At 45.2% G+C, this 57,671-nt stretch carries 53 protein-coding genes, 2 tRNA genes, 1 other RNA gene and 1 pseudogene (1 of these 57 running past the window's edge); 16 read left to right on the forward strand and 41 right to left on the reverse strand.

Going from position 1 to position 57,671, the window contains the following annotated elements; translation table 11 throughout:
• Nucleotides 1–267: 267 nt before the first annotated feature.
• The 4 genes from PHE24_00005 to ychF all read right to left on the reverse strand — a co-directional run bounded on the left by PHE24_00005 (nt 268) and on the right by ychF (nt 3,931).
• The gene (locus tag PHE24_00005) at nt 268–1,797 is read right to left on the reverse strand and encodes a hypothetical protein (GenBank protein MDD4901513.1); all 1,530 of its coding nucleotides are present in this window, start codon (nt 1,795–1,797) and stop codon (nt 268–270) included.
• 265 nt (nt 1,798–2,062) lie between these two features.
• Entirely contained in the window at nt 2,063–2,443 is a 381-nt protein-coding gene (locus PHE24_00010; GenBank protein MDD4901514.1) for a hypothetical protein, read from the reverse strand.
• A 23-nt stretch (nt 2,444–2,466) separates the two neighbouring features.
• Nucleotides 2,467–2,901, reverse strand: a complete 435-nt coding sequence (locus tag PHE24_00015) for a hypothetical protein (GenBank protein ID MDD4901515.1) — start codon at nt 2,899–2,901, stop codon at nt 2,467–2,469.
• Nucleotides 2,870–3,931: a redox-regulated ATPase YchF gene (ychF, locus tag PHE24_00020; protein MDD4901516.1), complete on the reverse strand. Its 1,062-nt coding sequence runs from the start codon at nt 3,929–3,931 to the stop codon at nt 2,870–2,872. Before ychF ends, PHE24_00015 begins: the two co-directional genes overlap by 32 nt.
• A 189-nt stretch (nt 3,932–4,120) precedes the next feature.
• On the opposite strand from ychF, the gene PHE24_00025 reads away from it, so the two are divergent.
• The 5 genes from PHE24_00025 to PHE24_00045 all read left to right on the forward strand — a co-directional run bounded on the left by PHE24_00025 (nt 4,121) and on the right by PHE24_00045 (nt 10,110).
• Nucleotides 4,121–5,575, forward strand: a complete 1,455-nt coding sequence (locus PHE24_00025; protein MDD4901517.1) for an extracellular solute-binding protein — start codon at nt 4,121–4,123, stop codon at nt 5,573–5,575.
• A gap of 43 nt (nt 5,576–5,618) precedes the next feature.
• Nucleotides 5,619–7,010, forward strand: a complete 1,392-nt coding sequence (locus PHE24_00030) for an extracellular solute-binding protein (GenBank protein ID MDD4901518.1) — start codon at nt 5,619–5,621, stop codon at nt 7,008–7,010.
• A gap of 147 nt (nt 7,011–7,157) precedes the next feature.
• Entirely contained in the window at nt 7,158–9,197 is a 2,040-nt protein-coding gene (locus tag PHE24_00035; GenBank protein MDD4901519.1) for a sensor histidine kinase, read from the forward strand.
• Nucleotides 9,198–9,223: 26 nt separating this feature from the next.
• The gene (locus PHE24_00040; protein MDD4901520.1) at nt 9,224–9,610 is read left to right on the forward strand and encodes a response regulator; all 387 of its coding nucleotides are present in this window, start codon (nt 9,224–9,226) and stop codon (nt 9,608–9,610) included.
• Nucleotides 9,611–9,822: 212 nt separating this feature from the next.
• Nucleotides 9,823–10,110 (forward strand): hypothetical protein, encoded by a 288-nt coding sequence (locus PHE24_00045; GenBank protein ID MDD4901521.1) that lies wholly within the window; start codon nt 9,823–9,825, stop codon nt 10,108–10,110.
• Between the two features lie 178 nt (nt 10,111–10,288).
• Here the strand turns inward: PHE24_00045 and PHE24_00050 are convergent, their stop codons facing one another.
• The 9 genes from PHE24_00050 to PHE24_00090 all read right to left on the reverse strand — a co-directional run bounded on the left by PHE24_00050 (nt 10,289) and on the right by PHE24_00090 (nt 19,707).
• Nucleotides 10,289–12,115: a ribonuclease J gene (locus PHE24_00050; GenBank protein ID MDD4901522.1), complete on the reverse strand. Its 1,827-nt coding sequence runs from the start codon at nt 12,113–12,115 to the stop codon at nt 10,289–10,291.
• A 157-nt stretch (nt 12,116–12,272) separates the two neighbouring features.
• Complete coding sequence (locus tag PHE24_00055; protein ID MDD4901523.1) at nt 12,273–13,004, reverse strand: glycosyltransferase; 732 nt, start codon at nt 13,002–13,004, stop codon at nt 12,273–12,275.
• Between the two features lie 82 nt (nt 13,005–13,086).
• The gene (locus PHE24_00060) at nt 13,087–13,701 is read right to left on the reverse strand and encodes a methyltransferase domain-containing protein (GenBank protein ID MDD4901524.1); all 615 of its coding nucleotides are present in this window, start codon (nt 13,699–13,701) and stop codon (nt 13,087–13,089) included.
• A gap of 148 nt (nt 13,702–13,849) precedes the next feature.
• On the reverse strand, nt 13,850–15,853 hold the full coding sequence (locus PHE24_00065) for an ABC transporter substrate-binding protein (protein ID MDD4901525.1): 2,004 nt from the start codon (nt 15,851–15,853) through the stop codon (nt 13,850–13,852).
• Nucleotides 15,854–16,129: 276 nt separating this feature from the next.
• Nucleotides 16,130–16,342 (reverse strand): preprotein translocase subunit SecG, encoded by a 213-nt coding sequence (secG, locus tag PHE24_00070; protein ID MDD4901526.1) that lies wholly within the window; start codon nt 16,340–16,342, stop codon nt 16,130–16,132.
• A 72-nt stretch (nt 16,343–16,414) separates the two neighbouring features.
• Nucleotides 16,415–16,762 (reverse strand): 50S ribosomal protein L20, encoded by a 348-nt coding sequence (gene rplT / locus PHE24_00075; GenBank protein MDD4901527.1) that lies wholly within the window; start codon nt 16,760–16,762, stop codon nt 16,415–16,417.
• A 134-nt stretch (nt 16,763–16,896) separates the two neighbouring features.
• Nucleotides 16,897–17,094 (reverse strand): 50S ribosomal protein L35, encoded by a 198-nt coding sequence (gene rpmI / locus PHE24_00080; protein ID MDD4901528.1) that lies wholly within the window; start codon nt 17,092–17,094, stop codon nt 16,897–16,899.
• Between the two features lie 163 nt (nt 17,095–17,257).
• Nucleotides 17,258–17,815 carry a translation initiation factor IF-3 gene (gene infC, locus PHE24_00085; GenBank protein MDD4901529.1) on the reverse strand — a complete coding sequence of 186 codons (558 nt, stop codon included), beginning with the start codon at nt 17,813–17,815 and terminating at the stop codon, nt 17,258–17,260.
• A gap of 233 nt (nt 17,816–18,048) precedes the next feature.
• Entirely contained in the window at nt 18,049–19,707 is a 1,659-nt protein-coding gene (locus tag PHE24_00090) for a phosphomannomutase (protein MDD4901530.1), read from the reverse strand.
• 702 nt (nt 19,708–20,409) lie between these two features.
• Here PHE24_00090 and PHE24_00095 point away from each other — a divergent pair.
• Nucleotides 20,410–21,159 (forward strand): helix-turn-helix domain-containing protein, encoded by a 750-nt coding sequence (locus tag PHE24_00095; GenBank protein ID MDD4901531.1) that lies wholly within the window; start codon nt 20,410–20,412, stop codon nt 21,157–21,159.
• Between the two features lie 358 nt (nt 21,160–21,517).
• Here PHE24_00095 and PHE24_00100 read toward each other — a convergent pair.
• The 5 genes from PHE24_00100 to smpB all read right to left on the reverse strand — a co-directional run bounded on the left by PHE24_00100 (nt 21,518) and on the right by smpB (nt 23,579).
• A tRNA-Gly gene (locus PHE24_00100) sits at nt 21,518–21,588 on the reverse strand.
• A gap of 95 nt (nt 21,589–21,683) precedes the next feature.
• Nucleotides 21,684–21,767: transfer RNA gene (locus tag PHE24_00105), tRNA-Leu, on the reverse strand.
• 3 nt (nt 21,768–21,770) lie between these two features.
• The gene (locus PHE24_00110; GenBank protein MDD4901532.1) at nt 21,771–22,241 is read right to left on the reverse strand and encodes an HNH endonuclease signature motif containing protein; all 471 of its coding nucleotides are present in this window, start codon (nt 22,239–22,241) and stop codon (nt 21,771–21,773) included.
• A gap of 373 nt (nt 22,242–22,614) precedes the next feature.
• Nucleotides 22,615–22,998, reverse strand: a transfer-messenger RNA (tmRNA) gene (ssrA, locus tag PHE24_00115).
• 119 nt (nt 22,999–23,117) lie between these two features.
• Complete coding sequence (gene smpB, locus PHE24_00120) at nt 23,118–23,579, reverse strand: SsrA-binding protein SmpB (protein ID MDD4901533.1); 462 nt, start codon at nt 23,577–23,579, stop codon at nt 23,118–23,120.
• 142 nt (nt 23,580–23,721) lie between these two features.
• Between smpB and PHE24_00125 the strand changes: the two genes are divergently transcribed.
• A complete protein-coding gene (locus PHE24_00125; protein ID MDD4901534.1) occupies nt 23,722–23,973 on the forward strand; it encodes a hypothetical protein in 252 nt (83 codons plus the stop codon).
• 104 nt (nt 23,974–24,077) lie between these two features.
• On the opposite strand, the gene tig is transcribed toward PHE24_00125, so the two are convergent.
• The 14 genes from tig to PHE24_00195 all read right to left on the reverse strand — a co-directional run bounded on the left by tig (nt 24,078) and on the right by PHE24_00195 (nt 38,118).
• The gene (gene tig, locus PHE24_00130) at nt 24,078–25,415 is read right to left on the reverse strand and encodes a trigger factor (GenBank protein ID MDD4901535.1); all 1,338 of its coding nucleotides are present in this window, start codon (nt 25,413–25,415) and stop codon (nt 24,078–24,080) included.
• A gap of 126 nt (nt 25,416–25,541) precedes the next feature.
• Nucleotides 25,542–26,465 (reverse strand): manganese-dependent inorganic pyrophosphatase, encoded by a 924-nt coding sequence (locus PHE24_00135; protein ID MDD4901536.1) that lies wholly within the window; start codon nt 26,463–26,465, stop codon nt 25,542–25,544.
• 106 nt (nt 26,466–26,571) lie between these two features.
• The gene (gene nusA / locus PHE24_00140) at nt 26,572–28,017 is read right to left on the reverse strand and encodes a transcription termination factor NusA (GenBank protein ID MDD4901537.1); all 1,446 of its coding nucleotides are present in this window, start codon (nt 28,015–28,017) and stop codon (nt 26,572–26,574) included.
• A 245-nt stretch (nt 28,018–28,262) separates the two neighbouring features.
• A complete protein-coding gene (locus PHE24_00145) occupies nt 28,263–28,499 on the reverse strand; it encodes a hypothetical protein (protein MDD4901538.1) in 237 nt (78 codons plus the stop codon).
• A 131-nt stretch (nt 28,500–28,630) separates the two neighbouring features.
• Complete coding sequence (locus PHE24_00150; GenBank protein MDD4901539.1) at nt 28,631–29,491, reverse strand: hypothetical protein; 861 nt, start codon at nt 29,489–29,491, stop codon at nt 28,631–28,633.
• Nucleotides 29,492–29,633: 142 nt separating this feature from the next.
• A complete protein-coding gene (locus PHE24_00155) occupies nt 29,634–29,987 on the reverse strand; it encodes a hypothetical protein (protein ID MDD4901540.1) in 354 nt (117 codons plus the stop codon).
• 138 nt (nt 29,988–30,125) lie between these two features.
• The gene (locus PHE24_00160; protein ID MDD4901541.1) at nt 30,126–31,127 is read right to left on the reverse strand and encodes an NAD-dependent epimerase/dehydratase family protein; all 1,002 of its coding nucleotides are present in this window, start codon (nt 31,125–31,127) and stop codon (nt 30,126–30,128) included.
• Nucleotides 31,124–32,086, reverse strand: coding sequence for an NAD-dependent epimerase/dehydratase family protein (locus PHE24_00165; protein MDD4901542.1), 963 nt, complete (start codon nt 32,084–32,086; stop codon nt 31,124–31,126). Before PHE24_00165 ends, PHE24_00160 begins: the two co-directional genes overlap by 4 nt.
• A 40-nt stretch (nt 32,087–32,126) precedes the next feature.
• Complete coding sequence (locus PHE24_00170) at nt 32,127–32,819, reverse strand: class I SAM-dependent methyltransferase (protein MDD4901543.1); 693 nt, start codon at nt 32,817–32,819, stop codon at nt 32,127–32,129.
• Between the two features lie 220 nt (nt 32,820–33,039).
• Nucleotides 33,040–33,702: a hypothetical protein gene (locus tag PHE24_00175; GenBank protein ID MDD4901544.1), complete on the reverse strand. Its 663-nt coding sequence runs from the start codon at nt 33,700–33,702 to the stop codon at nt 33,040–33,042.
• Between the two features lie 356 nt (nt 33,703–34,058).
• The gene (locus tag PHE24_00180) at nt 34,059–36,305 is read right to left on the reverse strand and encodes a RecQ family ATP-dependent DNA helicase (GenBank protein MDD4901545.1); all 2,247 of its coding nucleotides are present in this window, start codon (nt 36,303–36,305) and stop codon (nt 34,059–34,061) included.
• A gap of 193 nt (nt 36,306–36,498) precedes the next feature.
• The gene (locus tag PHE24_00185) at nt 36,499–36,771 is read right to left on the reverse strand and encodes a GIY-YIG nuclease family protein (protein ID MDD4901546.1); all 273 of its coding nucleotides are present in this window, start codon (nt 36,769–36,771) and stop codon (nt 36,499–36,501) included.
• Between the two features lie 78 nt (nt 36,772–36,849).
• Nucleotides 36,850–37,188 (reverse strand): hypothetical protein, encoded by a 339-nt coding sequence (locus PHE24_00190; GenBank protein ID MDD4901547.1) that lies wholly within the window; start codon nt 37,186–37,188, stop codon nt 36,850–36,852.
• 72 nt (nt 37,189–37,260) lie between these two features.
• The gene (locus PHE24_00195; GenBank protein ID MDD4901548.1) at nt 37,261–38,118 is read right to left on the reverse strand and encodes a bifunctional 5,10-methylenetetrahydrofolate dehydrogenase/5,10-methenyltetrahydrofolate cyclohydrolase; all 858 of its coding nucleotides are present in this window, start codon (nt 38,116–38,118) and stop codon (nt 37,261–37,263) included.
• A 198-nt stretch (nt 38,119–38,316) separates the two neighbouring features.
• On the opposite strand from PHE24_00195, the gene PHE24_00200 reads away from it, so the two are divergent.
• A complete protein-coding gene (locus PHE24_00200; GenBank protein MDD4901549.1) occupies nt 38,317–38,628 on the forward strand; it encodes a hypothetical protein in 312 nt (103 codons plus the stop codon).
• Nucleotides 38,629–38,812: 184 nt separating this feature from the next.
• Nucleotides 38,813–39,136 carry a hypothetical protein gene (locus PHE24_00205; protein ID MDD4901550.1) on the forward strand — a complete coding sequence of 108 codons (324 nt, stop codon included), beginning with the start codon at nt 38,813–38,815 and terminating at the stop codon, nt 39,134–39,136.
• Between the two features lie 65 nt (nt 39,137–39,201).
• Here PHE24_00205 and aroB read toward each other — a convergent pair whose 3' ends face one another.
• Together aroB and PHE24_00215 are read right to left on the reverse strand one after the other, a co-directional pair.
• Nucleotides 39,202–40,266: a 3-dehydroquinate synthase gene (gene aroB / locus PHE24_00210; protein ID MDD4901551.1), complete on the reverse strand. Its 1,065-nt coding sequence runs from the start codon at nt 40,264–40,266 to the stop codon at nt 39,202–39,204.
• Nucleotides 40,267–40,400: 134 nt separating this feature from the next.
• The gene (locus PHE24_00215; GenBank protein MDD4901552.1) at nt 40,401–41,654 is read right to left on the reverse strand and encodes a serine hydroxymethyltransferase; all 1,254 of its coding nucleotides are present in this window, start codon (nt 41,652–41,654) and stop codon (nt 40,401–40,403) included.
• Between the two features lie 219 nt (nt 41,655–41,873).
• Between PHE24_00215 and PHE24_00220 the strand changes: the two genes are divergently transcribed.
• Nucleotides 41,874–42,308: a hypothetical protein gene (locus PHE24_00220; protein MDD4901553.1), complete on the forward strand. Its 435-nt coding sequence runs from the start codon at nt 41,874–41,876 to the stop codon at nt 42,306–42,308.
• An 81-nt stretch (nt 42,309–42,389) separates the two neighbouring features.
• Here the strand turns inward: PHE24_00220 and PHE24_00225 are convergent, their stop codons facing one another.
• The 6 genes from PHE24_00225 to PHE24_00250 all read right to left on the reverse strand — a co-directional run bounded on the left by PHE24_00225 (nt 42,390) and on the right by PHE24_00250 (nt 48,109).
• On the reverse strand, nt 42,390–42,986 hold the full coding sequence (locus PHE24_00225) for a hypothetical protein (GenBank protein ID MDD4901554.1): 597 nt from the start codon (nt 42,984–42,986) through the stop codon (nt 42,390–42,392).
• Entirely contained in the window at nt 42,976–43,911 is a 936-nt protein-coding gene (locus tag PHE24_00230; protein ID MDD4901555.1) for a DUF475 domain-containing protein, read from the reverse strand. Before PHE24_00230 ends, PHE24_00225 begins: the two co-directional genes overlap by 11 nt.
• A 135-nt stretch (nt 43,912–44,046) precedes the next feature.
• On the reverse strand, nt 44,047–44,406 hold the full coding sequence (locus tag PHE24_00235; protein MDD4901556.1) for a cytochrome b5-like heme/steroid binding domain-containing protein: 360 nt from the start codon (nt 44,404–44,406) through the stop codon (nt 44,047–44,049).
• An 18-nt stretch (nt 44,407–44,424) separates the two neighbouring features.
• Nucleotides 44,425–45,462, reverse strand: coding sequence for a lipocalin family protein (locus tag PHE24_00240; GenBank protein MDD4901557.1), 1,038 nt, complete (start codon nt 45,460–45,462; stop codon nt 44,425–44,427).
• A gap of 171 nt (nt 45,463–45,633) precedes the next feature.
• The gene (locus tag PHE24_00245; protein ID MDD4901558.1) at nt 45,634–46,215 is read right to left on the reverse strand and encodes a hypothetical protein; all 582 of its coding nucleotides are present in this window, start codon (nt 46,213–46,215) and stop codon (nt 45,634–45,636) included.
• A gap of 85 nt (nt 46,216–46,300) precedes the next feature.
• Entirely contained in the window at nt 46,301–48,109 is a 1,809-nt protein-coding gene (locus tag PHE24_00250) for a tRNA uridine(34) 5-carboxymethylaminomethyl modification radical SAM/GNAT enzyme Elp3 (GenBank protein MDD4901559.1), read from the reverse strand.
• Nucleotides 48,110–48,250: 141 nt separating this feature from the next.
• Between PHE24_00250 and PHE24_00255 the strand changes: the two genes are divergently transcribed.
• The 5 genes and pseudogenes from PHE24_00255 to PHE24_00275 all read left to right on the forward strand — a co-directional run bounded on the left by PHE24_00255 (nt 48,251) and on the right by PHE24_00275 (nt 53,919).
• Nucleotides 48,251–49,249, forward strand: coding sequence for a hypothetical protein (locus PHE24_00255; protein ID MDD4901560.1), 999 nt, complete (start codon nt 48,251–48,253; stop codon nt 49,247–49,249).
• A 269-nt stretch (nt 49,250–49,518) separates the two neighbouring features.
• Nucleotides 49,519–49,779: pseudogene (gene rpsO, locus PHE24_00260) on the forward strand (30S ribosomal protein S15).
• 307 nt (nt 49,780–50,086) lie between these two features.
• Nucleotides 50,087–50,584 (forward strand): NYN domain-containing protein, encoded by a 498-nt coding sequence (locus PHE24_00265; protein ID MDD4901561.1) that lies wholly within the window; start codon nt 50,087–50,089, stop codon nt 50,582–50,584.
• Nucleotides 50,585–50,681: 97 nt separating this feature from the next.
• The gene (locus PHE24_00270; protein ID MDD4901562.1) at nt 50,682–51,194 is read left to right on the forward strand and encodes a membrane lipoprotein lipid attachment site-containing protein; all 513 of its coding nucleotides are present in this window, start codon (nt 50,682–50,684) and stop codon (nt 51,192–51,194) included.
• Nucleotides 51,195–51,654: 460 nt separating this feature from the next.
• Nucleotides 51,655–53,919 carry a polyribonucleotide nucleotidyltransferase gene (locus tag PHE24_00275; GenBank protein ID MDD4901563.1) on the forward strand — a complete coding sequence of 755 codons (2,265 nt, stop codon included), beginning with the start codon at nt 51,655–51,657 and terminating at the stop codon, nt 53,917–53,919.
• Nucleotides 53,920–54,419: 500 nt separating this feature from the next.
• On the opposite strand, the gene PHE24_00280 is transcribed toward PHE24_00275, so the two are convergent.
• Nucleotides 54,420–54,581: a hypothetical protein gene (locus PHE24_00280; protein MDD4901564.1), complete on the reverse strand. Its 162-nt coding sequence runs from the start codon at nt 54,579–54,581 to the stop codon at nt 54,420–54,422.
• Between the two features lie 229 nt (nt 54,582–54,810).
• Here PHE24_00280 and PHE24_00285 point away from each other — a divergent pair, with 229 nt between their 5' ends.
• Nucleotides 54,811–57,671, forward strand: the 5' portion of a protein-coding gene (locus tag PHE24_00285) for a PBP1A family penicillin-binding protein (protein MDD4901565.1). Its footprint extends 79 nt past the window's final position; the window shows 2,861 of its 2,940 coding nt (coding positions 1–2,861); it begins with the start codon at nt 54,811–54,813; its stop codon lies off the right edge, out of view.

The raw sequence follows: 57,671 nt of genomic DNA on the forward strand, positions 1-57,671 counted from the left end.
GGAGTGATCTTAAATCACTCCTTTTTTTCGGCAAAAAACCAACTCCCAATTAACCCTGTTTTTTTTCAATCTTAGACTGTTTCTTGATCATAAATTTATTCGCCGCGACCCGCGTCCGAAACGCTCCGATAATCATCACTATCGACATTTTTGGCCGGCCCGGGCAAAAAGTCCGGCGGGAAGCGATCGTCCTTGAAAAAACAAGACTGACAAGATTTTTAAAAGCCACGGATTATAAACCCGTGGCTTGATCACTGAAGATTGTTTTCATTTTTTGAAAACGATCTTTTTTGTTTGCGCGCCGACTCGGCAGAAATATACGCCGCCGGAAAGGCAAGAAACGTCTTTTCCCCAAGAATATTCTCCCGCCGGGAAAGGCTGGTCGAACAATTCAAGCGCCTTCTTGCCCCGCAAATCATAGATTGCCGAAGCGATGCTGGCCGGCTCGGCAACGTTAAATTTGACGGTCAGCCTGTTGCCGGCGATAAACGGAAAAAATTCTCCGGAAATCGCCGCGGTTTTATGATCTTGCCTCAAGCCGACTGACGGATTGTACTCCCTGGCCCCGATATCGGGCGCGGCGCCAAAAAATCGGAGTCCGACATCCAGACCGGCATCAATGCAAGCGCTTTTACCCTGTAAACTCAAAGTAGAATCGACAAACAGGGGATCGGTAAAAAGCACTTTCTCTTCGCCGTTAAAAATTGCGCCGAAAGAATTATCCAGTACGCCGATATCCGAGTATCTGGCTCTAATCGTCAGGGGAAACTCCGCTCTGATGGCCGTCTGCCGCCCTTCCCAGATGATCGAATTGGTCATGGCAATGTTAAGAATTGCCGGACCGAGCGTGAAACAATATAAACCTGGTTGGGCATTTCCACCGGCTGAATTGTTGGCAATGGTCGAATTTATTACCTGCCAATTCGCCTCGGCGCTGCTAGCGGTTTGATTATAGATACCGATGGCGGAATTGCCGCCGATAATGCTATTGACGATGGCCACCTGCGTCTTCGTGGTATCCCAATGCAAGAGCTCCAACACTCCGCCGGAACTTTCGCTGTTGGAAGAATTCCTGATCGCGCAATTCATCAGCCCGAAAAAATTGACCGAATAAGAGTGGCAGAATACGCCCACCGCGCCGCAAAACCTCCGGCCGTTAACAATCGTCAGCCCGTCCAAGATCACGGCATTCGTATCATCCGTAAAAATGGAAACGTAAAAGACAGCATCCTTATTCTGGCCGTCCAAGATCGTCGGATTATTTACCGGGTCATAGCGGGAAAAATCTTTATCCCACGAACCTTGGATCATCACTTTTTTTGACGAAAAAAGGAAAAGAGTGGCGTTTACCAAATACCTGCCGCCTTCCACCCGAATGACCGATCCCTGGGGCGCGGAATTGATGGCGCCGGCCAGATCTCCGCCCTGCCGCACGACAACGCTTGCCGGGGTCATAAAACTATTGGGCAAACTGCCCAACCGATACTCAAAAAGATTCACGACTTTGTCACTGTCACTGTCCCCGAAGGCATCCTTAGGATCGCCGGGGTCAAGGCCGCGGATTTTTTCCCACCAATCGGGCATCAAATCGCCGTCGCGGTCAGAACTGTCAACCGTTGCTTCTTTCGCCAAAGCAACATTGTTCAGTCTTTTTGCCGCTGACAAAGAATTTATTTCCGCCCGATGCTTCAGGATCAATACGCTATCCGCGGCCTTAATTTGGGCCAAATCAACCTTTGCGGCGCCGATGGAAACAAAAAGAAGAAGTGACAAGAAACAGGAAATCGCGAGCTTCATACCCGCCTCCTTTTTTTAAGTTATGGGTTTTGTTTTCGGACTTTTTTGCTCGATTTTAAAGAGCAAAAGAACCTTTTTTGTTATCAAACCTTACCGCTTTCGGCAAGCTTTGTCAATTAAAAATCCGGAGGATTATCTCTTAAAAATCCGCCTACTGCTTGCGGCACGATCGTCTCTGGCCGGCCCGGGCAAAAAGTCCGGCGGGAAAACAGTTATCTCAATACAAAAATAAAAAAGCGAGGCTGCAATGTCCTCGCTTTTGAAATTATCCCTTTCGCCCGGCGACATTGATTATGACGGCGGCAATTGCCCAATCTTTTAAGATTTCCGGCTCGCCGCCGGTATCGTCAGTTCTTTTTATTGCTTCACGGCACTCTCCCCATCTTGTCTCCCAGCGGTATTCGGTTGCTCCGATCAGTCCGGCCAGTTCCGTACGATCCGCCTCGGCCTTGGCCGCGGCAAATTTCTTTTTGTACGTTTGCAGCAGCGTATAGGTCGTTCTGAGCCTTTGGGGAAGATAGCCGACAACCCGGCGACTGCCGTTTTTAAAATCTTTGGCCGATTTTTTGCTCGGCGGAATAAGAGCTTTTTTCCCTTTGGCCAGCAGACGATTTTCGTCGCCAATAATTTTATTTAGGACACCCACATTCCCTCCTTTTTTAAACCTTGTTAAACATGCGGATTTCCCCGCCTGGATTTTTTTCTCCAGATCATCCAAGAATCATCGACACAAAGAGCCATAATGTCATCGCGCGAACATTTTCCCAGCTGCGGTTCTAACTGCAGCTGCAGAGTTTCTATAATGGTCCGTTTTTTCTCTGACTCAACCATCTTCCGGATTTCATTTGCGGCTTTCAAATCCCTGTACTCAATCCAAAGCAGCCAAATTTTTCTCAACTCTTCCGGCAGAAGGCCGGCCCTTTTCCGGCCGTTCTTGAAATTCAGCGGCGGAGTCGGCGCCTTAATGTTCGCTTTGCTTATTCGCTGCGAATCATCGGCTAATTCCCTGAACGCCTGGCTCAACGGGTTAGTCCCTTCTTGCTTCACGTTTTCCTCCTCTTTTTTTTCCGGGTTAGTTAAATAAAAAATTACAAATATCTCCATCGCTGATAACGTATTCTTTGCCCTCCGTTCTGATCAAGCCTTTTTCCCGGGCTTTAGTTTCGCCGCCGACCGCGACAAAATCTTTCCAATTGATTATTTCAGCGCGGATGAATCCTTTTTCAAAATCGGTATGGATTTTTCCGGCAGCCTCGGGCGCGGTCGCGCCTTTATGAACTGTCCAGGCTCGGGTCTCGTCCGGCCCGGTGGTAAAAAAAGTGATCAGACCGAGCAAGCGATAAGCTTCGCGGATCAATTTGTCCAAGCCGCTCTCGTTCAAACCCAGCTCTTTAATATACTCCGCTTGCTCATTTTCGGGCAAGGCCGCTATTTCCTGTTCTAATTTCGCATTCAACTTAATGGTATTCTGCGGCCACTGAACAAGATCGACCGGGGCTTCCGTGTCGGAAATATTCAAAACATACATGATCGGCTTGGCAGTCAGAAAACAATTTTGCTTGACGATTTTTTTATCATCTTCATCTGATTCCATTTTCCGAATCGGCTGTTCCGATTCCAGGGCGGCTTTAATTTTGCCGAATAATTCTTTCAATTTTATTTCTTCTTTTTTCCCGCTTTTGGCCGAGCTCTCGGCATTGCGATAAAGTTTTTCCGCCACGGCAAGATCGGCCAGGATCAATTCCGTATCGATCGTGGCGCGATCCTCGTCCGGATTTATTTTTCCAGGCACATGGATAATGTCGGAATTTTCAAAATCCCTCACCACCTCGCAGATCGCGTCGCACTCCCTGATGTGCGACAAAAATTTATTGCCCAAGCCCTCGCCTTCGTTGGCGCCTTTGACCAGGCCGGCGATATCGATGAATTCGATCGTCGTATTAATGATTTTTCCCGGCTTAGAAATTTCCGCCAACGCCAAAAGCCGTTCGTCAGGAACTTTGACGACGCCGACATTGGGGTCAATCGTGCAAAACGGATAATTTTCCGCCGCGACCTGCTTTTTAGTAATAGCGTTAAATAAAGTGGATTTGCCCACATTGGGCAAGCCGACAATACCGATCGAAAGAGACATTAAAATTTATTTTACGATTAATAATTATGAGTTATCTTATAATACCTAAAGAAATAAAGCAATAATTCGTTGATTATCGGCGAATTTGCCTTTTCCCCGAAACTTTGAACCAAAGATTGCGGCGTGGTATAATTAATAATGTATTCGAATTTCTTTTAAACGGTAATTTTATAAATTTAACATAAAATTATGACTTTAAAAAAATCTGCAAAAATTGGCGGCAACAAAGCAAGACCTGGAAAAAATTCCACTTTAAACTGCCAACCGGATAATCTTAGCCGCGGATCGGTTAAAATGGGTTTGATGCTTGCTCTCGTGATCATCGCCGTCGTTTTGGCGTTCGCGGCCGCGGCTTATTATCTGTATCCGCAGTTAGCCGGCATTAAAAAACCGGCGGCGGAAAAAAATGCCGCCACCTCGACTCCGGTCACCATCACCTATATCTCCAATCAGCCTCTGGTCGATCCTACCGACGCGGCAATCATTAACCTGGATAATATTATCGCCGATTTCACCAAACAAACCGGCATCAAAGTCAACCGGATCAAGCCGCCGCAAGCGGTGGAAAATTATTCCGACATCAGCATCTATTTGCGGGATATTCTCCGCTCGGATCAGTCCAAGTTCGACGTCACGATGGTTGATGGCCCGTGGACCGGCATGTTCGCGCCTTATATGCTTGAGCTTACTCCGTATTTTAAAAATCGGCTGACGGAATTTTTTCCTGAATTGATCGCCAACGGCATGGTTGACGGGAAATTGATCGCCATACCGTATTTCCAGGACATGACCGTTTTGTTTTACCGTACCGATCTCTTGAAAAAATACGGCTATGCCAATCCGCCGCAGACCTGGGATGAATTGGAACAAATGGCCAAAGTGATCCAGACCGGCGAAAGAAAAATCCACGATAATTTTTGGGGCTATGTCTGGGCGGCCGATGAAAGCGAATCTTTGACTTGCACCGCCCTCGGGCTGCAGGCTTCCTATGGCGGCGGAACCATCATCGATAACGGAGTGATCACGGTTGACAATCCCCGCACCGCCCAAGCTCTGGAAAAAGCCATTGGCTGGATCGGAACAATTTCTCCGCCCAATATTTTAAAGTCCACCGAAGACGACATCATCATGGCCTGGGATATCGGCAACGCGGCCTTTATGCAAAACTGGCCCGATTCTTACCAGATCAGCGAAGAGTCCATAATCAACGGCGAATACCAAATAACCGCTCTGCCTTCGGGCGGCTTCAAGCATTCCGGAGTCTATGGCGGAGAATATCTGGGCATTGACAAGCGCACGGCGCATCCTCGCGAGGCGGCGATGTTTTTGCAATATATGACCAGCCCGGAGGTGCAAAAAAAGCGGGCCATGGAAGATGTTTGGTCGCCGGTTCTTCTGGCCTTATATTCCGATCCTGATCTGGCCAAAGCGCAGCCGGTCTATAATTACATAAGTTCGGCAATTTTTGCCCAAGGAGTGGAGCGCCCCGGATCGCAGATCAAAAATATCTACGATAGCGTGGCATCCGCATACTTTACCAATATCCACGCGATCCTGGCCAAAAAGGTCAGCATCAAAAACGGGCTGAAAGAATTGGAAACGGAATTGATCAATCTTACCGGCTTGCCGGCGAGCAATGATTAATTTGCTCCCGAAAAATAAATTAAAATATTCAATCAAGAAAATCATGAACAACAAAATAAAAAATTTCAATCAGCCGCCAAGTAAAAAAAATTCGCTTGGGCCGATCATTATCGCGCTGATCATTGTTGTTTTGGCGGCAACCGCTTATTTTCTTTATCCCCAATTATTCGGCCATAAAAAATCAGCTCAAGAAAATCATATCACTCCCGCCGCCCCGGTCACCATTACTTATATCTCCAATCAGCCGTTGGTCGATGCCGGCGATGGCGCGGTTAATCGCTTAAATAATATTATCAACACCTTCACCAAGCAGACGGGAATTAACGTGGAAAGGGTCATCCCGCCGCAATCGGTCGTAACCTATTCGGACATCGGCCTGTATTTGAAAGATACTTTGAAATCCGGCCAGTCAGTTTTTGACATAACCATGGTTGATGGCCCCTGGACCGGCATGTTCGCCCCCTATCTGCTTGATCTGACGCCATATTTCAAAGATCGGTTAAAAGATTTTTTTCCTGACTTGATCGCCAATGCCACGGTAGACGAAAGATTAGTGGCCATGCCGTATTTTCAAGACATGACGGTTTTATTTTACCGCACTGATCTTTTGGAAAAATACGGTTACGAAAATCCGCCGCAAACCTGGGATGAATTGGAGCAAATGGCCAAAGTGATCCAATCGGGCGAAAGAAAAACTAATTCCAAATTTTGGGGGTATGTCTGGGCGGCCAACGAAAGCGAATCTTTGACCTGCACCGCGCTCGGGCTGCAAGCTTCTTATGGCGGCGGCACTATCATTGATAACGGCAAAATAACGGTTAACAATCCCGAGGCAATAAAAGCTTTCACCAAGGCAACCGGCTGGATCGGAACCATTTCTCCGGTAAGCGTTTTACAATCATCCGAAAGCGATATTTTGACGACTTGGCAAAATGGCAACGCGGCTTTTATGCAAAGCTGGCCGGGCTCTTTCGCCATGGGCGCTAATTCCGTGATTAGCGGCGACTACCAAATAACCGCCCTGCCTTCGGGCGGCTTCAAGCATTCCGGAGTCTATGGCGGAGAATATCTGGGCATTGATAAGCGCACCGCGCACCCCAAGGAAGCCGCGATGTTTTTACAATATCTTTCCAGCCCGGCCGTGCAAAAAGAGCGAGCCAGGGAAGATCTCTGGTCGCCGGTTCTTCCGGCCCTGTATTCCGATCCTGATCTGGCCAAAGCGCAGCCGGTCTATGAATTTATCAGTTCGGATATTTTTTCCCAAGGCGTAGCTCGTCCCGGCTCTCAAGCGGGAAATGTTTACGATCAATTGGCAAACGCTTATTTCTCCGATATCCACGCGATCTTAGCCAAGCAAATCAGCGCCCCGGCCGGACTCGCGAAATTGGAATCGCAACTGCATGAAATTACCGGATTGCCGATCGCCACAAAATAAATGGCATCAACCGCAGGGCAAGCCCTGCACCCATCTTTTCTAAAAGGTATCCTCGCCGCAAGCGGATGAGGTATTTATCATCGCTCGCTCGGAAATAATCTCCGCGCGGCGCGGGATTATTTCGCTCGCTTCGCTTGATAATAAATAATGGCCACCAATCCTTCCGCCAAGAATCAGCGGTTAGATTTTTTCACCAAAAATCAACCGATCAGAAAAATCCTGATAGTCGGATCTATCGGCGTGCTTATTTTCGCCTTTGCGCTGACCTTGGTGATCGTGATCATCAGCGCCAACCAATTTTTAACCACCAAAACCGGCAAATCATTCTTAGCTTTAGCCCAATCCAATAGCCAGCAATTCAGCGACGAGATCGCGAGCGAGATGAGCCTCTTGGGCACTTTGACGCAAAACGACATGGTCTACATGTATCTGCGCGATGAATTTGATCCGGAAATCGCCAATTTATCAAAAGTTGAGCGCCAGGCCCTGATCCTCCAGCGCGAGCAAAAATGGCTGAATAATGACCGAGAGGTTCGCGATTCGGTCACGAACAATATCTTAAGCCAAGGCTTTACCGCGTTTATCAGGAAGAATTTCGGCGTTAGCGAGATCGTTTTAGTTGACAAAGAAGGAAGAGCAATCGCCTCCGGCGGGACAATGCCGGATCATTATTATTTCGGCGAGCAAAAATGGTTCAAGGATGTCAGTAACGGAATGAGCGATATCTATCTTGAAGAACCGGCCGTCAGCTCCGGCCAAAATAAATCCGAAGTGGAAATTATTTTATCGGTCAATCTCCCGTCGTTCAGCGTCTCGCGGGGATATTTATACGCCAAATACGACATCAGCCAGTTAAAATTATTTTCCACCATTTTATTGGGCGATCCCAACGTTCACATGTCATTAGTTAATCAAAACGGGCTGGTTCTTTTTGATACCGTGGCCGGTCAGATCGGCGGCAATTTATCGGCGGTGATGACCAGACAGACCAGCCAAGAAGCCGCGCCAAATTGGCATCTCGGCCAAGATGCTTCCCGCACTCCGCTTATTTATAGTTACGCGCCGATCTACTTCAACGACTTATCGATCAATCATCTTTCTTGGTCGATCTTTGTCAGAGAAACAAGCGCCCAAGCTTTTTCTTTCTTGACCGTGCTGTCCTTGACCATCTTTTTTATCGCCATTTTTATCTTTATCCTGTCTTCGCTGGTGATCTTCTGGCTGGCTTCGGGAATTACCCGCCCGATCACCAATCTCTTGGGCGTAGTGGAAGAATTTACCGCGGGCAATTATTCCCAGCGCGCCGAAGAATCCGGACCGTACGAATTCAAACTTTTAGGCGCTTCTTTCAATAAAATGGTTGATAGCATCTTGGCGGCAGAGAAAAAACGCTTGGAAGCGGAAAGGATAAAGAGAGAAGCGGCGGAAAAATACGCAAAAAAATTGGAAGATCTGGACAAGACGAAGGACAATTTCATCAATATTGTCACTCATGAGCTTAAAACTCCGTTGATACCGATCCTCGGCTTGACCGACGTGATGGTGCAAAAGAAAAAAACTTTGTCGGCCGATTTTCAAAACTATGTCGATATCATCCACGACGAAGCGATCAAGCTTTCCGACCTGATCAAACAAATGCTCACCACCACCAGAATCCAGAATAACATGAAAATTCAAGAAGAAACTTTCAAGATCGACGAATTTATTTCAGGGAATCAAACCGCCTTGAATGAGTTAACGAAAAGAACTGGTTCAAAAATTGAATACAAAATCAACGCGGCCAACGTGATGATCTCCAGCGATAAAGAAAGGATTTCCCAGGTTATTTACAATTTGGTGGACAATGCGGTAAAATACGGGCCAGTGGGGCAAACCATCACCATTACCTTGAGCCAGCCCGACAGCCAATCAGTTAAAGTGGAGGTAGCGGATCAGGGCAAGGGGATCCCCGTCGAACTTCGAGACAAATTATTCTTGAAATTTTCCCAGCTTGATCCGGCCGCTTCCCGCGCCGGGGAAGGCGTCGGATTGGGATTATACATCTGCAAGCAAAATATCGACCACTTGGGCGGACGGATCGGTCTGGAGAGCGAAGTCGGCCATGGTTCAAAATTTTATTTCGTCTTGCCTTTGCGACATGAGCTAAAAGATAATATTTCAAACGCGGCGAATAAAAGCAGCGGTTAAATATTTATTATTCTAATATTGCGCTTATGAAAATCATAATTATCGACGATGAAATGAATGTCGTCACTACCATCAAAGCATTCCTCGCCGAGTTGAGCTCGGAGGTCGATTTCGCTTACAGCGGACAGGCGGGGATAAAAAAAATCGAGGCCGCTCCCGACTATAGCCTGTTAATTCTTGATTTTATGATGTCGGGAATGAGCGGGCTGGATGTTTGCAAAGTAATGAGTGAGGATGAAAAAATGAAAAAAATTCCGGTTTTGTTGATTTCGGCCCTGCCGGTCACTTCTCCCGAGTTGCATGAACTCCTCGAAGAATTCAACGAAACTCACATGGTAAAAGGCGTGCTGGAAAAACCGTTCGGCAAAGACGTTCTTTTGGAAGAAGTAAAAAAAATAGTGAAGGCAGACTAAGCGATCTTGAACGGGAAACCCTTTAACCGGCGAGCGATCATAAAATAAATGGTATTCAACCGCAGGACAGAGCCCGGCACCCATCTTTTCTAAAAGGTATCCTCGCCGCAAGCGGACGATATCTTTATCATCGCTCGCTCGGAAAGAATCCCCGCGAGGCGCGGGATTATTTCACTCGCTTCGCTTGATAATAAAAAATAATTTTTAAACCCATGGACGAAATATCGCAACTTATTTTGGAACTGGCCAAAACCAAAATGCGCGAAGCCGGCAACTTCAGCCGCGAAGCTTTCCGCGATTTTATCGAGGAAAGCATCGAATATTATTATGAGATCGGCCGCCTCTCGGAAGAAGATGATCTGGACGCGCTCAAAGAAGAATTAATGGAAACGTACAACGAAATCGAAAACGAAGAAGTCGAGGAACGGGAATTAAACGACGAGGATGAAGCGGAACGTAAAGAAAAAAACGAAGAGCTCGAAGAAGAAAAAGAAGAATAACCGACAATTTCATAAAACATAAAACTCCCGAGTTGAAAACCTCGGGAGTTTTTTATTCGACGAAAGCGCATTGCCTGGCATTGAAACTAAAGACAAAAAATCAAAGCGGCAGCCCTTCATCAGGAGGCTGCCGCTCAGCAAAAAACGTTGCGCGTTACGGGCTATGAGTCATGCGAAATCAAACTTTAATCACTACCGGCAACACCATGGGGCGGCGCTTGGTTTTGGAGAAAAGGAATTGGCCGACCTCGTCGCGGATCTTATTCTTGATATGATCGACGTCGGCGGAAGTGCGCGAGTCATGCGATTCCACCATTTTTTTCACTTTCATTCTGGTCGCTTCGATCAGTTCGCGGCTGTCTTTCATATAGACGAAGCCGCGGGAAATAATATCCGGATTGCCGATTGTCTTACCATGTTCGGAATCGATGGTGGCGATGATCACAATCATCCCGTCCTCGGCCATGACGCGGCGGTCTCTTAAAACAATATTGGAAACGTCGCCCACGCCCAGACCATCAACCATGACATAATCGGTCACGACTTTTTCTTTGGTCAAGCGGCCAACCGTAACGCCGGTTTCATTTTTAGAAAATTCCACCACTTGCCCGTTATCGGCGATAAAAGTTTTTTCTTTGGGAATGCCCACGGCGCGAGCCAGATCGCCTTCGGCTTTCAGCATAAAGTGATTGCCCTCGATCGGCATAATATATTCCGGCTTTAATAAGCGCATCATCAATTTCAAGTCTTCCTGCTTGGCATGGCCGCCGGCGTGCACGTCCATCATTTCATAATGAATAACATCAGCGCCCTGGCGGGTGATCATATCTTTCAAGCTTTGGATCGTGCGCTCATTGCCCGGGATGACCGAGGAAGAAAAGATCACTGTATCACCCTCCTTGAGATGAATGGTTTTATGCTCGTGCGAAACCACCCGCACCAAAAAAGCATTGGACTCGCCTTGCGCGCCCGTGCCCAAAATCAAAACTTTATTATCGGGCAAGCGGTTCAATTCATTGTCCGTCACCAAAATGCGCGGATTGAATTTCATATAGCCGATCTGGTGGGCGATCTCGACGTTATCGTTCATGCTCCGGCCCTGGAGATAAACACGGCGGCCGTACTTTTCCGCCAGATCGAATAATTTTTGCACGCGAGCCAATTGCGAAGCGAAAGTGCCGATGATGATCCGCCCGTCGATCTTCTCAAAAATTTTATCCATTTCATTGCCGATGGCCGATTCGGAAAGCTGATAGCCCGGATGAGTGGAGTCGGTGGAATCGGACATCAAGAGCATTACTCCTTCCGAACCGATCTGGGCGATGCGCTGCAAGTCGGCCGGCTTATCGTTGACCGGCGAATAATCGATCTTAAAATCCCCGGTATGAATGATACGGCCGACCGGCGTATCGACGATCACGGCGAAACAATCAGGAATGGAATGATTGACTCTTAAAAATCCAATTCGAAAGGCCCGGCCCAGCCGCAAAACCGAATTTTCATCGATGATCTGGTCATTTAATTTGGGGCAGTCGCGGTATTCGGCGCATTTCTTTTTTACCAGCCCGGCTGTCAGCTTGCCCATGAAGATCGGCGGATTGCCGATCTCGCCCATAATATGAGGAATGCCGCCGATATGGTCATAATGGCCATGAGTAATGATCACGCCCTTAACCCATTCCGCCTTGTCTTTCAGATAGCTGACATTGGGAATGATGTAATCGATGCCCGGCATATCTTCTTCGGGAAATTGCAGGCCCATATCGATAATAATGATCTCCCGCTCGTATTCGATGAGAGTCATATTCCGGCCGACTTCTTCCAATCCGCCCAAGACGATAATTTTTAATTTACCGTCCGGGCTGGTGATGATTTGTTCGGCCGGCGTCTTCGGCGCCGTTTGAGTCGGACGCGGTCCGTGATAGGAAGAAAAAAACTTCCTCTTTTCCCCTCCCGCGCCTCGCGGCGGCTGATGAGAGGTTCTTGGTTTGTACTTGGTGTTCATAAATTAGAAGCAAATTTAATAAAAATTATTTTGGAGTTCAAATTTTTAATTTGTTTGCTTAGATTAATATTGTTAGATTGTTAAATTGTTATGTTGTTGAGCATTTTTGGCTCTGGCAGAGTCTCGCATCAGCGGACTCTGCCACTGACTTCAAAATTTATTTTAAGCCTTTTTTAAACGGATTATAATAAACATCGTGGGTAGTCATAATATATGTGGCTCTCTTTTTGTAAATATTCTTTTCCTGTTTTTTGATTTTTGAATATTTTTGGCTATTGGAAACGGATTTATTTTTTAGCATCCGCGTTTTTATGTTTGGAGTATAATACCAGCGAATATTTTGCGTCGCCGCCCTTCGGCAATAATCCGCATCCTCATGTCTTCTTATTCGGTCATAAAAATACCCAAGTTTTTTAAAAACAAATTTTGGAATGGAAAAAAATCCTCCGGCCAGTGTCCAAAACGGAAAGACATCTCCAAAAATCATTCTTCCCTTTTTGAATTCAAAACCTTTTTGATTGATTTTTCCTCCCAGAATAGCTTTATTATCCCAAATTTTATGAGCCTTCAACAAAACGTCGTTCCAATTTTTGGTTAAAACTTTTACATCGCGATCAATTATGGTAATGAAGTCCGCATCTTGATTTAAATTAATTATTTTATTTATACTTTTCGGTTTTCCAATATTTTTATTATTTCTAAGCAAGTTGATTCCAGAATTTATTTCCAAAAATTTTTTTAAATACTCGCTTGTTTGTTTATCACTCCCATCATCAATAACGTAAGTAATGCAACCTTTAAGATTGGTATTTTTTATATAGGCGGTGAGTGTTCTTTTTACAATTTGTAATTTATTGTAAACCGGAATAATAATCAGATGTTTTGTCATACTAATCTAAATAATGATTTTTTGGCTCCGGCAGAGTCTCGCGCCAGCGGACTCTGCCGCCGAAAACGACTGCTATCCCGGATTAACATTGTAAATCGAAAGAATAATCTGCCTCATTGTTTTCCGAAATATCATCGAAAAAATAAGCTATCTTGAATCTTACCCTGCCGCCCCATAAAATATTTTCCAGTCTACAGCTGCCAAAATCCGATAAAGTTTCAAAAGTGAAATTTTTCGGAACTCTGCTGACGATATTAGGCGTGATATATCGCTTGGTCAAATCAAACATTTCTCTCAAACTTGGCCGCGTATCATCAAGCGTTGTCGCGTGGGCAGATTTTTCCGTTCCCGAAATGATTCTCCAATCAGGATCCAAAATAGCCACTTCGGCCGATAGATTTTTTAGTAAATTTTCATCGAGCACATCGCCAACAATAAAATTAATTTTATTATCAACGCCATATAGTTTGGCATTTTTTTTAGCATCATCGATCCTGCTTCGGTCAATGTCAACCGCAGTAACTTTATTCATCTTCTTGGCGAGCTGTATGGCGAGCATGCCAACGGCGCAACAAAGCTCAACTGCCGAACTAAAACGTGATAATTGGTTGGCGATGTGCTGGCCAACCACCTCGGGACAACTCATATAATAAGCGTCTTGATCAGCAAAGATGTCTTTTGAAAATTTCTGTTTCATGATTTTATTTCGGTTATCGTAAAAAGATCACCTGTTCAGTAAACAAATTTGTATAAAATAGATCCTTCTCCGCCCGGGGCGGATCAGGATGACAAAAAACTGGAAAGCGCAACAACTAAGTACCTAATCAACTAATTGACTAATAGACTTACCATTCGAGCCTTTCTCCCGTCTTCACGTACCAATTGAAAACGTCGGAGAAGCGGTCGGCGGGAGAGGCGATGCTTTTGACCGCGAAGCCTTTGATTTTTTTATTTTGCACGTAATTATAGTAAGGCGAGAAAAGGAAAACCGCCGGCGCGTCATTGGTCAACAAGGTTTGAAATTGCTGGTAATCGGCGATCCGCTGGTTGCGATCCAGGCTCAAGCGCCCCTCTTCCAAACTTTTATCAACCTCTTCGTTCTTGTAGTTGGCCAAATTCAAACCGCCGGCTCCGGCTTGCGTCGAATGCCAAAAAACATAAACATCGGGATCGTTGCCGACTTGTTCGCTAAACAACAACACTTCATAATTTTTCGGTTTGACCACGCTGGCTTGGATTTCCTTGGCCGGAACCGGCGTAATAGCGACTTTGGCGCCGATCTTTTCCCAGCTATCTTTGACGATCTGGGCGATTTTGGCATTTTCCTCGTCAGCGCTGATCGACAAATTAATGATCAAATAATTTCTTACCGCTGGCGTTGTCGTCTTGGTTTTTGTCGTGGCGGTTTTGCTCGCCGGCTCTTGATAAAGCCAGGTCCCTGCTCCCAGCGCAAGCTCGGATTTTTCAATATCGGTTAAAGAGGGCTTGGTCGTTGAAGCTTTTTTGGTCTCCAGCGCTTTAATCATTTCGTCGGTGACGATATCTTTTTTCCATCCCGCGGCATCTAATACGGATGCGGCTCGGGCCAGATCAAAATCATATTTCTGTATATTGGGATTATAGGCATAATTATCATCCAAGATCGGGCCGTTAACGATTCGGGCATTGCCTCCCTCAACTTGATCGATTATTTGTTGTTTGGGCGTGGCATAAGACAAAGCTTGCCGTACTTTCGCGTCTTTTAAAAGGGAATTTTTATCCTGATTGAAAAAAATCGCTTTTAATTGCGGCTGATCGAGCTGATAAAAATTCAAAGTATTTTTAGCGATCAAATTTTCCCGGTCAGTATTGGACAAATAACTCAAGCCATCAACGCTGTTATCGTTCAAAGCGTTGAGAGCTTCGGCGGCATCGGCGTAAAATTTAAAAACAATCTCTTTCAAATAAGGTTTCCGGCCGTAATAATTTTTATTGGCCGTCAAAGTATAACTCTTGATATTTCCGCTCTTATCCTTGACCAATGACTTGAATTGGTAAGGGCCGGAACCGATCGGTTTTAAATTAGGCTCGGCCACCGGCGCGGACTCCGGAGCGACTTGGCCCCAAACCGATTGCGGCATAATGCCAAAGGTCAGCAAGCCCAAAAATGGCGCGTAGTTCTCCGACAAAGTGAAGACCACGGTCTGATCATCTTGCCGGGTCGCGTCCACGCCGGCAAGACCGAATCGCAAAGGAGAATTATAAGCCGGATTGGCAATATCTTCGAAGGTAGAAACAACATCGTCGGCTGTAATTTTTTCACCGTCCTGCCAGCGGGCGTCACTCCTCAATTTTATCGTGTAGGCTTTGCCATCGGCTGAAACCTGATAGCTTTCCGCCAAATCGTTTTCCAGCTGTCCGTTGCCGTCATACTTAAAAAGAGCTGAGTAGATCAAATGGCCAAGATCATCATCCACGTCGGAGAGCGTCGCGTAAAGCGGGTTGATATGCGCGGGGCTGCCGATCAATCCTTCGGCATATTGCCCCCCCGCTACGGGCATCACGCGCAAATGTTTCTGGGCCGCGTTAAAACCCAGCCAGCCTAAATTCAAAACGATAAAAATTATCAATAAATTGATCAGCCAAATTTCCCGCTTATGCAAAGTTTTACCCAAATGCTTAAGCTGGCGAAGCGAAGGAATTTTCGATTTCGACAAAGAATAAACTAATTTTTTGTCCAAATTTGCATTAATCATGATAACTTTCGGCCGTCGGGGACCAAAAATCTTACCGATAAAAAACAAGGAGTCGGCAAAAAATTTTCTGACCATGGCCAATAGCGGTAAAATTTTACTTTTTAATAAACCCATAAGTTAAAAATCAGAAATTCTAAACTAGAAATCCTAACACGCCCCGTCTCGCGCTCTAGAGCCACCCCCCCCCCCCCCCCGCGCATCGCTTCGCTTTGCGGGACAGGCAAGCGGGGACTAAATTCGAAATTCTAAGCACAAAATTCAAAACAACTCCTAATAAAAAACATAAAATCTAGAACTGTAGTTGTTTCGGATTTCGGATTTTGTGCTTCGGATTTGTAAACCCCTTAGTCAAATCTAATTCTGGGCTTGAAGATTAAAAATGAAAAAAAATTATAACAAGAAGATAATTAATGAGACCACGAAAAAAATGACGGCTAAAACAATGGAGCCGTAAAAGAGAACTTTATCAAAACCTCGCTTGGAAAGATAAACATTGCCCGAGCCGCCGAAAATTCCGGAAAGAGACGCTCCTTTATTTTGCAATAAAATAGCCAGCATCAATAAAATAGCGGTGACAATTTGGAGTATTTTAAGTAAAAACATAAAACGGAAATTGGAAATTTGAAATTAGAAATTTGAAGACAAAAAACTTTATACAAAATATTTCCGGCAGAATTATTTTTTTACAGCCTCAATGATCTTAGCAAAAATTTCTTTGTTATGCTCCGCCAAATCGGCTAAAACTTTTCTATCCAGATCGATTTTATTGGCATGAAGGGCGCCGATTAATTTGGAATAAGACATTCCCAATTCTTTGGCGGCAATGCCGATCTTGATCTGCCAAAGCGCGCGATTGACTCTTTTTTTCCGGCGGCGGTCGACAAAAGCATGGACTCCGGCCTTAACAATAGCCGTGGCTCCGGTGCGAATGGTATTCTTGCGGTTCCATTTGAAACCTTTGGTTTTCCGAAAAAGTTTTCTTCTTTTTTTAACGTGGGTTGTACCTCTCTTTACTCTGGACATATGAAATAATATTGCTTTTAATAATACTTATTCTAGGTGAAATAAAAACTTCGCAATGCAGAACAAAGAGCAAGGATCAAAGAGCAATTTTTAAATTATTTTGTTCTTTGCTCTGTGTTCCATGTTCTTTGACTTTAATTATAAGGAATGAAGCTCTGAATATTGCGAGTTTCAGTTTTATGAATATTAACATCACGGCGCTTATTCCGGCCGGTATTGCCCGTTTCCTTGGCGTTAAAATGATCCTGGCCGGCTTTTCTTTTCTTCACCGATCCTTTTTTGGTGATGAAATATCTTTTGGCAGTGGCCTGATGAGTCTTAATTTTTGGCATAAAAAAATATAATCCGAATACTACAAATTATATCCGAATACTACGAACTCCACGAACCGAACAAATTTTCGTTAAAATGTTCGTGGTATTCGGATATTTCGTAGGTTCGGATTATAAATTTCTGTTGAATATAAAAATCAGGCGGTAGGCCTGAAGAAGGCGATTACTTCTTGTTCATTAAGACTATATTAAACCTTCCGCCCATTTTTGTCAAGTTCTGCTCAACCGTAGCATTGATGCCGGGAGTTGCCTTCAAAAGATCAATGAATTTGTAGATCACCTCTTCCGCTTTGGCCGGATGCTGTCTTTCACGGCCCTTAAGAACAACTTCGAGCTTAATCTTATCGCCTTCCTTGAGAAAATCTATCGCTTGATTTAAGCGAAAATTAAAATCATGTTCGCCGATCCTGACTGACAAACGAATTTCCTTGGTATCGATTTTCTTTTGGGCGACTTTCTGGCGGTGGGCCTTTTTTTCCGATTCATACTTTAATTGGCCTAAATTCACCATTTTCGCCACCGGCGGTTCGGCCTTGGGATTAACGATAGCCAGATCCAGATCAGCCTCTTGAGCCATCCGCAAAGCTTCGGCCGTGGAAATCTTGCCGACGCTCACCCCCTCATCATTAATCAAAAAAACTTCCGGAACCCGGATCTTATCATTAGCTACATATTCTTTTACTTCTTCTTTCGGCTTGAATCTCTGCCAGTGATGACGCATAGATACAGAACAAAGATCATAGAACAAAGATCAAGTGTCAAAGATTGCTCTTTGTTCTTTGCTTCATATTCTTTTAAACTTCATGGCGCCAGAAAACCGACGCCCTTTAAAACTCTTTAATAATAATCAAATTATGCCAGCCAGTCAAGATTGAGGTCAGTCTCGCGCTTCCAACTGTCATTATACTCTTTTTAGTCCCTTACTTCAAATCTTGCTCTAATATAAGAATAATTCTAAGCTAAGTCAGCTTTTAGCTGCGGCACAATCTTTGTCAGACCGATATCAACCAGCTCGGCGGCGCGGGCTTTGGAATCGGCGACCGAATAACACCTCATCTCCGGCGCGTTGGCCGATTCCCTTAAATGGATAACCTCCTTGTTTTCGGTAAAAATTCTTAACCCATCCGTATAAACAAAAGACATAATTTTTGTCATGCCGTTGGGAAGCAAATATTTTTCCTCAAATATTTTTTTCTTTTCCAGCCATTCATTCCAGAAAGCCGAATCTTTTTTCATCGTTTCAACTGCGCCGTCTTTATGCGTGACTAGAATTTCCTCGGGGTAAAATTCAATTTTGTCGATTCGGCTGTCTTCGGGTGAATATTTTGTATTGATTTTTTCGGCAATTTCAAAAGGAAAATCTTTTATTTTATTGATGTCGGTATATCTTTTGGGCAGCCCGTTCATTATTTCCGAGAGCGTCGTGTTCTTCTCGATCGCTGAAAGGATGATGCAAAGCAGCGGCAAGACCGCGTCTCTGGTCGGCAGAGCCGCCAGTTTCTTGCCGTAAAATTCAAAATCGCTGTAAGTCATAAATCCGCCGTTGACTTCCCAGCCGGCGATCTTTTTAAACCCTTGCTTAGCCGCGTCCATCATTTTTTCTATCACATACGGCGAGCCGATCTTAGTCTTAACCAATTTTGCTTTTGACTCAAGGATCGTATCAACCGCATCGCTCACTGTTATCGGCACCGCGCCGAAATCAGCTCCCAAATATAAGATCATCAATCCGCCCAGCACGCCGCCGGGCAAAAATTCACCATATTCATTGGATAGCCAGGGACGGTCGCAATCGCCATCGAAAGAAATCAGGGCGAAAGGATGATGTTTTTCCGCCCACTCCCGCATCAATTTTATGTCATTTTCTTTCAGCGCCTCGGTGTCGACGGAGACAAACTGATCGGTCCGGCCTTCGATAACGATATCCGCGCCCAGTTTTCTGAATATTTCAGTGACCGCGTCCCGCCCGACTGAAGAATGCTCATAGACCACGATCTTCTTGCCCTGCAAACAATCGGCCGGAAACACGTCCGTGTATCTTCTGATATAAATTTCCGCTTGGCTGGTATCGACCTCGGGCAGGGAAAAATCATCAATAAACATTCCGTCGGCGTTGAACTTTCCTTCCGGCTGGCCCAGCGTCGCGTAAATTTTCTCTCTCGCTTCGGCCACGCATTGCAGCATCGGCGCCTCATCGTATTTTAAAATTTCGCCATGAGTCTTGTTCGGTTTGATGCCGTTCCGGTCTTCCGGAATATGGCTGCCGGTAACCATGACGCTGGCGCAATTATTACGCATGCCGCAATAGGCCACGGCCGGCGACGACATGTTGCCGCAATTTCTTATCGCGCAGCCGGAATCCGCGGCGGCTCGGGCGATCGCTTTCATAATGCGAGGCGTGCTCGGCCGGAAATCACCGGCCAGATAAATTTCCGCGCCTTCTTTGATTCCGCCGTCCTCAGGGCTGATATTTTTTAAAAACTCAATAAACCCCCGCGTGTTGACATAACATTCCAGGTCGGTCAGATCGACCGCGGTACCCCGCATCCCGCTGGTGCCGAATTTTACCGGCGGCGGTTCTCGTTTTAAAAATGCTTTTCCGATTTGATCCATTTTTTTGTTAACATTAAATAATCTGAAAAATATTACTATTTCAGATAATCATATTATAGCATAAAAAAAGCCGCCGGTTGTAAAATCCGGCGGCAACTCTGTTCTAAGAAACCGCTTTCTAACTTTCAATTACCGTTCCTGCTCCTTCGGTAAACAATAGTTTAAAATAAAAAAAATGGCCTTCCGATTAAGAAAGGCTTTTATTCTTTTAGGCTTCGTTAAAAATATAAAATAAGGCCCATCCGCAATGGACAGGCCTTTTGTTTTTTTGATCTGGAATGATTGTTTAAAAAGGTGATAAAACTGATCTTGTTAAACAGAGGGATATTATTGACCAGACAAATAGTAAAAATATCACCACCCCTATTAACACGAACCCCAAATTTATTAATTTGCCTTGTTTTATGATTTTTCCGGCAGCTACACAAAAAAATCCAATTAATGCTATTGCGACAAACACGATGTAAAACGCGGGCTCATTTACAGATGCGACGAGCAGATTGAAAAACATGTACTCCTCCTTTTAAGGTTTATTTAATTATTAAACAACAATCATAAATCTTATATTTATACCACAAAAACATAATTTTATCAATAGTGTTGTAAATATGATATTGCTTGTTTTAGCCAAAACAATGAGTATTCTAAATCAATTTATCAAAAAAATTGACAAAACAACATTGTTTTGCTACCATTAATAATATGGACGACTCTTTAATCAAACTTTTAGAAGAGGCTGGCTTAACCGAAAAAGAGGCCAGGGTTTATCTTGCCTTGCTCCAGTTAGGCCAAGGCGACGTCACGGAAATCGCCCGCGCCGCTGAACTTAAACGTTCGATAATTTATGTGCTTTTGGAAGGTTTGATCAAGCGCGGTTATGCCAGCGATGTGCCCAATAAAAAACCAGCCGTCTATCAGGCGATTGATCCGTCGGTGATACTCAACAAATTAAAAATCACGGCCAAAAATTTTTCGGAAATGCTGCCGATCTTCCGCACCCTGGGCAATGCGGGAAAAAAACGGCCGAAAATAATTTATTATGAAACCAAAGAGGGGATTCTGAATGTATTTAATGAGATCAATCAAGCGGCCAACGCCTATTTCATCTCTTCTTACAAAAAAATCGATAATTATTTTCCGGGCGAGATTGAAAGATGGATCCAAAACCATAAGCGGGGAATTATTTCCATCAAGGGAAAACATATTGTCGGAAATAATCCTTTTGATTTGGCGGTTGGCCAGAGATATCAAGCGGAAATCGGACAGCAAGTCAGATACTTGCCCGAAGTCGAAGAATTCAATATGGATTTTGCCATTTATAAAAATAAATTGGCTATCACTTCCTTGGAAGACGAAGCATTCGTGATCGTGATCGAATCGGAAGAATTGATCAAATCAATCAAAATATTATTCGAAATCGCCTGGGAGAAGGCGAAAGAGATCTTGAAATAAACCTGGCCGCTCATTCCCTCGCGGCCATTGCCTCGCTCCTGACCAGCTTGCCCGCCTCCTTGTCCGCCTCGGGTGGAGGGCGGGTCCAATTCCCGTATTATCTGTTTACGAAAATAAAAATCGGCCGATAAGGCCGATTTTTATTTTCGTGAGCGGGTAACGGGGCTCAGTCGCTCGGCGGAGGAAAACCGCCTCGCTCTTTCGTCCAGGGTAGCCCGCAGACCATTCCCCGAATGGTCTGCGTCGCTCGATTATTCGGCTCGGCTTCCGCCTCGCCTCATATCTCGCTCGCCACCAGTCCAATTCCCGTTACCCGAAAAAACAAAAAAAGCCCAGCTGGGCTTTTTTTGTTTTTTAGAGCGGGTAACGGGAATTGGACCCGTTTCTCCACCATGGCAAGGTGGCATAATACCGGTATACGATACCCGCGCGTCAAATTACAAATTACAAATTTCGAATTACAAATTACATAATATCAGCAGTTTTCAAAAAAATCAAGGCCGATAATTTTTAATTGATTTTTGTGGTCCAGGTGGGACTCGAACCCACATGCCCTCGCGGACACGACATTTTAAGTGTCGCGCGTATACCAGTTCCGCCACTGGACCAACCTATTTCTTGATATTCCTTCCCCGATGATTTAATTTTAAACTATGACAATTGGGGCAAAGAACAATTAAATTTTCCAATCTATTGTCTTTTCTGTCACCATTTATGTGATGTAACTCCAAGGGGATTCGTCCATCTACCGATCTTTTATCCCACCCACATTCCTCACAATGTTCTGGTTTAATTTTCTCTTTAAACAATCTTCTTTTTAATTTAAAACTCTGAAAGTCACTTCCATTAACTAAAATTTTATTTAGGGATTCTCGCGGATTATAGCCTCCTTTTAGGCCAGCGTTCCATCCTTTCCCCTTAAAATGTCCTACACTAAAACCGTATTCGGAAATATATTTTTTTATTTGGGCGTAATTTCCTCCAGCTTCGCGGAGCCCAAGCTTATTTAATACTTTTCGGTAACTAAAAGAACTTCTTACTGCGTCTTTCAGCTGCTCTTTTGTCCACGATTTCCTTTTCATCTCAACATTATATCATACGGTAAAGACAAAAACAATAACACCAAAAGCGTTTACCATCTGACCAATCGAGTTTAGCCTCCACCGCATCTCGCCCGCTACCAGTTCAATTCCCGCCTCGGCAATCTATAAATAAAATTGTTCGTAACTTTTCTGCGGGCGGGAATATTCTCGCTCGCGTCGCTTCCGCTCCGCTCACTCGTCCAGGGTTGGCGTCGGCCAGTCCCCGACTGGCCGCCGATCGCTCGGCATCGACCTCGCCGCCGGAATTGCGGCTCGGTCTTGCCTTGCTTCCAACCAGTTCAATTCCCGCCTCGGCAATCTATAAATAAAATTATTCGTAACTTTTCTGCGGAAAAGTTACGAATAATTTTATTTGTGGAGATGGCGGGAATTGAACCCGCGTCTGGCAAGTTAAGATTAATACTACTACAAGTTTAGCCCAGCTTGAGTTTGACCATTATCTAAAAGCAAGGCGAAAAAATAATGGCGAGCCCTATTTAGTTTTAGTTGCCAGTCTAAGAGCCGACACCGGCAACCTGATCCTCTAAAATGACACTCCCACCTCCCCAGAGGAGTCAGAAGGCGAAATGGCTGCCGAATTTAAGCGGCAACAGGCGCGAAAGCCGGAACCTTCCAAGTGAAGGCGGCGGCTCCGCGAGCGATTTTATTCGCAATTGTATTTTTGGACTTTTTTACGTGGCGTCCGGCACGCCTTGAGTATTAACGATAAATCTCGTCATCGATCCCTGGCATCCCCAAACATGAATTAAGAATTACGAATTAAGAATTAAGAATTTTTGATTGTCAAAGTTCGGTGTTATAATTCCCCTCTTGAGAGGGGTGGCGCCGCCGCGGCGACGGGGTGTGTTAAACTTTTTAATACCGTTTCATCATTGCCCGGCTCTCGCGGTCAAGATCTTTTTTCTTGAGATCCTCGCGCTTGTCGAATTTCTTCTTGCCGCGGGCGACGGCGAACTGCAATTTCAAAAATCTGCTCTTAGTATAGATAGTCAGTGGCACGATAGTCAAGCCTTGCTCGCGCGATTTTCCCATCAGATAATTTATCTCCTTGGCTTTGAGTAGAATCTTTCGCGGCCGAGTCGGATCATAGTCTTTCACGGTGCTGGCGTATTTATATAAAGAGATATGCGCGTTAGTCAGATACGGCACCGGCAACCCGGCATGATCCGAACGAAAAGTGATATATGATCCTTTCAAATTCACATTTCCCGCCCGCACCGCCTTCACCTCGTACCCAGCCAAAACCAGCCCGGCTTCATATTTATCCAGGACCTCATAATCAAAACTCGCTCGCTTGTTAACCGCTAAAATCGGCATATGTTAATAATTTTGCTAATATTATAATAATAAATATAGACAACCGTTGACAATCTATTATATTTATGATAATATATAAATACAAAAACCAACTTGATCTTTACAGTTAAATAACCAATAAACTTTCTTCGAAGGAGTATTTATGAGCATGGACACAGAAGAAATCAAAAAAACTCTTCGTGATGCCGCGGAATCAAAAAAAGGAGTTCTGGTTGAATATATTGAGCATTACGCCGCGGGCATCTACGATATAACCTTAAGACCGGGCGCCGTATACACCGATAGTCCCATACACACAATCCTTGGATGGGAATATGATATAGTGGCGAAAAGGTTGAAACCTGTGTCAATAGAATTTAGAAAAATCCATTCTGTGACACTACTGAATTGTTAAATCAAATCACCCGCGCATCTTTCAAGTACCTTGTCCGAACAACAAGGTACTTATTATTTTCAACCAGCAGCTAAATGCCCGAACCAAGCCGGGCATTTATTTTTTTACTCTTTGTCTCCAGTAATTTCTTCCTTCTTACTTCTAACTTCTTCCTTCCCGACCACGTTCCATTCCTTCAATTTCTCCACCACTTTCTGTGAAGCGATCGAATTCTTGAGATAAGCGCGATAGTTCGGATCTTTCACCCGTTCCTCGACTTTCGCATAGCCTTTATACTGTTCAAGCAGTTGTTTGATTTTTTCTTCCACATCATTTTCGGTCGGTTGAATTTTTTCCAGTTCGCCGATCTCGCGAATCAATAAAGCGGTTTTGACGCGCTTCACCGCTTCCGGCAACAGATCCAAAGCCAATTGGTTGCGGGTCTTTTTCATCGAGGCCAAATAATCTTCCATCTTGCCGCCCTGGCGCGAAACATTTTCTTCCAGCTCGATCATCATCTTTTCCGTTTCGTTGGTGACGAGCATTTCCGGCAGATCTTCAAATCTGGTCTTGGCCAAGATCTTTTCCAGCATATCCAATTCAGTTTTGCGTTCCGCCTCAAAGCTCTTCTGGCCCAAGATATCTTTCTCAATCATTTTTTTCAAATCGGCCAAATCCTTACCGCCGAAATTTTTCGCCAGCTCATCATCCATCGTTGGCACTTCGCGTTCAAATATTTCTTTGATCTCAACTTTGAATTCAACATTCTTACCGGCCAAATTTTTCTGGTGAAAATCTTTCGGATAGGGAAGAGTGAATTCCTTCGTTTCGCCTTTTTTGGCGCCGGCGATCTTGCCATCAAAGCCCGGAACGAAGTATTCTTTGCCAATGATTAAGGTAGCAGCCTGCGATTGACCGCCTTCCACCGGCACGTTATCCAAATACAAATTAATATTCGCCGTCACTTTGTCGCCGTTTTTTACTTCGCGTTCAACCGCCACTTCCTTGACGCAGGTATCGCGCAAATAATCGATCACTCGTTCGACTTCCTTATCATCAAGTTGAGCCTTAGTCGCCTTGACGCCTAAATTTTTGTATTCGCCCAAAGTCACTGCCGGCAGAACCGTCACGGTAATTTTGAATTCCAGCGGATTTTCCGGAGCTAATTTAGTAATATCAACCATCGGCTGGCCGATAATTTTGTCATCCTTGGCATTCTCTTCCAAAATTTTGCCGAATGATTTATTAATGGCGATGTTGGCCGCCTTTTCCAAGATGCTCATCTCGCCGACTTTCTTTTTTACCATATCCAAAGGCGCTTTGCCTGGGCGAAAGCCGTCAATCTTCACTTCCTGGGAAATCTGCGCCGCGGCCGCTTCAATACTCGGCTTGAATTCCTCTGCAGTCAGCTCAACCAGAAATTCTATTTGGGATTTGGGTAAAATATTTTTGGTAACTTTCATATTTTATTTCATGATGCGAATACAACGAATTTTTCGCGAATACCGCAAATTATTTAACGAATTTATTCGTTAACCCTGTTCGTAGTATTCGCGAATAATTTGTAGTATTCGCATTATAGGCGAAGCTTATTTATCAAAGATTTCGGTCAACATCGGGACTACCTGCTTCTTGCGAGATAAGATGCCAGGGATGTAAACTTTGTTATCAACTAATTTATTTTTTAACGCTTTTTCCATCGCCGCCTCGTCTGACGTGGCAATCAAAAATTTCGATCCTTCCTTGATAATATCCGTAATAAATAATATTACGCTGTGATAACCGCCGGCTGTTTGCATTTTGGCAAGTTCGGCCATCAACGATTCTTCCTTATCGGCAAAATCATTCGGGTCAACAGTTTCAACCTGGCCGATGCCAAACTTTCCGGCTTTAAAATTCCAATCTTTAAAATCGCCTTTGATGATTTCTTCGGCACTCTTATCGGAAACCGCACCGCGGACTTTGAAAATTTCCATACCAAATTCCCGCCAATCTTTTATTCCGGAAATTTTGGCTAATTCAGAGATAATTTCTTTATCAATGTCAGTACAGGTGGGGGATTTGGTGATAACCGTATCAACCAAAACAGCCGCCAGCATCAACCCGGCCAATTTTTTGTCCAATTTGATCTTCTTGCAAAAATACTGACGGGCTAAAATCGTGCAGGTCGATCCCCAGGGTAAATTTTTAAATTCAACCGGCTTCTCGCACTTGAAATTTATCTTGTGGTGATCGACAACGCCGACGATCTCGGCGCCGACTCCGCCTTCAACGATCTGCGATTCTTCGTTATGATCAACCAAAAACAATTGCTTGCCGGCGACGGGGGAAGCCTTGGCCGGAACCGAAAAACCGAATTTTTCCAGCACATAGGCCGTTTCTTTATTGATGTCCTCGGCAATCGCCGGAACATACTCCGCAGTCTGATAAATTTTATTCTTCAGATCAGCGCCAGCAATAGCCGCCGCGACTGAATCCAAATCAGGGGATTTGTGTCCAATAACGTAAATCATACTAGTTAATTAGTCGATTAGTTAATTAGTTGTAAAAATCAATTAGCATATTAGATTAAATTTTTGTAAACTAATTAACCAATTAACTAATATACTAATTACTATTTTATTCCTCCTTGTCCGCTGAAGCTTCAGCGGAGGCGGATTTCTTTTCTTTTTTTGCTTTTACTTTCTTCTCCTTCTTCGGCTTGTCCTCCGAAGCTTTAGCGGAGGAGGGCTTCTTCTCTTTTTTAGCTTCTTCCGCCGGTTCTTCAGGCTTCACTTCTTCTTTAGCGGGTTCCTCGGTCGCTTCAGTCTTGGCAACTTCTTCCGGTGCGGCTTCGATTTTCTCCGAAGATATTTTCGCCGACGTGCCATCGCCTTCTTCCATAATATCGATCTTCCAGCCGGTCAAACGAGCGGCCAAGCGGACATTCTGACCGCGCTTGCCGATCGCCAAAGACAATTGCTCGGGCAGAACTTTTACCAAAGCCCGGCGCTCTTCCGGGCGCAGATCAACGCTAATCACTTTGGCCGGCGATAAAGCATTGGAAACATAACGGGCCGGATCATCATCGTATTTCACCATGTCGATTCTCTCGCCGCCTAATTCGGAAATGATGGTCTGGATGCGGCTGCCTCTTTGCCCGACACAGGAACCGATCGGATCGACATTTTCCTGATCAGTCCAGATGGCGACTTTCGAGCGGGAGCCGGCCTCGCGGGCCACGCCCTTGATCTCGATCAAGCCGTTGGAAATTTCCGGAATTTCAAAAAAGAAAATTTTCTTCAAAATCTCGTCCGAAATGCGGGATAAGATTATTTCCGGTCCCTTGGAGCCGGAGCGGACTTCCTTGATATACACTTTCACCTTGTCGCCGGTCTCATAACGTTCGCCGTAAATCTGTTCTTCCATGGGCAGACGGCCGATCGCTTTACCCAAATCAACCAAAACATTCCGGCCTTCGCGGCGCTGAACCACGCCGGTGACAACTTCATGCTCCTTGCCTTTGAATTCGCTCAAAACCATTTCGCGCTCGGCCTCTCTTAATTTTTGGATAATGACTTGCTTGGCGGTTTGCGCGGCCATCCGTCCATATTCCTTGGGCACTTCAAGATTGGTAATTATTTCTTCACCCAAGGCAGCATCTTTTTTGATCAATAAAGCGTCTTTGATCTGGATCTCTGTTTTCGGATTGAATTTGATCAGATCTTCTTCGCCCTCGATCGACGCGCTGACGAGCTCTTCAACCGGCGCTTTAGTTTGTGTACTGGCCGATTGCGCCACCGGCGCGGTAATTAAAATTTCCTCGCGCTTGGGGCGATATTTTTCATTGACCTTTCCCTCGGCATCAAAATAATCTTCCGGCAAGTTGGCCACCACGGTTTTAACGTCCATAATTTCTGATTCGCCCGTTTCCGGATTGAATTTCACTTTGATGTTTTGGTTTTTTTGGCCAAAGTCCTTGCGGTAGGCCGCGGCTAAAGACAGCTCGATCGTTTCCACGACGGCTTCATAGGTAAGGCCTTTTTCTTCGCACACCGCGCGGATGGCGCTGGATAGTTCTGACATAGATTTAATTTTATAATTTTATAATTTTTAAATAAATCTTAATTTTTAATTTTTAAAAATTAAACTTTAAAAATTATTTAAAAATTTAAAAATTAGAAATTACAAAAATTTTAATAAAAATGGCTACTTGTCCGAAGAACAACTAGCCTGAAACAACATATTAACACGGCCAAAAAGGCCTGTCAAATCAAATTAAAAAACGACTCGCCCCCCCCTAAGGAACAAGTCGTTAACCTTGACATAAATCACGAATAACCAATGGCGATTAGTCCAGGTATGATAATGGCGATTTCTTCTTCCGAAATTTCCACTTCCGTCTGGCATTTCTCAAGGATGTCAGATAGGCGCGAACGCAGAACCAGTATTTTGCCGTAATCATTTCTTAGTTTATGCCGTGATCCCTGCCTGATAATGTCAGTCGCCGTTCTATCGGCCCAAGCAAAAGCCTTAAACAATTCGCCGATTGGAATTCTTTTAGCCATAACAACTCCCTTGTTAAAGGAAAGAACCATAACAAGATAAATTATCACATAATATTTTCATCGTCAATGCACTTTCAAATAATTAAAAAGCTGCGTTTTGATCCGCAGCTTTCAGAGTCCTCTTTGAAGAACTACTCAAAGATGATACTGCCCATCTCCCGGGGCACGTTCACTCCGCTTTCCTTCCGGCTTGGAGAAAAGACATTATTGGGGTGAAAACCATAGTCATCATTATAGGTCGCCGGCTTTTTGTTGTAGTTAAGGTAATCAAGATTAAACTTCATCGGCTGATGATTATTGATCTTGGCGATCAGCAGCTTGCGGACATCGCCCCGCTCGAGTTTCAAACTGTCGGCTCTTTTAAAAGCGGCCAGCGAAATGCGCGTTTGGCATTTCCAGGAACGATTCGCCGTCCAAGTGGCAACCGCAATATCGCCGGAAGAAATTAATCCGTCATTCCGATATCCGGGCAAATGATCAACCCATTTTCCCGTGGCCTTAGCCGGTATTTCCAGCTGGAAAAAACTGTGGTAGGGGTGAGACAGCAGGCTGTGAAAATCCATTCTCGCATCGAAATTATCCCCGGCAAAAAATAGTTCAAGGCAATCGCCGTCGTAAGGCGATCCATAAGAAGACGCCACGATATCGTCATCTTTGATATCCGCCGCCACATACCAAAACGAATCGTCATAGGCCATGTAAACCTTGATCTCGATCTGATTGCGCTTTAACGATGCTGGCAGGCGGCCCCTGACATTCTTCCACTGGCTAATTTTGGCGTTAGCGCTATCAACCGCGAAAACAAGATATGACGCATCCCAATCTTTAAGCAAACTGTCATTGGCGGCGATGCATTTGCCGGCCGGTAAATGTTTGACCTTAAAAATAACCGGCGAACTTACTTCTTTATTGACTGAACAAGACAGCAAGCTGACCACCATTAACACTAATCCTGAAAGACTGGCGAATCGAACCGATCTTTGAGCAAGCATACAAAACTCCTTTGTTAAAGAACCGGGAAAAAATAAGCGCGATTATCCGATAAAAGATTAATGCTTTAGGTTAATTTTGTCAAATAAAAAGGCCCGCGGTTGATCTGCCGCGGGGCCTGAGTTTTCGTTAATTGCTATTGGGTCATTCCTCGCCAATTGGCACAGTGAAAGAACGTTTTTTTTCTTTGGGCTTGGGGGGATTCCCGCAAATTAAAAGGGTGAATAGTTTCTCGTCATGCACTTGATGTTCGTCGAGTTCAGTAAATACCCCGTATTTGTGCCAAATTTTTAGTCTGACTTCCTTGGGCGTGATTTTTCTGTTGCCAAATAAACCACAATAAGCTTCGGCCGGACCGGAATATTCTTTCCAGCGGCGAACGCCATGCCCGTCGGCAAAAATATGAATTTTTTTTTCATCGACCCTGACGCATATTTGATCAGTCAAGAGCAGGATGTCAGGGGCGACCTGCTTCTTGATTTCGATGACTTCGGGCATCTCTTCCTCCTTAGTTGAGTTGAAGAACGGCTGTCCGCGATAGCCGCAAAACACGTTTATTATTTTAAAAACGCCCCAAAGTGGGCGCTTGCTTACTTCAATCTATCAATAATATCTTATCTCGTCAAGACCGACCGATTAAATCAATTTGTTTTCTTGATAAAATTTGATCGCTTTGGCCATGCTATCTTTAAAATCAACTTTCGGCCGCCAACCCAATTCAGTTCTTGCCTTGGTTGAATCAAAATAGCGGAATTTAAAAGTGAAATTCAGAGCCGAGGGAGAAAGCACGGGCTTTTTTTTAAAAACCAACAAGACCTTTTCCCAAAAATTCAAAAATAATTTTGCCGGAGCCAAAATCCATTTTGGCGTCAACCGCTTAATCGGCTGGGAGCCCAAAAGTTTCGCGATCCGGCCGAACATCTCCTTATAAGCGATAAATTCATCGGCAAAAATATAATTTTCTCCCGGCCGGCCATTGGCCATAACTAAAAGATGCGCATCCACCACATCATCGACCGAAACGACCGCGTTGCCGCCCGGCGGGGCAAACCGCAATTTATTTTCTTTTATTTTTTTAACTACTTTTCCCACGTGCATTTGCAAATCGCCCTGGCCATAGATCGTCGTCGGCGAGACAACCGAAACATCCAATCCTTCGCTGGCAAACTTTTTACAAAGCTCGATCGTTAAGTGTTTGGAATACATATACATCACCTTTTGATATTTTTTAAAATCAAAGGGCGCGCTTTCATCCAACGGCCTGGTTTTGTCTTCCGGAATGCCGATACCGGCGGTGGAAGCGGTCACGACGACCTTCTTAACGCCCAGTTCGCGCGCGGTTTCCAAAACATTCTTCACGCCATCAACGTGCGTAGTATACATATCCTTGTTATCCAGCAAATTATAAGACACCACCCCGGCCACCTGATAAACAAAATCACAACCCTTCATGGCCGCGAGCACCTCCTGCTTATTCCTGATATCGCCGTAAAAAACATTAAGCTTCAGGCCGTCAAGAAACGGATGCCAAGTGCCGGGTTTGATTAAAATATTGATATTGTGTTTTCCCCCGGCAAGCCTTTTGGTCAGGTTTGAACCGACACAGCCGGCCGCTCCGGTGATTAAAATGTTGCTCATTTTATTGAATTTATCGCGTCTTTTATGGTTTGAGACAAGTTGTATTTTGGCGCCCAGCCAAGCTGCCTGATTTTTTCCGAACTGTGAACCCGTTCTTTAAATGACATAAAAACATTTTCATAAGTTAGGGGAGAATTTTTAAATAGCCTTTCGGAAAATAAGGCTGCCGCCGAGGCAAGGGGCGCCATAAATTTCGGCGCGGTAAAAACCGGCGGCCTTGAATTCAATTCTTTGGCGATGACCGAATTCAATTCTTTAAAAGAAAAATTTTCCGAAGCAACGATGAAGCTCTCGTTCTTAATGTCTTTGTCCAAAAGCAAGATAATCGCGCTCACGAGATCGCGCACGTCAACATACGAATTTCTTCCCGGAGGATTGAAGGGCAATTTTTTATCTTTTACCGCGTCGATCAATTGCCGGGTATTTTTCTTATCTCCCGGGCCGAGAACCAGGGGTGAATAGATTATTATCTGTCCGACTTGGCCTTTTTTTATTTCCGAATCAGCCAAAGACTTGGAATGAGAATAGACGCACCTTTTATTATCAGCCCAATCAAAGCAAAAATTTTCATCGATGATTTTATCTGAAAATCCCAGCGCGGCAGTCGAACTTAAATGGATCAATTTTTTAACTGAATTATTTTCGCAGGCCCGCAAAACATTCAGCGCCCCCTGGCAATTATTTTTTTCCAATTCTTCCTTGTCTTTCTGCCGGAAAGAAACAAGTCCGCCAAGATTGACGACCATGCCGATATCTTTGAAATATTTTCCCAGCGCCGGATAATCCAAAATATCAACATTATAAAAAATCTTAACGCCGGGTATTCGCTCAATATCGATATATTCGCCATATCTTCTTTTCCTGCAAATCACCGAAATATCATAACCTCTTGTTTGCAATTCTTCAATCAGATGCTGTCCGATAAATCCAGTTCCGCCGACAATCAAAATTTTTGTCATATTATTGCTGTTATCCGCCCTTTTACCCTTATTCCAACGGCTATTTCGTCAAAACCAAATAATAATTAAAATTGTCCTTAAATATTTTTTTAATCTTGAGGCCGGATTTTTTTACCAATTTTTTCAATTCACCCCGATAAAAGACATGGTAGTAGCGCTTGCTCATCTGGCTATTGGGCGCGCGCCAATCAAACAAAACATCATTCCAGTCCATTTTATTCTTGCCGAAAATTTTTAAGAGCGAAAATTTATAGATCATCTTCCGATATTTTTCCAGCGGCCACATATTCCAGACGGTCAGAATTATTTTCCCGCCGACTTTTATCTTGTTTTTTAATTGCTTCAAGGCTTGCACGCGCAGATCTTTTCCCGGCAGATGTTGCAAGACGGCGATGCAAAAGACATAATCAAAATCATAATCAGGCAATTCTCCCAGATTCAAAATATCCTCGACCGCGAATTTATATTCCGGATATTTATCTTGGCAAATTTTTATCAAGCTTTCACTTTGATCTACGCCGATATACTTAGCGTGTCTTTCTGTTAAAATTTTTAATGTTCTTCCGTTGCCGCAGCCCACATCCAAAACTTTTACTCCTAGCTCCACTTTGTTGAGAAAATCCGAAAGCGGCGGCAAAATAAACTTCTCCCGCGTCTCGTCAAAGGTCCGAGCGTCATCTTCGTAATTCTTGCGCACGATCCTCAATAATTCCTTCTGCGTGTCTTTATTCATAATTTCAGATTATCAAAACCCCGCCCTTTTGTCATCCCGCCCCATTGTCATTGCGAGCGCCGCGCGAAGCAATCTCGCCCCTGGCGGAAAAACACTTCGCTATCGCGAGACGCGGGATTGCTTCGTCGTCCGCCCAAGGCGGACTCCTCGCAATGACAAAAATAAAAGGCCCCGACACATTTCTGCGCGAGGCCAAGAACAAACAAACAATTTTCTCAGGTCACGTTGTAATTGCTGCCAGGCAGTTAGCGTTTAAGGCGCAGGCGACAAAGCTGTAGGACCATTCCCGCCGTGAACCGGCCCAGTGGAAGCAACGGACATAGAGGTTGCCGCCAGTCTTGCAATAAATGGTGCCCCAGAAAAAAATCCATGCTTCATTTTTGAATTCTTCCGTAATAAATTCGGGGAATTCCACCAAGGCATCAAGAATATTCGCATTAAGTACTGATTTGTTAGCAAGCTCTTTACGAATCTCGAATCCCTTAATCGTTTTGCCGATTTGCTGACGGTCAGAACGAAAAAAAATGACTTTCCGGCCATCAAGATACAATCCGTCCGGCCTTTTTTCCAAAACAGCCAGGCCCCTTCCTGAATGCGATTCGATCCCGTAACCTTCTTTAACCGGCTTCGGCGTCAAGCCTAAATTGACGATCAGCGTCGTATCATTAATCTTCCTGACCAACGGCTGTATGGCAATATATTCATCGCCGAGCGTTTGCAGGAATTTAATGAAACTTTCCTTCCCTTCGCCCATGAGCCAAGGAATTATTTCCAGCCCGATTTTCATCTGGCTGAAAGTTTCCCTGATGAGCGAGAACAAACTGATGACGTTCGACATGAGCTTGCCCAAATCCGCCCAATCCAACGACCGTTTCGCTGACATACATCCTCCTTTGCCGCCTCATTGCCAAAATCCGCCCAAAGCGGACCGGCGCCGACTTAGCATTGGTTAAGGTTGAAAAAGTGCCTTTTTGCGGTCATTTAACCGCAAAAAACATAACCCGATATTAGCACAAAATTATTTTCCTGTCAACCTCACCTCATTTGTCATCCTGAGCGCCGCGCGAAGGATCTATTATAGGAGATGCTTCTAAAAACATCAGCAAACATTAGAACGAACAAGTAAAAAATATCATCGATAAAAAAATTGGCAGTAGTAATTCAAGTTTTGCCTAGAATAGATCCTTCGTCGTCAGCCGAGGCGGCCTCCTCCTCAGGATGACAAAAAAATGTTGTCTGCTACTTGTTACCTGATACCTGTTTGAATTTCGCCCGCGCAATTTTAATTTCTTCCCAAGAATAATCATCGCCAAGTTCGTCTTTGATCGGCGTCAGTTTTTCAAAGCCGACTTTTTTAATGGCGGCGAAAATCTTGTCCTGTTTTTTAGAACTCACCAATTTATCGATGTCTTTTATCAAGCCTTTTTCAATTAAAAATACTAAGTGGTTATAAATCGTTTCAACGGTGAAGCCGCGCGCGCCGGCGATCCCGGCCGGATTGTAATTCTTGTTGAACAATTCCAAAGTTTCCAATTGCGTCAATTTGGTATTCAAAGTTTTCTTCTCCACCTTTATTTCTCCAAAATCCACCTTTAACACACCCCGGCGCTCCGAGACGTCGCGCCACCCCTCTCGAGAGGGGACTTTTTTAAAATCTTTTCGTGCGTAGCGATTCCCCTCTGGAGAGGGGTGGCTCGCGCCTCGCGAGACGGGGTGTGTGACGTCCGAAGCTCCGCCCAAACAATTATCGCACTTGCCGCAGTGTTCAACGTCGTATTCGCCGAAGTAATTCAGAATATATTCCGGACGGCAACTGAAATGATAGACATAATCTTCCATCTCGTCTAATTTACTGTAAGCCCGGGCGGCTTTTTCGCGCATCGCCGAAAAATCTATCTTGACTTCGGATCGCGGAACGCGTTTCAAAATTTGGATTTCCGTACCGCGCTTAGGCGGATTATATTCGACCAGCTCGGCTTTTTTCCAGGCATTAATCGAGCGCACCAAAGCTTCGCGGCCGACTTCGATAGTTCCGGCCACTTCATCCAGATCAAATTCCCAGCCCTCGAACAACTCGGTGGCAAACCGCGCGTTCAATTTATTCAAGATTTCCACCTGCTTCTTGGCTTGTTTGGAAACAAAATCCAAAGTCGTCTGATGATTATTGATCATCCTTAAAAATGCCGGCGAAGTTTTTTCGCTCGAGCGGGCGATATAACCTTCTTTTTCCAGAATTTTCAAACAGGTGCCGACGGCCATGTCCGGGACTTTGTCCGACAAATTTTCCATCAGCTCGGCATAAGTCGTAAAAATCCGGTCGGTTTCATAGTTAGTCAAAACTTCGTAAATTTCCAGAACTGTTTCCGGCGCCGGGTTATCGCCCTTGATAAAAAATTCCCGCAAGAACCGATCCTTGGGCGCAAAAAATAAAAGACAAAGCGAAGGCGCGCCATCGCGACCGGCCCGGCCGGCCTCCTGATAATAGGCCTCGATCGTCCCCGGCATATCGTGATGAATCACGAAGCGCACGTCTTTTTTATCAATCCCTAAGCCGAAAGCGTTGGTGGCAACGATTATTTTAGTTTTGCCTTTCAGAAAATTTTCCTGCGTCCAAGAACGGCTTTCCGGATCCATCCCGGCGTGATAAAAAACCGCTTCCAAACCGCGCTCTAGTAATACGTCGGTAACTTCTTCAGCTTTGGCGCGCGTGCCGGTGTAAATTATCCCACAGCCTTCGACGCTTTCGGCCGCGTCAGCGATCAGCGATAATTTTTGCGCGTCCGGCGCTTTGATCACGCCGAATTGCAGATTCGGCCGGGTAAAGCCGGTGATTATTTTTTTCACCCCAGTCATATTTAGCTGCTTCACAATATCCTCTTTTACTTCAGGTGTAGCTGTAGCTGTAAGCGCAACTATGGGAGGGTGACCGCAAAGTTCGATCGCTCTGCCCAATCTCATATAGCTGGGCCGGAAATCATGACCCCATTGCGAAATGCAATGCGCTTCGTCCACTGCGAATAATTTCACTTTCAACTGAGCAAGCTGTGAAACAAATTCATCATTATAAAATCTTTCCGGTGCGATATATAAAAGTTTATAAAATTCTTTTTTGACCAACTCCAACCTCTCTTTGGCCTCGTCGGGCGAGATCGAAGAATTGATGAAAGTCGCGGGCACGCCGATCTTATTCATCGAATCAACCTGATCTTTCATCAAGGCGATCAGCGGCGAAACCACGATTGCCACGCCGTCCAATACCAAAGCCGGCAATTGAAAAATCAAAGACTTGCCGCCGCCGGTCGGCATCACGACTAAAACGTCTTTGCCGTCCAAGATGGCGTCGATCGCTTCTTCCTGCCCGGGCCTAAATTTATCAAAACCATAATGGATTTTGAGCAATTCGACCGCCTGCTTCTTTTTTTGACTGGCTCCGGCAGAGTCTCGCGTAGCGGACTCTGCCGTTAAATTCGTATTTTCGGTATTCATCTAATTCATCTTATAAAAAATACCGGCTATGCGCAAGCCGGGAAATGTTTCATAAAAATAAGTGGTTCTTGTTTTGTCATCCTGCCTGCCCGGCCAGGGAGCGCGTCGCGAAGGATCTATTACACGCGAAGCGCGAACATCGTTGACAAAAATTTTTATCGTATTGATATGGGCCTCATGAGTAATAGATCCTTCACTCCGCTCCGCTGCGTTCAGGATGACAAAAAATTTTTGCCAATTTTAACTTTTCCGCTCTGGATAATTTCTTAATTTTACTTTCCGCCTTAGCCGCCGCGGACCGGTTGCGGAATTTTTTGGAGTAAACGATTTTCACCGGCCTTCTGGCGCGGGTATATTTCGCGCCCTTTTTCGATTCGTTATGCTCCTTAACTCGCCGCGCCAAATCAACCGTGATCCCGGTATATAAAGTCTGATCCGCGCATTTTAAGATATAAAGATAGTACATGAATTTATTATCGCACTTTTAAACAAAAAAAGGCAGACGCTCTGGTCTGCCGTTACTTAATGAAAAGGCGGATTTGTTTCAGGCCAAGGGACTGTCCTTGCCGAGACTCGCGATTATTTCCGCCGCCTCGTCCACCAATGGCCGTAAACTTTCGTCATGGGTAAAGACCAGCAGCCTGGTTCCGCGCTGAGCGCCCAAGGCGGATAATTCCAAGACATTAATAGCGTCAGCTTCGGCGCCGGTATCGGTCCGACAGACGGTTATTTTTCCCGGCTCGACTTTTTTCTCCCGCATCCTGGCGGCAATGACCATGCAGGCCAGCTCTCCCAGCCCGCTCTTCGCCGAGACATCGCAAAATTCTTCGTACGTCGGTAATTTCCCTCTAATATTGGTTTTCCCGATCTTTTTTAAAGTCATTTTGCCCTCCCGTAGCATTAAAAAGATCCTGAATGTTCGGCCTCCAGAATCACTTTGCGCCTTTATACAAAATTAGTCAACTTTTCTGCTCTTCCAGATTTCCACGGTATTTTTGAGCGCCGCGGCAATAGTTATCGGCCCGACTCCGCCCGGCACCGGCGTGAGATAACCGGCTTGGTCCTTGACGCTTGCGGCGTTCACATCGCCGCGAACTTTATCATCTTCTTTGCTGATGCCAATATCAATAATCACCGCGTCTTTTTTTATCATCTCGCCGGTTATCAAATCAGGTTGGCCCACCGCCGTAACCAAAATATCCGCCTTAGCCGTTTGCTCGGCCAAATCTCCATCGGCAGGCGTTACGATTTTTGTCAGCGCGCCGTGCAATTCCAAAATTTTGGCGAGCGCCAGGCCGAATATTTCCGAATTGACCACAATGCAAGCCGACCTACCTTCGGGATTAAATTTTATTTCTTCAAAAATTTCCAAGATCACCTGGCAGACCGGCGGCAAAATTTCCTCGTCGCCCGCCATTAATTTTTTCAAATTCTCCGGATGAAAACGATCCACATCCTTGGCCGGATCCATTAAAGCGATTATTTTATCCGTGTTGAAATTATCCGGCAGCGGCAATTGCAATAAAATTCCGTCCGTCGCCGTATCATTATTCAAAAACTTGATCATTTCTTCCAGCTCGGCTTCAGCCGCATTGGCCGGCAATTTATAGAGCGTCGTATCCACGCCGACTTTTTTCGCCTCTTTTTCTTTGAGCGAAACATAAAGCTGCGAATCCGGCCGGTCGCCAACTAAAATAATTGCGAGCATCGGGCGCTTGGGCGCGCAAATATCGTTCTGATTGCGCAACAAAATCTCGGCGACAATCTCGTCCTTGATCTTATCGGCTATTTTTTTTCCATCGATAATTTTCACGTAACATGGAGCACACAACACGTAACAAATCTTAAAAAATTCGTTACCTGCTACGGGCTATTAATTAGTTCTAGTAGAATCTCTGCCGGCGATCTCCGCTAAGGTTGCCGTTATATTTGAATTTGACGGTGCAAATAATCGGGTATATATTATAGTGTTGCGGGTCCGAAATTTTTTCACTTTTTCAGGGAGGTACTGATGATAAGTCCCGAAACCGTATTTGATTATTGCGTCAGGAAGCTGACCGAGCAAATCCGCGAATGCACTTTCAAGCCCCGGCTCCCCGATTCCGAAGGAATTGTTGATGAGGCAATCGCCAAAGCTTATCTCAAATTACGCGAAGCCGCAGTGGTCGGACCCATCTATAAAGCATTACGGGACAAAAATCCGGATGAATACGGTTACCATGAGTTCGACCGCGATTACGGGAAATACATCTGGGACAAGGGATACCAGTGGGTCAAGGGGATCATCGGCGAAGAACCTCTGTACGTAATCCACTTTCGATAAAGAAATAGGGGAATAAAGGGTTGTTTGGAATTCCAAGCGACCTTTTTTATTTTCTACTTATTCGGTCTCGATTACGGATTTTAACCATGCGGACCATTTGACAGTTTTAAGGGAAAAGACTAAGGTAAATTGAAAACTTAATCGCTCCTTTTGCCCTAAAATCTTTTTCCCCGAGAGGTGTTTTATGGTTACCAAGGAAATTATTCGCCGCTTTTTCATCCAAAAACTGGCGAGCATAATCAGCCAACATTCGGAAAAAGGATTGCCGTTCTCTCCGGAAGAATCAGTCAAAATCGATTGGTGGATGGCTGAAAGGTGCATCGACCGTTATTTTCCCCATCTGGTGGAAGAAACTCTCCAAAAGATAAACGAAGAAAAACCGGAAAAATACGACTTTGCAGATTTCGAAAAAGGCTTTGGGTTCATGGTCTGGGACACGCTTTTCATAAGAAACGTCTCAGTCTGCCTGACCGCTCCTTTTTACGAAAACGTCTGGATTTACAAATAATAATTCCGGCCGCTATTTACCCGAAGTTACTTAGGCAACTAAGTAACTTTTTTATTTTCCTTTATTTATTTTAGGGATTTTCTTATTATATTCTCTTCAACGGCAAAAGCAAATTGTCCTTCCTTTTGTTTAACTGTTCCGATTTTTATCGGCAGAACAAAACGCGGACTGCCGGATTGCGCTTTTTTATCATACTCCATTATCTCAACGAGCTTATTAATATTACCTTTATAAACAGTAGGCAACCCAGCGGAATGAATAAGTTCATTCTGACTGCTCAAGTCAGCGTCGCTTAAAAGCCCGAGCAAATTAGAAATTTTTCCTTCAAAAACCATCCCCAACGCGACCGCCTCACCATGAGAAATCTTATAGTTCTCAATCGTTTCAATGGCATGGCCGATAGTGTGGCCGTAGTTCAAAATTGTTCTTTCCCCAGATTCTTTTTCGTCTTTGCTGACAATCGCCGCTTTAATTTTGGCCGCTCTTTCAATAATTTCCACCAATTCTTTTTCTCCAAGATTTGAATAATTATTTTGTAAAAATTCATATAATTTAGCATCTTTGATCGTTCCGTATTTTATCAATTCCGCCAAACCATTTTTAATTTCTTTTTTCGGCAAAGTGTTTAAAAAATTTATAGCGGTAATCACGGCGACCGGCTGATAAAAAGCGCCGAATAAATTTTTTCCTTCGGGCATGTCCACTCCGGTTTTTCCGCCAATACTACTGTCCACTTGAGCCAGCAAAGTTGTCGGTATTTGAATAAATTTAATTCCTCTTTCGAAAATAGAAGCCAAAAATCCGGCTAAATCACCAACCACTCCGCCACCCAAAGCGATTATCATCGATTCTCTACCAAAACCATTTTTAATCATTTTTCGGCCAAGAGAAATAACCGTGGCGAATGTTTTTGATTTCTCGCCAGCTGTAAAACTAAATACTTTTGAAAACAAGCCGGCTTGATTAAGTTTTTTTCCCAAATCTACGGCATAAAGCTTCCCGACATTCGAATCTGTAATGATAGCAAATTTACCGCAGCCGAATTTTTTGAAATTTTCTTCAGCAACAATACCTTTTCCGATTTTTATCGGATAACTATTATTTTCAAGATTTACAATTATTTCAACCATAAATGTCAGGAATAAACCCACCCTTCCGCCAGCTGGCGGATCGCCGGGCTCGGCACCCCTCCCCCACGCATCGCTATTGCTTTACGGGGCAGGCAAGAGGGGAATTAAAAACGTTACGCATTATGAGTTATGAGTTATGCGTTACGCGAGGTGGGCAGCGGAAATTTTCCGCAAAGTTTTTTCACTTCTTTTTTCAGCTCGGCCAATTTCGTTTCGTCATTTTTATTCATTATCGCCTGGTCGATCCACTCGGCGATTTTCGTCATTTCCGCTTCTTTCATGCCGCGGGTGGTAATCGCCGGCGTGCCCAGGCGGATCCCGGAAGGATCCATGGGCGAGCGGGGATCATCCGGCACCATATTTTTATTGACCGTGATTCCGGCCTTATCTAAAGCGATTTGCGCCTCTTTACCGCTGATATTTTTATTGGTGACATCGATCAACAATAAATGATTGTCAGTTTGCCCGAAACAAATACGATAATCGCGTTTCTTAAATTCTTTTTCCAAAACTTTGGCGTTCGCCATTATCTGGCGGGCATATTCTTTAAAACTCGGCTCGAGCGCTTCCTTAAAAGCCACAGCCTTGGCGGCAATATTATTTTCATGCGGGCCGCCCTGAAATCCGGGGAAGACCGACTTGTCGATCGCCTTGGCGAACTTTTCTTTGCACATGATCATGCCGCCGCGGGGGCCGCGCAAAGTTTTGTGCGTGGTCGTGGTAACAATATCGAGGATCGGCACCGGATTATTCATCGCCCCGCCGGCAATCAGCCCGGCGATGTGAGCGATGTCAGCCATGGTAATGGCGCCGACTTCATCGGCAATCGCTTGAATTTTTTGATAATCGATTTCGCGCGAATAAGCGCTATAGCCCACCAAAATTAATTTCGGTTTATGCTCGATCGCCATTTGGCGGAGATTATCCAGATCGATCACACCCGCGGCGTTCGTCTTATAGCGGACAAAATTAAAAATTTTCGCCATATAAGTTACCGGGTGGCCGTGCGTCAGATGTCCGCCATGCGATAAATCCATGCCCAAAATCGTATCGCCCGGTTCAAGCAAGGCAAAATAGACGGCAATATTGGCCGGCGCGCCCGAAAGCGGCTGGACATTGACGTGCTCGGCGCCAAAAATTTTCTTGGCCCGCTCGATCGCCAGCGTTTCGACTTCATCGATAAATTGGCAGCCGCCATAATAACGCTTGCCGCAATAACCTTCGGAATATTTATTGGTCAGCACCGAGCCGAGCGCTTCCAGCACGGCCGGTGAAACGAAATTTTCCGATGGGATCATCTCCAGACCCTCTTCCTGCCGCTTGGTTTCTCTGGCCAAGGCCGCGTAAATTTCCTGATCCTCTTTTTTTAAATTTTTATATTTAAACATAGCAAAGAATTGTTAAAAATTATTAAAATCCGGCTAATTGCCGCCTATTACACCATAAGGCCCAAAATTATGACTAATGTCTTAATATTACAGCCTAAAATTCGCTCTGTCAAAACTAAAAATCCAAAAAAACAATAATTTCTTTGACAAATTATTTTTTATAAATTATTATATTTAGTTCCCTGTTTTTTCACTTACCAAAAAAGAAAGGTCGTATCCATGGATCAAACAAAAGCTGTTGCCCGGCAAAAAACTTCCCCGGGATCCGTGGCAGAGGCGATTGTCTTTGCTCCGGGTAAAACGATGTGTTCGATTTTTTTTCTTCCCAAATCCTGCCGCGATCGCGCCGTAGTCCCGATAGTTTATGAATATTTCTATGACGACGAAAATCTTGCCGCTCTGTTGAGAGCCAACTCGCGGGAGCAAAACGTCGTCAGACAAATTATTTTGCTCGGCGGCAAATACCTTGTTTCGACCGCCACCGGGACGATCATGGATTTTAACCTGCCCGGGCTGCCCAAAACCGAACAGCTCGATTATTGTTCTTTTTCCAAAAAAAATATCGAGGCCGCCAAACGATTGGTAATGGCCGCGGAGATTGAACAGGCGGTGGCCGCCCTGATCTACTGGCCAAAAACGCAGGGCGAAGCATAAGCAATCCCGGCTCAATCTATTTTTCGTATTACAAAACCGTTAAACCCCGGCCAGGCTTAACGGTTTTTTCTTTTAGCCGCTTTATTGTCCGGTCGAATCCTGCGGGATAATTTCGAACCGAGCGGCCATTTCCGCAAAGATCGCGTCATATTGGCAAGAATTTTCCACGCAATAATGCTGCAATTTATAGAGAATGTCGCCGGAGACGGCGTTGATCTGGGTAATGGAAATCCTTTTGCCGATAATTTGATTGACGTATTTTTCCTCCCGGCCCAAAAGCGGCCCGACTTTGACCGGCTCGGTCGAAGTAACAAATTGCAAGCCCGGAATGCCTTTTTGATTATTGGCAAAATCCTCTTTCATAAATTCCGCCAGAGTAGTGGTGCTGTTCTTGGGCAGGGAATAAACGGAGATTACCACTTTTTCCGCCACGGTATTGGTCGCGATCGAACCCGGCGGCAAATAAAAAAGAAACATTCCCTGCTTTTGTTCCTGCCAATCGCCCGGAATGTAAACGCTCAAAGTTTTGTGCGTCATCTTTTGGGGATTCTTAATCGCGCCAAAATCATGCCCGTTTTTGTCGGCCGTATTTTGCTGCGGTAAAAAATTAATAAAAGCGCAGCCGCTAAGCGAGAGCGCCAGAAAAAAAATCACGGTTAAAAAAATTTTATTTTTCATTTGCTTTTAATGATATTTTTTTAAGATGATGGCATGATTTAAGGAAAAAATAGCCGACCACCGCGAAAGTCACCAGCGGCGAAAGGTAATTCGGGATATTCACTCCGAAAGAATCGAAGAGCATGATGGCGCCGAGAAAAAAAATCGAATACATCGCTCCGTTTTTCAAAAATAAATATTTTTTTATTCTTTCAATATTGCTGATGGTAAATTTTCTCACCACATAAGCGCCCAAACCGTTGCCCGCGATGATCAGCGGCACCGAAAGAGTAAAGGCAAAAGCGCCCAGCACGCCGTCGATGGAAAAAGTCGCGTCGATTATTTCCAAAAACATTATTTTGCTCACATCGGACAAGCCGCTGCCGGATAATTTCCGTTCGCTTTCTTCGGCGTTTTGCTTAAAACCATGGGTGATAAAAAAGGCGGTGGAACCGACCACGGCGCCAAAAGCGAGCATCGGACTCTCCTTCAGGGCAAACCAGACGATCACCGCCAATAAAAAAGAAACGACGGCAAAAAACCAAACGCCCTGGGACTCGATGAATTTTTCGCCATACAGGCCGTAATTCTTCGGCTCCAAAAAGAGCCAATGAAAAAATAAGAATATCAAGAATACGCCGCCGCCGATCAAAAGCGTCGGCGCGGAAAGTTCGATCGCCCTAAGGACGGAAGGGTCGTTGGAAAAGGACGCCACCAGCGCGCCAACCGGTCCGAGCGACGGCGTTACTCCCCAAACGATCGCCCAAGGCAGCAAGCCCCTGACCACAAAGACCGCGAAGATCAAGCCCCAAAGCAAAAACCACCGGCGGGCGCGGGCGCCCATCGTGGAAAGAACTTGCGCATTGATAATGGCATTATCAATGCTGGAAATCGTCTCAAACAGACAAAGTCCGACAATGATGATTAGGATAGAAAATAAATCCATAAAAATAATATAATCTGAATACTACAAATTGTATCCGAATTCTACGAACTCTACAAATCGAAAAATTTTCCGTAAAAAACGTTCGTAGTATTCGGTCCGCCAGCTGGCGGATTTCGTAGGTTCGGATTATATTTTTTATCGAGCTAAGCTTCCAATATAATATTGTTCCAAGGTCTGCCGGTCGATGTCAAAATTAGGCTGACCGGAATTTTTCTCGTCGGCATCAAAAACGGCGGTGGCGTCGCGGCCGCAATAAGCCGCGATAGCCGCTTCTTTGTCCGGATTAGGCGCGACATGATCGGTGATGTTGTAAATATTATTATTGACCACCAGCCAGCAATCGGTCGACGAATTATGCTCAGCCACGGTCAAGAAGGGAATGCCGGTTTTCACCGCCGGTGCCGGAACGACAACCGATTTTTTCGCGCCGCAAGCGGAAACCAAGCAAAGAACAAAGAACAAAGAACAAAGAACAAGAATTTTTCTCTTACTCATAGCTGGCAAATTTAAAAATTATTTTAATCGTTTCTGCAACTTTTTGATCGTTTCGCTGAAACTTTCTTTGAAAAAATTATAAGCTTTGTATTGCGAAGGCCGGCCGACCAATTCGAGAAATCCAAAACCTGACGCTTTCCGATTGCCAAAATAGCCGGAAACGGCCAGCGGTCCTTCCCAATAATTGATCGTGCCAAAGATCATTTCCTGATTTTTAATCAGCGGCGCGACTCGCAATTTTATTTTTTTCGCCGGTATTTCAATCAGCCAATTGAGCGGATACTTGGCTTTGGTCTTCGGGCTGGCCCACGCTTTGCCGATCGGCGTGAAAATAACTTCGGTCAAATGTTCAGTCTTGCCGTTAGGATAAGAAATATCAGCCAAAGTCATTTTTTTATTCTGGCTCGATAACTCGAAACAAACCATTTCCGTATTATCATCCAGCTGCAGCGAAAACCAATTCCACTCATCTTTAGCATAGGGCGCATTCGCCCATTGGTGATCCATCCAGGATTTGCCCGTCACTTTTATTTTCTGGCCGCCGATCTTGATCTCGCCTTCAGTTTTTAAGTTGGTCAACGAATAATAATAGCTGCTCCTTTTACCCAGATCAAGCTGGCCCTGGCCGCCCTCCAAAAGCGGTTTTTTGGTCGAGGTTAAAATCAAATCAAAATTTTGGGATTTAATTTGATATTTAAACGGCGCGGTTTCCACCATTGCCGAAACAAGATACCCGTCAAGAAAATTAGTGTCAATATAATTGACGAACAAAAGCGGCTGGCGAAAACTGTCCCGCGAGATGAGAGAAACATAATCGATCACCGGATAGGATTTTTGTTTTTTGATATCCGACAGAATTGAATGCGAAAAATAAGCTTTGGCAAACGGCATTTTTATGAACGGCAAATTGACCTTTTTCGGTTTGGCCTGAAAAAGGCAGTCCATAAAAGCATAACGGTTACCCGCCTTGTCTTGGAGGTTGCCGTTCCAATACCACCACTCGATTATCTTGTCGTGCGCGAGCTCGTCTTGCGGAAACTTTATCGCGTAACTCATAACGCGTAACGCGTAACGGAAAATCGTAAATCCGATTTTCAATAATTGATTACGTTGGCGTTTTTATACCTCCATTATACCACAAAACACCATTAAAAATCTTTTGGATAAAAAATCCTCTTGCTGTCAAAGACAAGCAAGAGGAGGGGTTAAAGAAAAAAGTGACAAGTTTTAAACTGTTACGGAACGGGAACGAAGAGTGTCATGGGAGAAGGACGGATCGTGCCGGTAGACCTCAACCTCATCGATGCCGAAGAAGACGTGCGGCACGCGGCCATCAGAATAGCGCGAACCCGGGCACAAAGAAATACTATTAACATCGATTGGGGCTCCGCACGTTAGAAAATTCTCGAGGGAAAACTGCGAGACCTCAAGCGAGGTCATCGTTTCAATGCCGCGTTCCCAGATTTTTTCCGCTGAAAGCAATTTTAGCTCTGCGTCGCCCTTATTCGCTTCGCGATGGCCGCCGTGACGGATAATATAACTTTGATCCGGCCAACGGTCGTGTTTAGCTTTCCCTAAAATATCAAGTTCGGGTGAAAAAGAATAATCAATACCCAATTTTTCCCGGAAAACTTTTTGGATCAACGCATGAGTAAACCCTCGGGGGACGATCAAAAACGGCAAAGATAAACCGTTTTTTTCAATCGATTTTTCCATCACCGCCTGCAATACAACGATTTCCCCTAGGCGCAACCCATAAATTAGCCGGCAAAAATCATCCTTTTCTTGCAAAAACAGCCTGCAATCCATAATAAACCGCCTTTCTTTTTTATTTCTTAATTTTAAAAATGTTCAAACGAAATTTACCCGAATTTAGCATAAAAAATAAAATCTGTCAATTCTGCCCATTTTTTTTAACCATATATCCTTCTTCAAGGCGATAGCCGAGCTTTTTATAATAACCGCGCGTGCCGATCCCGGCGATAACCGCAATTTGATTAAAATTATTCTGTCGGGCGATCTTTTCCGCTTCGGCCAAAAGTTTTCTTCCCAATCCGCCGTGCTGGATTCCCCCCTCCTTTTCAAGGAGGGGTTTGGGGGTGGTTCTCCCGCCGACCGGCACCAGCTCGCCATACACATGCAACTCTCTAACTATTGCCGAATTATTTAAAAAAGAATATTTTTCATCCGCTATCTTTTTGTCATCCTGAGCGCCGCGCGAAGGATCTATTGTCCGAGAAATTTTCAATTTCGCAATAAAAAATTTTGATTGAATAAAATCGGCGTTCTTACAAAATAGATCCTTCGTCAGGGACTCAGGATGACAAAGAAACGGAAGGCGTAAACGGCAAAAACCGTAAAGCGTTTTCCCGTCTTGTGAATCAAAAGAAATGAAATATTCCTGTCCGCCCGACGCGGGATATTCTTGAATATTCAATTTCAACTTTCCAGCTTTAATAGTTTTATCTTTAACTTCGCGGCAGCGGATGCAGCGGCAGCGCGCGCCTTCCTGCTGCATAACCTGGCGCAGATTAGTGATCGTGTTTCCCGCTTCGATCGATTCGCCGGGAATATCGCGGATCAATCTGATAATCCGGACATATTCGGGCACTGCTTTTTTGCAATCGATAATTAGCTGACGCAAAACTTTATCGGAGTACGGGCGATATTTGCCAGCCTTCCACCATCGATAAAGTTTTGAACCCTTAGTCACGACTGTCGGATAAAATTTTATCTGGTCCGGCTGGAAGCGCTCGTCAGAAAATGATTGCTTGAACATCGCCAGATCTTTTTTAGCCGTCGCGCCGGGCAAGCCCGGCATCAGATGATACGTGACTTTGAACCCAAAATTTTTCAGCAGTTCGGTCGCGCGGACAATTTCGGCCACGCCGTGACCGCGATTATTTTTCGCCAAAATTTTATCATCGACCGCCTGCACGCCCAACTCGACCCGCGTCGCGCCCAGCTCGCGCATTTCGATCAATTCTTTCTCATCAATATAATCGGGCCTCGTCTCCAAAGTAATACCGATAATCTTATATTTTGCTTTTTCGTTTTTCTTCTGCTCGGAAAATAATTGCTTTTTAGTTTCTTCCAGCTTTAACACACCCCGTCTTGCGCGGCGCAAGCCACCCCTCTCGAGAGGGGACTTCTTATTTAATGCCCCGTCGCAGTCTCCGCCGCGGGACTGCGACGAAAACTCATTTGCCGCGCGGAAGCATTCTTTGATAAACCAAAATTTATAAGCGCGGGGCAAGACGCTCCAAGTTCCGCCGATCACGATCAGTTCGATCTTTTCCGGGCGATGGCCATTGATCTCCAAAGCTTCCAAGCGCGTCCGCACCTGCTCGTACGGATCATATTTATTACGGATCGCCCGCATCACGGCCGGCTCGTTAGACAAATAACTTTTTGGCACGTTTTTTTCCGTGGGGCAAAACGCGCACTTGCCCGGACATTTCCAAGGCTTGGTCAAAACCGCCACCGGCGCCACGCCGGAAAGCGTGCGCACGGCGCGCCGCTTTAACAGCCGCGCGAATTTTTCATCGAATTTAACCCGGCCGCTTTTTACCAAAAGCAAATACTCCCGCCACAGTTCCGAATGCCGGGGAAGTTCTTCACCTTTTTTGACCAATTTCCGCTTCAGGGCCATCAATTCTGCGGCGGTTTTTGGTTTTTGCTTAATAATTTCACCGATCATCATTGTTTAATTATACTGCTATCATATAAAACCACAAAACGTTGCTTGACAAATCGCAATTGCTATTATAAAGTAAGGGGATTTTTGAACCTTGCCAATTAAAATGGAAAATTTCATTTACCATCAACCAACAGAGGAGGCCTTATGCCTTATCTATTCCTTTTTTTGGGTTTGCTGTTAGCGAGCCCGATCGCGGCGGCGGGTGATAGCATCGCCTGCCCGACTTCCAAAGGATTGACTTCGCTGACGGATTCCCTGATCAAACAGGGCAAGGACGGCAAATGGGGCCTATACGGACTGACCACCAGAACGAGAAACTATGATTCAGTTAATTCGGCCAATCGGTACGAGATCGATGACACGCGCAAGACTCTGCGTAAGCGGGATATGGTGATTGTCAATGCGGGAATCACCGCCGAGCAGGCCACGCTGGCCCTGCATCATCCCGATTCGCTGACCTCGGCAACCACAGTAAGCAAGTATGATGGCTGGCAATTTTGGCTGACAGAAAAAAAATCAGCCACCGGCATCGCTTATCATGGTGATGAGCAAAAGACGGTCCAGAGGCAGACCAACGAGCTGGAGTCAAAAGTGTCTTGGAAGCTTGCGCTTTGCCTCTTCCTTATAAGCCTCTTCAGCGTTCTCTGCGCCCTGGATCTTTCCAAAAATACGCGGTTTAGAAACTCGAAGCACTTGATTTTCGCGAGTCTCTACTGTCTGGCGGTGATGGCCGTTCTGGTCAGCGAAGCAGTTGCCCTTTTCCAGACTCCGGCAATTACCTGGCCCAGAAAATTGCTGCTCGTGAACCTGGGGGCGTCCTTCCTTTTTATGGTCCTGATTGCCTTCAGCTTCAAAGATCAGCTGAAAATCCTGGTTAAGCCCAAGCTTAAGTTCGAAATCAAAGGAGCAGTCAGAGAATGGGTTTTGCCGCTGGGAATTTTCACGATCGCGGAATTGGTGATTTACGCCGGCATGATCACCAACAGCTCTTTTGCTTTGTTGGGCTATGCGGGCGTTGCCGTCGCGTTTTTTCTTATTTTCGCCGGGCTCCCGGCCGGAATTGATGGCTTTAAAAATTGGCGGAGCAAAAAAAAGCCCGTCAAAACCGCACAACCACCCCAACAACCGCCTCGGAAGCAATGATGAGTCAAAGCGAACAGTACTCCTGTTCGCTTTTTTATTTACCTTATGATTAAATTGGCCGGCGACCACCTCGCGTATTTGCGGATGGAAGAACATAATGCGAAACTACGTTTCTTACTTCTAACTTCTTACTTCGTTCCGGTTTCTCTTGCTTTTTCCGGCCTATCGTGTTATCTTTATTGTATCTTTAAAAATTAACTGTTTACCCCAACTTGGTTGCGGCAGAGGCTCTTTGAGCCTTAACCGTTTCTCGGCTGGGGAAAAAGCCAATGTTAGACAAAAAAATCAAAGAAAAGATCATCAAAAAGTTTCAGGAACATGCCAACGATACCGGTTCGCCGCAAGTGCAGATCGCCATTTTGACCGAAGAGATCAAACAATTGACCAAGCATTTGCAGGAACACCGCAAAGATTTCTCTTCCCGCCGCGGTTTATTGAAGAAAGTCAGTGAACGCCGAAAACTTTTGAAATATCTGCAGAAAGAGAATGAAAAAGCTTTCAAGGACGTGGCGGAAAAATTAAAGTTGAAGATCGCCAAAAAAATGGAAGACGATAAAGAAAGGGAAGATGAACTGGCTCGCCTGGCCGAAGAAGGCCACGAGGAAGACCTGTTGAACGAAGCCGAGATCGCCGAAAAAAACGAATAGTTTTTATAATATAGGCCCAGCTTTTGGGTCTATATTTGTTAAGAGGCTTTTTACAAATTTTCAAGTCAGTATATAATGCGAATACTACAAATTGTGCGCGAATACTACGAACGGATTTAACGAATTAAAAATAATTCGATAAATAATTTGCGGTATTCGCGAATAATTCGTTGTATTCGCATCATGTCATATGATAAAACATAAAGAACAGAGGGTTGGGGTGCTTGTTGATGCCTCCAATATGTATCATTCGGCGAGAAATCTTTTCGGCGCGCATCTAAATTATAAAGAAGTTTTGGACGTCGCGGTCGCCGGCCGGAAATTGATCCGGGCGATAGCTTACGTGGTCAAAACCGAAGGCGAAGAAGAAACGCCGTTTTTTGAAGCTTTGTCGCAGTTGGGTTTTGAAATTAATATGAAAGACTTGCAAATTTTCCCGGGCGGAATGAAAAAAGCCGACTGGGATGTCGGTCTTTCGGTCGACGCGATCAAGCTGGCGGAAAAATTGGATGTGATTGTTTTGGTTACCGGCGACGGCGACTATCTGCCTTTAGTTGAATATCTGCAAAACACCAAAGGCTGCCTCGTCGAAGTCCTCGCCTTCCGCAAATCCGCCTCATCCAAACTGATCGAAGCCGCCGATGATTTTATTGATTTGAGCGAGAATAAAAAATTCTTGATTCGCTAATTTTTTATAACCAGCTTGCTCATATAATGCGAACCTACGAATTGTACGCGAATACTACGAACAGTTTAACGAAGTTTATTCGACTATTAATAAACCTATGAAAAAAATTATTTTCCTTTTCGTTTCCGTTTTATTATTAGCAGGATGTGATTATAAAATTGTCAAAGAGCAACCAACTCAAAATTTTACAATACCGTCTATCGGCCAAATACAAACGAGCTCTCGGGCAACGCCAGAAACTAATACACAAACTAAGCAAAGTAATTTAACCTTACAAGCTAAATGTTCAAAAGATGCTGAAAATTTTTTTAATCTACATTGGCGCAAATCCATTCCTACCGGAATGTTAGCCTTAGATTATCAAAATCATTACAACAAAACTCTTGATAAATGCTTTATACTAATAATATTCAATTTCAAAACTGACATAGGCGACGGATCTCCGGCGTCATACACAAATGATAAATTTTTATATGACGTTTACGAGAATGTTCAATATGGAACAATAGATATTACAGACAAAATTTTACAAAAGTGTGAAGTTTCTAGTAAAAAATGTGTTTCCCTCGATGATTTTAATAATTTATCCGAATCATACATGAATAATTAAACCTATCGATGTTTAATACTATGAAAAAGTGTCCACGATGCCATTCGGAAAAAATAGAAAACTTACACATGGCCATTCTTCGCCGAGATGGTAAACCAACAAAATTTATGGGAGAGGCTGATTTTGTTAATTGTCAATGTGGAAACTGTGGCGAAAAATTTAAAATTCCTTATAGCGAGCATTGAAAAATTTTGGAAATGACGCGCAGCGTAGAGGCCGTGCAAAATTGCGTTGTCCGAAGTCCCGCTTCATTATTACAATTTTATAAACGAAGGCGGGCAAGTATAGCAATTTTGCTAGGCTTCATAGCGGAGCGGCCCAAAATTTTTCCTGCGAGCAGTTTTTGCGCCACTTTTTTAAAAAAGTGGCAAAAGATATTTTAATTAATTTAAATAACGCCTGGTCGCCAAACATGCAGTTCCCAATCGGACTGAAGTTTGTCGGCCAAGCACAAAAGAAAATGTCAGAAAAATTTCAAGAACAAAGAGTGTCCGGACCATGGCTTGGCCGGGAACTCTCCTTGCGCGCCGGTAAAGTGGCGCTGCAGGCCGATGCGGCCGTCATCGCCCAATATGGCGAGACCGTCGTCTTAGCCACCGTCGTCGAAGCCCAGGAAGAGCGCAACATCGATTATTTCCCGCTGACCGTTGATTTTGAAGAACGGCTTTATGCCGCCGGCATCATCAAAGGTTCGCGCTGGATCAAACGAGAAGGCCGCCCGACCGATGAATCGATCTTAAACGGCCGGATGGTCGACCGTTCTTTGCGTCCGCTTTTTTCAGGTGTTTCGCGCAAAGATACGCAGATCGTCTGCACCGTGCTCTCTTATGACACGGAAAATAATTACGACATCGTCGGCTTAGTCGCCGCTTCGGCCGCGCTTTCCATTTCCGGAGTGGAATGGAAAGGCCCGGTTGGCGGAGTCAAAGTCGGCTTGATCGATGGCAACATAATTTTCAATCCGACTTACTCGCAAATGGCGACCAGTCAGATGGAATTGACTATCGTCGGCACCAAGGAGCGCACGATTATGATCGAAGCTTCCGCCAACGAAGTAAAGGAAGAAATAATGCTGGATGCGATCAGCCAGGCGCAAATCGAAATGCAGCCGGCGATCGAATTGATCAACGCCTTTAAGAAAAAAGTCGGCGTCAAAGAAAAAATAGAAAAAACCCAGCTGCTTTCCCCGGAACAGATCCAAAAATCCGAAGAAAAGAAAAAATTGATCGCTATTGCCGAAGGCTGGCTCAAGAAAAATGTTTATCCCATTCTTTTTGACAAGCAATATTACACCAAGGGTGATAGAAAATTAGCCGTGGCCAAGATCGAAGCCGACCTGGATAAATTTCTTTTCGACCAAGGCATCGACGAAGATCAACGCGGCTTTATCGTCGGCCAAACCGTCGAAGGCGCAGTCTATTCCGAAATAACCAAACAACTTTTGGATAACGAACGCCGCGTCGACGGTCGCAAGCTTGACGAGATCCGTCCGCTTTATTCGGAAGTAAATTTATTGCCGCGCAACCACGGCTCAGGTCTATTTATGAGAGGCGAGACCCAGATCTTGTCCATCATCACTTTGGGCGCTCCGGGCTTGGAACAAAACCTGGAAGGATTGGAAGGCAAGAGCACTAAGCGCTTTATGCATCATTATAATTTTCCTTCTTACTCGGTCGGCGAGACCGGACCGAACCGCGGACCGGGCCGCCGCGAGATCGGCCATGGCGCTTTGGCGGAAAAAGCCTTGCTCCCGGTCGTTCCGGAAAAAAATGATTTCCCTTATACCATCCGCGTCGTTTCCGAAACCATGGGTTCGAACGGCTCGTCTTCGATGGCTTCAACCTGCTGCGCTTCATTATCCTTGATGGATGCGGGCGTACCGATCAAGCGTCCGGTCGCGGGCGTGGCCATCGGTTTGGCCTCCAATGCCGATATGAGCCAATGGAAAGTCTTAACCGATATCCAGGATCTGGAAGATGGCCAAGGCGGGATGGATTTTAAGATCACCGGCACGTCAGTTGGCATCACCGCGATTCAACTTGATACCAAAACCGATGGTTTGACCATGGAAATAGTCGAAGAAGCTTTGGAGCGCGGCCGCAAAGGCAGAATGCAAATCCTTGAAGTCATGACTCAGGCTATTCCCGCGCCAAGAGCTGAATTATCCAAATATGCTCCGCGCGTGGTCAGCTTCGCGATCAATCCGGACAAGATCCGCGACGTGATCGGCGCCGGCGGCAAGATCATCAACAAGATTATCGAAGAGCATGAAGTTGAAATTGATATTGAAGACGACGGTATGGTCTTTGTCACGGGTTCGAAAGCCGAGCAAGTGGCCAAGGCGGTCGATTGGATCAAAAATATCGCCCACGAATTCAAGGTCGGCGAAATCTTCACCGGACCGGTGGCGCGCATCCTGGACTTCGGCGCTTTTGTCGAATTAACTCCGGGCAGCGACGGCATGGTCCATGTTTCCAAATTGGCGCCGTATCGCGTCGGCCGTCCGGGCGACTTGCTTGATCCGGGAATGATGGTCACGGTCAAGATCGACGAGATCGATGAAATGGGCCGCATCAATCTTTCGATGAAAGATTGCCCGGAAAATGCCCATCTCTGGGTTGACAAGAAAGGCGAACAGAAAGGTGATTTCAATACCGGCTTCCGCCCGCGCCGAGACTTCGGCGACCGCGGCGGCAATCGCGGACCAAGACGAGAGCGGAGATAAGTAAAAAGTAATAAGTAAAAATATATAAAGAAAAGCCGTTCGGAGAAATCCGAGCGGCTTTTTTGTTAACCATTATTTGCTTGATTAACAATGTGATGTTAGGTACCCCATCAACAGTATGATTACTGCCACGATGATGGTCACTACCCAATCCTTTCTTGTCATCTTTTTTTGCTTCTTTTTTCCTTTTCCTTGTTCGATGTCCCCGTCTTGGGGGGCGCTTGAGTTAAACATTGTAAATAACTCCTTTTTATTGGTGAAAAAACAGTTTATTTCTGTTTATATCTTAGCACCATTTTACCTTTTTGTCAATAGCCAAAAAACACCGCCTTTTTCTGCTTTTTTGAGTTTTATCAGAATCTCCCCTCTCTCGATGAACTCAAGACAGGGCGCAAGGCATCCTGACGCGGTCCACGGCGATATTCTGCCGGGACCAAACTAAAAATAAAAAAACACTTACCTCCCGGTAAAGTGTCGTTGGATTTTTGGCCAATTATTTTTCACCATGGCCATGACGAGAAATAAGCGACGGCAGCCTGGCAGCCGAAGTAGCAAAGTGCCGCTAGCGCCAGGATGATGACGCCGAGGATGAGATACTTGCGCGCCTTGCCGCAACTCTTTTCCTTCTTGTCGGTCTTGAAATAATTCTCATGGTCGTGCATACGACCTCCTTTATAAAAAAGAATTGAAAATTTTCAATTGTTTGTAGCTTAGCGCTATTTTATCCGTTTGTCAACAAACAACGCTAAAAATTCTTTAAATCCCCTTTTTGTCTCTGGTTGCTGACCCGTCCTTATTTTTTAGCAGCCCTTCTCTGATTATGTTATAATAAGCTTAGCTTGACGTTATATTATTTTAAAGGTAATATATTTGCTTGTCTTCCAATAATTTATGAATTTTCAACAAACCTGGTCTTCTAAGAAGGCCAACCACACTCCGATGAACAACGGTTCCAATTGGCAATCGAAAAACAAGAAAGGCTTTTCCCTTGCCAAAATTATTTTCAATAAAACTTTCTTCAAGATCATCGCCGTCCTCTTTTTACTGGGCGTGGTTTCGCTGTTCGCCGTGTTCGCCTGGTTTTCCCGCGACCTGCCCAATCCGAATCAGCTGATGGACCGCCAGGTGGCGCAAAGCACCAAAATCTATGATCGCACCGGCCAAAATATCCTTTATGATATCCACGGCGACCAGCAACGGACATTGGTAGAGCTGAAAGATATTCCCAACTATGTAAAATGGGCGACGGTGGCCGTGGAAGATAAAAATTTTTACGAGCACAAAGGCTTCAGCTTTTGGGCGATCTTCCGCACCATCGCCACTAACATTCTTTACCACAAAAAAGCGGGCGGCTCCACTTTAACCCAGCAATTCATCAAAAACGCGGTTTTGACCAATGAAAAAACTTACACGCGCAAGATCAAAGAATTGATTTTGGCCTACAAGATGGAAAAGAAATTTTCCAAGGACCAGATCTTGCAGCTGTACCTGAACGAGATCCCTTACGGTTCGACCGCTTATGGCGTGCAGGCGGCCAGCCAGCGCTATTTTAAAAAAGACGTCAAGGATCTGACTTTGGCCGAAGCCGCTGTCTTGGCGGCGCTGCCGCAATCGCCGACGGTTTATTCCCCTTACGGCTCGCACAAGGACGCGCTGATCAAGCGCCAGCAATATATTCTGGGCCTGATGGCCGAGCAAGGCTATATTACCAAAGATGAAGCCGAAGCGGCAAAAAAAGAGCAGCTCAAATTCGCGCCGAACACGGAGAATATCACCGCGCCGCATTTTGTCATGTATGTCAAAGAATTGTTGACGGAAAAGTACGGTGAAAAAATGGTTGAGCAGGGCGGCTTGAAGATCACCACCACGCTTGATCTTTCCAAACAAAAAGCGGCCGAGCAGGCCATCGGCGATTGGTGGAACAAAACCAAAGTAATTGATAAAAAAACCGGCAAGGAAAGCAGCTATAATAGTTTTGGCGCTTCCAACGCCGCCCTGGTTTCCCTTGACCCCAAAACCGGGCAAGTGCTCGCGCTGGTGGGTTCCCGGGATTTTTTCAACGAAGAGATCGATGGCCAGGTCAACGTCGTCACTTCCTTGCGCCAGCCCGGTTCATCGCTTAAGCCCCTGGTTTATTCGGCTCTTTTTTTGAAAGGTTATACTCCCAACACCATCCTTTATGACGTCTTGACTAATTTTTCTTCTGATCCGAAAAAACCCTACACTCCCAAGGATTTCACCGGCAACGAGCTGGGCCCGGTTACCATTCGCACGGCTCTCGCCGGATCGCTGAATATTCCGGCGGTCAAAGCTACTTATTTGGCCGGTCTGGACAATATCATCAGCCTGGCCAAGACTTTCGGCTATACCAGCTTGAACGATCAAAGCCGCTTTGGCTTATCGCTGGCTTTGGGTGGCGCGGAAGTTGAATTGCTGGAACATGCCAATGCTTACGGAGTTTTTGCCCAAGAAGGCATTTATCATCCGGTGGCTTCGATCTTAAAAGTCGAGGACAAGGATGGAAAAATCTTGGAACAATGGCAGCCCACGGAACAAAATGTTTTGGATCAAAATGTGGCCAGAGAAATCAATGATATTTTATCTGATAACAATGCCCGCGCTTTCATGTTTGGCGAACGTAATAATTTAATTTTGCCCAATCGGCCGGTCGCCGCCAAAACCGGCACCACCAACGACTATCATGACGCTTGGACAATGGGCTACACCCCTTCCTTGGTGGCGGGCGTTTGGGTGGGCAATAGCGACAACAAGGCGATGAACAAGGGAGCTTCGGCCGCCAACGCCGCCGGCCCGATCTGGAACGGATACATGAAAACAATTTTAAACAATACGCCGGTGGAACAGTTCACCAAGCCGAACATTCCCGTAACGGGCAAGCCGATCTTAGACGGCATAATTCCGGGGCAAACGGTCAAGATCGACAAAGTCACCGGCCTCTTGGCCACCGACCTTACTCCTCCGGAAATGATCGTGGAAAAAACTTTCCAGCAAAATCACGATATTCTTTTTTACGTCAACAAAGATGACCCTACCGGCCCGGTGCCAACCGATCCGGCTAGCGACCCGCAATTCGCCGAATGGGAAAAAGACTTGCAGGCCTGGACTGCCAAGCAAGCCGCCAGCTCCACGCTTGCTTTATCGACCGGCACGCCGCCGACTTTATACGACAACGTGCACACCCAGGAGAACAAACCAACCATAAAAATTATCGGTCCGATCAACAACGCGATCCTCACGGGAAATTTATTAACGACCGACGTCCAGGCTGACGCGCCGCGCGGAGTCAGTTCGGTAAAATATTACATCAACGACAATCTCTTTGCCGCCAAAGAAGGGCATTTCTTTAATTTAAACAATCAGCCGCTGGCTTTCTTGGCCAATGGTTATCACAATCTCAAAGTAATGGCTTGCGACGACGTGGGCAATTGCTCCTCCGACTCCGTGGAAATCAATCTGGTCGGCGGCAGCGAAAATATCAACGCTGCTTTTTCCGCGGCCATTGCCTGGCCGTCAAGCGGTCTGGCTTTGGGGGAAGGAGAATTGCCGGCCAATCTTAAATTCCAATTATCCAATCCCGGCCAAGTCGGCCGCGTCGATGTTTACGCCCGCGCCAACGGCGGTGAAGATTCCTTCTTGGGTACGATCAATTCAGTCACCGGCAGTGAAGTTTCGTTCCGCTGGCCCGGCCCGGATCAGTCAGGAACTTACACTCTTTTCGGCAAAGCCTATAG

This window comes from Patescibacteria group bacterium, assembly GCA_028707065.1.
Lineage (GTDB): Bacteria > Patescibacteriota > Patescibacteriia > Patescibacteriales > WJLG01 > JAQTUZ01.

Excerpts from the sequence above, each read along its gene's own strand:
- PHE24_00005 (MDD4901513.1), bottom strand. The coding sequence starts at position 1,797 with ATGAAGCTCGCGATTTCCTGTTTCTTGTCACTTCTTCTTTTTGTTTCC.
- PHE24_00015 (MDD4901515.1), bottom strand. The coding sequence starts at position 2,901 with ATGGAGATATTTGTAATTTTTTATTTAACTAACCCGGAAAAAAAAGAG.
- ychF (MDD4901516.1), bottom strand. The coding sequence starts at position 3,931 with ATGTCTCTTTCGATCGGTATTGTCGGCTTGCCCAATGTGGGCAAATCC.
- PHE24_00025 (MDD4901517.1), top strand. The coding sequence starts at position 4,121 with ATGACTTTAAAAAAATCTGCAAAAATTGGCGGCAACAAAGCAAGACCT.
- PHE24_00030 (MDD4901518.1), top strand. The coding sequence starts at position 5,619 with ATGAACAACAAAATAAAAAATTTCAATCAGCCGCCAAGTAAAAAAAAT.
- PHE24_00035 (MDD4901519.1), top strand. The coding sequence starts at position 7,158 with ATGGCCACCAATCCTTCCGCCAAGAATCAGCGGTTAGATTTTTTCACC.
- PHE24_00040 (MDD4901520.1), top strand. The coding sequence starts at position 9,224 with ATGAAAATCATAATTATCGACGATGAAATGAATGTCGTCACTACCATC.
- PHE24_00045 (MDD4901521.1), top strand. The coding sequence starts at position 9,823 with ATGGACGAAATATCGCAACTTATTTTGGAACTGGCCAAAACCAAAATG.
- PHE24_00050 (MDD4901522.1), bottom strand. The coding sequence starts at position 12,115 with ATGAACACCAAGTACAAACCAAGAACCTCTCATCAGCCGCCGCGAGGC.
- PHE24_00055 (MDD4901523.1), bottom strand. The coding sequence starts at position 13,004 with ATGACAAAACATCTGATTATTATTCCGGTTTACAATAAATTACAAATT.
- PHE24_00060 (MDD4901524.1), bottom strand. The coding sequence starts at position 13,701 with ATGAAACAGAAATTTTCAAAAGACATCTTTGCTGATCAAGACGCTTAT.
- PHE24_00065 (MDD4901525.1), bottom strand. The coding sequence starts at position 15,853 with ATGGGTTTATTAAAAAGTAAAATTTTACCGCTATTGGCCATGGTCAGA.
- secG (MDD4901526.1), bottom strand. The coding sequence starts at position 16,342 with ATGTTTTTACTTAAAATACTCCAAATTGTCACCGCTATTTTATTGATG.
- rplT (MDD4901527.1), bottom strand. The coding sequence starts at position 16,762 with ATGTCCAGAGTAAAGAGAGGTACAACCCACGTTAAAAAAAGAAGAAAA.
- rpmI (MDD4901528.1), bottom strand. The coding sequence starts at position 17,094 with ATGCCAAAAATTAAGACTCATCAGGCCACTGCCAAAAGATATTTCATC.
- infC (MDD4901529.1), bottom strand. The coding sequence starts at position 17,815 with ATGCGTCATCACTGGCAGAGATTCAAGCCGAAAGAAGAAGTAAAAGAA.
- PHE24_00090 (MDD4901530.1), bottom strand. The coding sequence starts at position 19,707 with ATGGATCAAATCGGAAAAGCATTTTTAAAACGAGAACCGCCGCCGGTA.
- PHE24_00095 (MDD4901531.1), top strand. The coding sequence starts at position 20,410 with ATGGACGACTCTTTAATCAAACTTTTAGAAGAGGCTGGCTTAACCGAA.
- PHE24_00110 (MDD4901532.1), bottom strand. The coding sequence starts at position 22,241 with ATGAAAAGGAAATCGTGGACAAAAGAGCAGCTGAAAGACGCAGTAAGA.
- smpB (MDD4901533.1), bottom strand. The coding sequence starts at position 23,579 with ATGCCGATTTTAGCGGTTAACAAGCGAGCGAGTTTTGATTATGAGGTC.
- PHE24_00125 (MDD4901534.1), top strand. The coding sequence starts at position 23,722 with ATGAGCATGGACACAGAAGAAATCAAAAAAACTCTTCGTGATGCCGCG.
- tig (MDD4901535.1), bottom strand. The coding sequence starts at position 25,415 with ATGAAAGTTACCAAAAATATTTTACCCAAATCCCAAATAGAATTTCTG.
- PHE24_00135 (MDD4901536.1), bottom strand. The coding sequence starts at position 26,465 with ATGATTTACGTTATTGGACACAAATCCCCTGATTTGGATTCAGTCGCG.
- nusA (MDD4901537.1), bottom strand. The coding sequence starts at position 28,017 with ATGTCAGAACTATCCAGCGCCATCCGCGCGGTGTGCGAAGAAAAAGGC.
- PHE24_00145 (MDD4901538.1), bottom strand. The coding sequence starts at position 28,499 with ATGGCTAAAAGAATTCCAATCGGCGAATTGTTTAAGGCTTTTGCTTGG.
- PHE24_00150 (MDD4901539.1), bottom strand. The coding sequence starts at position 29,491 with ATGCTTGCTCAAAGATCGGTTCGATTCGCCAGTCTTTCAGGATTAGTG.
- PHE24_00155 (MDD4901540.1), bottom strand. The coding sequence starts at position 29,987 with ATGCCCGAAGTCATCGAAATCAAGAAGCAGGTCGCCCCTGACATCCTG.
- PHE24_00160 (MDD4901541.1), bottom strand. The coding sequence starts at position 31,127 with ATGAGCAACATTTTAATCACCGGAGCGGCCGGCTGTGTCGGTTCAAAC.
- PHE24_00165 (MDD4901542.1), bottom strand. The coding sequence starts at position 32,086 with ATGACAAAAATTTTGATTGTCGGCGGAACTGGATTTATCGGACAGCAT.
- PHE24_00170 (MDD4901543.1), bottom strand. The coding sequence starts at position 32,819 with ATGAATAAAGACACGCAGAAGGAATTATTGAGGATCGTGCGCAAGAAT.
- PHE24_00175 (MDD4901544.1), bottom strand. The coding sequence starts at position 33,702 with ATGTCAGCGAAACGGTCGTTGGATTGGGCGGATTTGGGCAAGCTCATG.
- PHE24_00180 (MDD4901545.1), bottom strand. The coding sequence starts at position 36,305 with ATGAATACCGAAAATACGAATTTAACGGCAGAGTCCGCTACGCGAGAC.
- PHE24_00185 (MDD4901546.1), bottom strand. The coding sequence starts at position 36,771 with ATGTACTATCTTTATATCTTAAAATGCGCGGATCAGACTTTATATACC.
- PHE24_00190 (MDD4901547.1), bottom strand. The coding sequence starts at position 37,188 with ATGACTTTAAAAAAGATCGGGAAAACCAATATTAGAGGGAAATTACCG.
- PHE24_00200 (MDD4901549.1), top strand. The coding sequence starts at position 38,317 with ATGATAAGTCCCGAAACCGTATTTGATTATTGCGTCAGGAAGCTGACC.
- PHE24_00205 (MDD4901550.1), top strand. The coding sequence starts at position 38,813 with ATGGTTACCAAGGAAATTATTCGCCGCTTTTTCATCCAAAAACTGGCG.
- aroB (MDD4901551.1), bottom strand. The coding sequence starts at position 40,266 with ATGGTTGAAATAATTGTAAATCTTGAAAATAATAGTTATCCGATAAAA.
- PHE24_00215 (MDD4901552.1), bottom strand. The coding sequence starts at position 41,654 with ATGTTTAAATATAAAAATTTAAAAAAAGAGGATCAGGAAATTTACGCG.
- PHE24_00220 (MDD4901553.1), top strand. The coding sequence starts at position 41,874 with ATGGATCAAACAAAAGCTGTTGCCCGGCAAAAAACTTCCCCGGGATCC.
- PHE24_00225 (MDD4901554.1), bottom strand. The coding sequence starts at position 42,986 with ATGAAAAATAAAATTTTTTTAACCGTGATTTTTTTTCTGGCGCTCTCG.
- PHE24_00230 (MDD4901555.1), bottom strand. The coding sequence starts at position 43,911 with ATGGATTTATTTTCTATCCTAATCATCATTGTCGGACTTTGTCTGTTT.
- PHE24_00235 (MDD4901556.1), bottom strand. The coding sequence starts at position 44,406 with ATGAGTAAGAGAAAAATTCTTGTTCTTTGTTCTTTGTTCTTTGTTCTT.
- PHE24_00240 (MDD4901557.1), bottom strand. The coding sequence starts at position 45,462 with ATGAGTTACGCGATAAAGTTTCCGCAAGACGAGCTCGCGCACGACAAG.
- PHE24_00245 (MDD4901558.1), bottom strand. The coding sequence starts at position 46,215 with ATGGATTGCAGGCTGTTTTTGCAAGAAAAGGATGATTTTTGCCGGCTA.
- PHE24_00250 (MDD4901559.1), bottom strand. The coding sequence starts at position 48,109 with ATGATGATCGGTGAAATTATTAAGCAAAAACCAAAAACCGCCGCAGAA.
- PHE24_00255 (MDD4901560.1), top strand. The coding sequence starts at position 48,251 with ATGCCTTATCTATTCCTTTTTTTGGGTTTGCTGTTAGCGAGCCCGATC.
- PHE24_00265 (MDD4901561.1), top strand. The coding sequence starts at position 50,087 with ATGATAAAACATAAAGAACAGAGGGTTGGGGTGCTTGTTGATGCCTCC.
- PHE24_00270 (MDD4901562.1), top strand. The coding sequence starts at position 50,682 with ATGAAAAAAATTATTTTCCTTTTCGTTTCCGTTTTATTATTAGCAGGA.
- PHE24_00275 (MDD4901563.1), top strand. The coding sequence starts at position 51,655 with ATGTCAGAAAAATTTCAAGAACAAAGAGTGTCCGGACCATGGCTTGGC.
- PHE24_00280 (MDD4901564.1), bottom strand. The coding sequence starts at position 54,581 with ATGCACGACCATGAGAATTATTTCAAGACCGACAAGAAGGAAAAGAGT.